The sequence below is a fragment of the Salinicoccus luteus DSM 17002 genome, from assembly GCF_000712035.1.
GTDB classification, from domain to species: Bacteria; Bacillota; Bacilli; order Staphylococcales; family Salinicoccaceae; genus Salinicoccus; species Salinicoccus luteus.
In genome coordinates this window covers 343,509-399,546 of record NZ_JONV01000006.1, presented here as the reverse complement: position 1 = coordinate 399,546, position 56,038 = coordinate 343,509, and the positions used below count along the sequence as shown (strand labels likewise).

The window sequence follows — 56,038 nt, the reverse complement described above, 5'->3', positions numbered from 1 at the left end:
GCAGCCGAAGCGACATTGACCATATAAAAAAGGCAAACCCTCGAAGGGTTTGCCTTTTTTAGTACATGCGGCCGGATCTAGTGGCTCAGATCCGGATAACCGTATGTAAAGATAGTTGCAATTGCAAAGAATCCAAATGTAGCGACTGTTGCAAAACTGAAAAGAACTGCCAACAGGTTTCTGTTCTTGATTGCAGCCACAAGCCCCCATACGCCGACGATGGCAATCATCAGCATAAGAATCGAAAAGGCATTGATTCCGATATGGATGGTAATACCGCCAATTTCAAATAGTTCACCAGTATCGATGAATGGCATTCTGCTCAACCTCCAATGTTCTCTTTATTCTCATATATATTGTATAATTAAAACGTAGCTTTGTCGAGTGGATTTTAAGGAGGGAACATCATGAAGATAAAAGTATTACCATTGGGCCCATTGGAAACGAACTGCTATATTCTTGAAAATGATGATGAGGCATTGATCATCGACCCCTCAGGGGACGCAGAGGCGATCATCGGCGCGATAGAAGCGGACACGACGGTGAAAGGCATATTGCTGACACATGCACATTTCGACCATATCGGTGCGCTTGATGCGGTTGTTTCCCATTTCGGGGCAGAGACCTGGATTGGCGAAGAAGAGCGTGACTGGCTCGCCGATGCTTCAAAAAACGGTTCAGGCAAGTACAGGGATATGGGGCTTGAGGTCATCGAATCTTCCATAGCACCCAAAATTATGGAGGAGGGGGAACAGCAGATTGGCGGGTTCACCTTCAGTGTACTGCACACCCCAGGCCATTCACCGGGCAGCATGAGCTACCTGTTTGAAGATTTCATCGTCTCCGGAGATGTCCTCTTCAATGGAGGCATAGGCCGGACGGATCTTTACCAGGCGGATCACCTGACACTCCTGAACAGCATAAGGGAGAAGCTCTATACACTAGAGGAGGACCTGACGGTGTATCCCGGTCATGGACCGGAGACCACGATAGGTGACGAGAAGATGGGCAATCCTTTCGTCAGGGCATGAAAAAGGCAAGATAAAATAAATAACCAGGCAGATAAACATCTGCCTGGTTATTTTAGTGCTGGTTACCGAAACTCGGCTCGAGCAGGAAGGTTGTGAAGTATGTAAATCCTACAAAGAAAAAGACCAGGTATGCAGCAAATACATACATATACATTCTTTCAGTGAGCTTCATGTAACCGAGTAAAATGAAGAATCCAGTTTGAGCGATGAAGAACAGGGTCATCATCATCATATCACCGACATAGAACAGGATTGCAAACATTGCAGTCCAGAATCCCAGTGTCTTGAATAACTTATCCATAGGAACAGTCCTTTCATCGTTACTTAACATATCATAGTCAATTATAAATAAATAACATATTAAAGTAAATACTTATTGGGATAAATGTAGTGTAATCCATTTCCATTAATCCCTATTATACATCAAAATAAACACCAAAATGCAAAAATCCCTCATTTATTTCAGAAAAAATCAAATCGCTCCTTTTGAATCATATATAGGGTAGGAGGTGAATGATGAAACAGTTGATGGAAGAAATCATGAAAGATGCGCTGCATCTGAATGCAACGGACATCCATCTGACACTCGAAAGCTCAAAGGGACTCGTCAGGCTCAGGAAGGCGGGAGAGATGCAACCTCTCAAGGAGGTGACAATCGACGTATACAGGAAGTTCGTAAACTACCTGAAGTTCATAGCCGAGCTCGACATCAATGAGCATAAAGTGCCACAGAGCGGCAGGACTGCAATAAGTATTGAGGAGGAAACGCTGAACGTCAGGGTAAGTACATTGCCAATCTCCCTGATGAGTGAAGTCATCGTCATCCGGTTGCTCAACGCCATGGAGGACCGTCCTTCGTCCACCCTTTTCAACACGGATGGGGACTACGATTTTTTCCTTCCCTATATGGCCCGTCAGCAGGGTCTTATACTTTTTACCGGTCCCACGGGGTCAGGGAAGTCCACGCTCATGTACCGTCTGATCCAGGAAGTGGTTTCACGCGGCAGACAGCAGGTCATCAGCATTGAGGACCCGATTGAATATCAATTGGATGGGATGGTACAGGTCGAAATCAATGAGAAGGCGAACATCGATTATGCGCCTCTGCTGAAAGGGGTTCTCAGGTGCGATCCGGATATTATCATGTTCGGAGAAATCAGAGATGCCAACATCGCCTCCCAGCTTCTGAAAGCCAGCCTTTCCGGACACCTGGTACTGAGCACTTTCCACAGCAAGTCGGCAGTCAGTACACTGAGCCGTCTAAGGGACTATGGACTCTACGATGAGGAAATCCTCCAGAGCCTATCCCTGATTGTAAACCAACGCATCATCTATACCCGGAAGGGGAGCTTCATCATCTATGAATCGCTCGACAACAGTCAGATTGAAATTTTGATTAAGGGTGGTAAAGCCGAGCACCAGACAATAGTGGACAAGATGGGCGACCTTTACGAGGCAGGGGGGCTCAACGATGATGAATATCTTTCGTATATGGAAAAATTCAAATAGGCTGGGCAGATATGATGCCCATTTTCTGATGAAGGTGGCCGATTTGCTTGAAGTTGGCTTCACCCTTCAGCAGGCCCTTGTCTTCCTCCTTGAACAATATGACGTGCTGAAGGAGCGGGATCGGCACGAGTATTTGGCAATGGCCAGAGGAGGCAGCAGCCTGAGCAGCATATTGCAGGCAATGGGCTACAGGAGCTCCATAGTCATCCAAGTCTCATTCGCTGAAATACATGGGGAAGTGCTGGCAAACCTCAGGGATTCAGCAGCCTACCTGACCAATGTCAGGCAGACTTCTGCAAAGCTGATCAAGTCCCTGCAGTACCCCCTGCTGCTCGTAGCCATTTTCATTACTATACTCATCACACTGAATTTCACTGTAATACCACAATTCAAAAGTCTCTACTCCGCCATGGGTACAACTTCCGAAGGTATCGTAAAAATACTGATCTTGGTTCTGGAAAACCTGCCCCTTGCCATCTTGGCCTTCCTGGTGATCGTTATGGTTGCCGCTGGCATCATACTGTATCTGCTGAATATGAAGAACATCGATCTGAAATCCATGATGCTGGCCCGGATCCCCTTCATCGGCTTTTTCTTCACCGGCTACCAGACGTACCGGTTTTCACGCGAATTCGGATATTTCCTGAACAATGGTTTGGAAGTAAAGGAGATTCTGGACCTCTTCATACATCAGGAAATCAACCCCTATCTCCGCCACATCTCCAAAAGTATTGAAACGAAATTAATGGCCGGTGATTCTCTGTCCCAGGCACTGGCTCATATCGGTCTGTTGGATGCCAAGCTCTCTGTGTTCGTCAATCATGGAGAACAGAACAGCAGCGTCGGAAACGAACTCATCATGTTCAGTGAGTATACTCTGGAAAAGCTGATTATGCGGATTGAGAATGTGACGAGAAAGGTCCAGCCTGTCATTTTCCTTATTCTAGGGATTCTGATCATCTGCCTGTATCTGATCATAGTGCTCCCGATTTTCCAAATGATGTCATCCATAAACTAGGAGGAAACAAATGAGAAAACTAATTGCAAAAAAATTTCAAAAGAACAATGACGCCGGCTTTACACTGATAGAAATGCTGCTTGTCCTGCTCGTCATCTCGGTACTGATCATCCTGATCATACCGAACATAGCAGCGCAGAGTGCCAATGTACAGGACACCGGATGCGAGGCGCAGGTGCGTATGGTGCAAAGCCAGGTTGAAGCTTATACGCTGAATGAGGGAGGACCTCCGGCGTCCATAGACAGTCTGGTTCCTGATTATTTAACTTCGGAACAGATCACTTGTGCAAATGGGGACGCAATTGTGGTGACCAATGGACAAGCGATACGCACTGAATGATGGCTTCACCATGCTGGAGATGATGTTGACACTGTGCATCATCAGCATTCTTCTGCTGCTCAGTGTGGTCAATATGCCACCGAATGATAAAAAAGGCATCGATCAGGAGGTGGAAACCATCGGCTACTTTTTTCAAAGTGCCCAGACAAGCGCCATGAATACCGCCTCCCAGCACTTCGTTGAAATGGACCGGCCGAAACAGCGTCTTCTGGTCCGCAGCAAGAATGGTGAAATCGTCAGAACCCACCCCCTTGGCATCTGCACACTGAAGCCGGGAGGACTGGAAAGGATCATTTTCAAGTTGAATGGGGATACCGATAAGTTCGGTACTGTCTCATTCGATTGTCTGGGCGAGTCCATAAGCTTCATTTTTCAAATACAGAGGGGGAGGTTCAGAGTTGAAAGATAGTGGATTCATGATGGTCGACAGTATACTGACGATGCTCATCTTCAGCATCATCATAACGATACTGCTGCCGGCAGTAATGATGCTCGAACAGATGTTGGAGGAGTCCGAGAGGACGCTTGAATTCAACAGGCGGCTGTACCTTGAAATGCTTGCCCATGAAGATTACGAGTCATTTACGAGGGAGACCGCCGCCTATACCATCCATGGCAGCCATATATGTGATAAAAAAGATGAAGAGCGCTGTGCATATTTTGAGTAAAGCAGCGGGGTTTACTTATATTGAAGCGCTGATCAGCCTGTCCATCGCCGCTTTTGTAATGTCGCTTATGCCATCAATTCTGATGCAGTTTGATATGACGCAGTCGCCTAAGACTGCTTTTGAAATGGATTTCTTTATTTTCGATATTACCGAGACTCATGAAAAAAGTACCGGTGTCCATGTCGATCGGACGAAGGGGGTCATCAGTTTCAAAACAGAAAAAGGGGAGGTCAGCTACCGCAAATACGGCAGCCGTATAGTGAAAAGCGTCGAACAGAGTGGATTTGTAACCGTCATGTTCGAAGTGGAACAGTTCAGTCTGCAGGAGAGCCGCTCTCACATACAGCTGTCGGTGGCTGCAGGGGAGGGGGAGAGTATTGAAAGACTTCATTTCCCGAAATGACGCATTCTTCAGTTTTTCCGTATACTTCATATTGCTATATCTGGTGGCCTTATATTACCATTATCATAATAAGATGTTCATGATACTGGAGATACAGTCGAACTTCATTGAAATATATCAGATGCGTATCCAGGGTCTGATCGATTAGGAGAGATCAAATGATACTTATAGGCTTCATGGGAAGCGGTAAAACGACAATCGCAAGCGGTCTGAGCGAAAAGATGAACATTCAAGCCATCGACCTGGATGAGGAAGTGGTGAAGCTTGCCGGCAAGACCATCCCACAGATCTTTGAGGAAGAGGGGGAGGCCGGATTCAGGCAGAAGGAATTTGAGGCATTGGCACGTACCAGCACAATCAGAGGCATCATCGCGACAGGCGGTGGTGTCGTTACATATGATCGTTCATACAATTTCCTGAAAAATACCGGACAGCCGGTGATCTATCTGCATGCAGATTTTGATACACTATACAGCAGAATCGAAGGAGACGAAAACAGACCTCTCGTAAAAAGGAAGGACCAGGTCAGGAGACTTTATGACGGGCGCCTCGATCTATACCGGCAAGTGGCAGACCATGAAATCAATGCCTCGCTTCCGGTCGAAGAAGTGGTCTCCACTATTCTTGAAATAAAGGAGTGTTAGGGCTTACATTTTGTTTCTAAAACCGCTTGCTATTTCTTCAATGTTGAGGTTATAATGAATTCGGATTAATAATAGAAAATTTTGCGAATGAACAATGCTCGAGAGAACGAGTAATCGTCGCCGAAGGAGCAAGCCTAGCAGGCGAATCTCTCAGGCAAAAGAACAGCATTGGGACGCATTCCTGAAGGAAATCAACAGGGCAGCTGGTTCAGCTGTCCTGTTTTTTATTAAAGGAGGAAAATCATGTCAGAACTTAAGAAAACACCATTGTATGATTATTACCAGGAATCAGGAGTAAAAGTCATCGACTTTTCAGGCTGGGCACTGCCAGTCCAATTCAGCAGCATCAAAGAAGAGCATACTGCTGTACGGGAAGCGATGGGAATGTTCGAGGTCAGCCATATGGGTGAGATACTCGTGGAGGGCAACGAAGCGGAAGCGTTTGTGAACTATGCACTGACCAACAACGTGACGAAGCTCACCGACACGAAAGCACAATACACGATGTTGTGCAACGAGCAGGGGGGCGTCATCGACGATCTCGTCATCTATAGACTCGAAGAAAACAAGTATCTCCTTGTCGTGAATGCCGGCAATACGGATAAAGATTTCGAATGGCTCAAGTCCATCTCGGGATATGATGCGACTGTCACCAACGTTTCCAAGGAATATGGCCAGATTGCAATCCAAGGGCCGAAGGCAAGGGAAACTGTCCAGAAGCATGTAGATGAAGACATCAGTGAAATGAAGATGTTCCATTTCAAAAAGGATGTTCAAATCGATGGATGCTCCGTCATCCTCTCCCAGAGTGGATATACCGGTGAAGATGGATTTGAAATCTATTGCGCTGCCGAAGATACCGAAAAACTTTGGAAGCTGTTCATCGATGAGGGTGCTGCACCATGTGGACTTGGTTCGCGGGATACACTGAGGCTTGAGGCGGGGCTACCGCTCCACGGCCAGGATCTGACTGAGGAAATTTCACCAGTTGAAGCGAACATGGGCTTTGCTGTCAAGACGGACAAGGATGACTTCGTCGGCAAAGAAGTTCTGAAGGAGCAAAAAGAGAATGGTGCACCGAGAAAGCTTGCTGGCTTCGAACTGCTCGAAAGAGGCATCGCAAGAACAGACTATGAAGTGACGGACAGTGAAGGCAACAAGGTCGGCTATGTAACCAGCGGCACGCAATCTCCACTCACAAAACGCTCGATCGGCCTCGCTCTTGTAGACCGTGACTTCCATGAAATAGATAAGACTTTCAATGTCAAGGTCAGAAACAAGGATGTAGAAGCCAAGTTTGTCAAAACACCATTCCATAAAAATTAAGAATATAAGGGAGTGTATGAATTGAGTCATCGTTATTTACCACTAACTGAAAAAGATAAGAAGGAGATGCTCGATACCATCGGTATCGAAAGCATTTCCGAGCTTTTCGAGGATATCCCTGAGAGTGTGAGGTTCAAAGGGGAGCTCAACCTCAAAGAAAGAAAAAGTGAAACATCTCTGCTGCGTGAACTTGCGAATATCTCCAACAAGAATATCACATCGGAAACCCACGTTTCCTTCCTGGGTGCAGGCGTGTACGATCATTACATTCCTACGGTAGTGGACCATGTCATCTCCCGTTCTGAATTCTATACGGCCTATACACCATACCAGCCGGAAATTTCCCAAGGGGAACTGCAGGCGATTTTCGAATTCCAGACGCTGATTTCAGAGCTTACTGCCATGGATGTTGCAAACTCCTCCATGTATGATGGTCCGACAGCCTTCGCAGAAGCAGCGACAATGGCGGCCGGCCAGACGCGCAAGAAGAAAGTCGTCGTTTCAAAAGGTGTGCACTATCAGGCGATTGAAGTACTTAAATCCTATTGCAAGGCTCAAGGCATCGAAGTAGTGGAAGTCGAACTTGATGGCACCTATACGGACCTTGAAAAGCTGGATGCTGCTTCCGATGAAGATACTGCAGCGGTTATGGTCCAATACCCGAACTTCTTCGGTTCCATCGAGAATCTTGAGGAAATGGAGAAGATTGCCCACAAGCATAAAGGCCTCTTCGTGGTAAACAGCAACCCGCTCGCACTGAGCCTGCTGACACCTCCGGGTGAATTCGGGGCGGATATCGTCACTGGAGATACACAGGTATTCGGTATTCCGACACAGTTCGGCGGCCCGCACTGTGGGTATTTTACAGCAACCAAAAAGCTCATGAGAAAAATGCCGGGCAGACTCGTAGGCCAGACGCAGGATGATGAAGGAAACCGCGGTTTCGTTCTTACCCTCCAGGCGCGTGAACAGCATATCAGAAGAGACAAGGCGACAAGCAACATCTGTTCCAACCAGGCACTGAATGCCCTTGGGTCTTCAGTTGCGATGAGTGCCCTCGGCAAGAACGGTGCTGTGGAAATGGCAGAGCAGAACATACAGAAGACATATTATATGAAGAAACAGATGCAGGATGCAGGCTTCACTGTTCTTGAAGGACAGTCCTTCAACGAATTTGCAGTCAAACTTTCCAAGGATGTCGACGAAATCAACGACGAACTTCTCGAACACGGCTATATCGGTGGCTACAACCTTGGCAAAGTGGATTCCGAACTTGCCAACCACATGCTTATTGCAGTGACAGAATTGCGTACTAAAGAAGAAATAGATGGATTTGTCGAAAGGTTGGGTGAATATAATGCTTAAAGGATCCAGTCCTTTGATTTTTGAAAGAAGCACAGAAGACCGTTTTGCCTATTCTCTTCCTGATCTGGAAGTGGAGAAACAGGACATCAGTGAGATTATAGACAGCAAGTTTATCCGCAAGACGAAGGCGGAACTGCCGGAAATCAGTGAGCTTGATCTGATGCGCCACTATACTGAACTGTCCAATAAAAACCATGGAGTGGACTCCGGTTTCTACCCGCTCGGTTCATGTACGATGAAATATAACCCGAAAATCAATGAAAAAGTGGCGAGAATGCCAGGATTTGCTCTCAGCCACCCATTGCAGAGCGATAAGACAATCCAGGGTTCCCTGGAAATCACATACGACATGCAGGAGCATCTCAAGGAGATCACCGGCATGGACGAGATCACTTTGCAGCCTGCAGCGGGGGCACAGGGCGAGTGGACTGCACTGATGATGATCAAGGCATTCCACGAGGATAATGGCGACTTTAAACGTACGAAAGTCATCGTACCGGATTCCGCACATGGTACAAACCCTGCAAGTGCAGTTGTTGCCGGATTTGAAGCTGTGACTGTGAAATCCAACGATAGAGGTCTTGTGGACATCGATCACCTCAAGAGTCTCGTAGGGGATGACACAGCAGCAATCATGCTGACGAACCCGAACACGCTTGGTCTGTTCGAGGAGGACATCCTCGAAATCCGTGACATCGTCCATGAAGCAGGTGGAAAGCTCTATTATGATGGAGCCAACCTGAATGCGATCATGGCAAAAGTAAGGCCTGGGGACATGGGCTTTGATGCCGTACACCTCAACCTGCACAAGACATTCACCGGCCCTCATGGCGGTGGCGGACCAGGTTCTGGACCAATCGGGGTCAAATCCGAACTTGCCAAGTATCTTCCGAAACCGATCATCGTCAAAAATGATGACGGCTCCTACAAGGTGGAACATGATGTGCCGAAGAGCATCGGACGTGTGAAACCGTTCTTTGGAAACTTTGGAATCTACCTGCGTGCCTATACGTATATCCGTACGATGGGACCGGACGGACTCAAAGAAGTTTCAGAGATTGCCGTACTGAATGCCAACTACATGATGAGGAGGCTCGAAGGTACATTCGAACTGCCTTACAAACAGCACTGTAAACACGAATTCGTCATCAGCGGTTCCAGACAGAAGAAAATGGGGGTGCGTACGCTTGATATGGCAAAACGCCTGCTCGACTTTGGATATCATCCGCCGACAATCTACTTCCCACTCAATGTCGAAGAGTGCATGATGATCGAACCGACAGAAACCGAGTCCAAAGAAACATTGGATGGCTTCGTGGATACACTGCTCGCCATCTCTAAAGAGGCAGAAGAGAACCCGGATATCGTCCTGGAAGCTCCTCATACGACCGTCATTGGCCGTTTGGACGAAACGCAGGCAGCAAGAAAGCCTGTCTTGAGATTCCAGCGTGAAGACATCGTAGAAGAGAAGTAAAACGAAAGGCATCGCGCTCGTACGAGCGCGATGCCTTTTTTATAATGAACTATCTATTTTTCGATTTGATTTTTCCAGTCCATTTGCTGATACCGTTCTTCAGCATGTAGACTTCCGTATAGCCCGCTTTCCTCAGCATTCTTCCTGCTCTGATTGATAGGCGGCCATTCTGGTCATAAAGGTAGATCGGCTTATCTTTCCGAAGTGAATTCATCTTCATTGAAAAATTCATCATCGGTATGTTTCTGGCCCCCATGATATGACCATATTCGTATTTTTCCTTTTCCCTCAAGTCTATCAGCTGGACGCGTCTCAAGTCCTTCTTGAATTCCTCTTCCGGCAGTGCCTTGACACTTTTCATGTTCCTGTAGCCATTCAATACCAGAATCAGTATAACGACGACCGCAGCCAATAGGATGATCAACCAAGTATCCAATTTACATCTCTCCTTAAAAATTTCACATAAGCTTATTATAGAGATGTTTGATATAATTTGAAAGAGAAAAAGATGGGAGAGATCTATATGACAAACAACATTTGGTACTATATCGCAAGTGGAAAAAATGATGCTGTACATAACATGGCCCTCGACGAGCTGCTCATGGAAAAAGTCCGGGCAAAGGAAATTCCGGCTGCCATCCGCCTGTATGAATGGCAGACCCCCACGCTGTCCATCGGCTACTTCCAGAAGATGAGGAAGGAAATCGATGTGGCCCGTGTAAAAGAGTATGGCTATGAGCTCGTGCGTCGTGCCACAGGGGGTCGGGGAGTGCTCCATGACAAAGAACTGACATACAGCGTCGTACTTCCCGAAGACTACCCGGACATGCCCGAATCTGTTACTGAAAGCTATCGCATTCTGTCGCATGGCCTGCTCGAGGGGTTCAGAAACCTGGGACTCGAAGCCTATTTCAGCATACCGCGAACGAACGAAGAAAAGAAGGAGCTGACGAATATACGGAGCAGTGTGTGCTTTGATACGCCGAGCTGGTATGAACTCGTCGTCGAAGGGCGCAAAATTGCCGGAAGTGCCCAGACAAGACAGAACGGCATCATCATGCAGCACGGTTCTATACTGCTGGATGTCGACATCGACCACCTATTTGACATGTTTACATATACGAATGAGAGATTCAAAAGCAAGATGAAAGAAGCTTTCAGGGAAAAGGCGGTCGCAATCAACGAAATCAGCAATAGACGCTTTACGGTACAGGACCTTTATCCTGCCTTCAAAGAAGGCTTCGAAAAAGGGCTCAGCATCACAACCGAGCCATACACCCTTACATCAGATGATGAAGCGCGGCTTGAAGAGCTCAAGAAGAAGTATGCTTCAGATGAATGGAACTATAAAAGATAAAAATAAGACAAAAAAACCGCTCAGTGAGCGGTTTTTTTATCGGTTCGTTTTCCTGTATTTCCTTTTGGACTTCCTCAACGCCTTTTTATATTTTCTCTGGCTTGGCGTGAGTATGAAGAAGTAGTAGACACCATACATGATCAGACCAATTACCAGCAGGAATATGAGGGAGTTGACGATCATGCCCATGAAGTAATCCAGGTTTGTTATCAGACCCAGCGCTGCAATGGCAAGCACTAGATACAACAGGAACTTTTTCATTATCATACGCTCCTTAATAATTTGTTGAAAGATTTGATTGCAACTTCGACCTGATGGTCATCGGGTTGCTTGGTTGTCAGAAGCTGAAGCAGCAGCCCTGGTATGCCCAGCCACTTGAGGACGGGGATGTTCCTCACACGGTTCGTGAACTGGAGGAATTCAAATGAAAGACCAATCACAACCGGAATGAGTGCAATGCGGTTAAGTACCCTGACATAGAGGGGGTCGACAGGCACGAACATATACACTACAAAGCCGACGAGTACAGTAAAGAGTATGAAGGAGCTTCCACACCGGTAATGCAGGCGTGAGTGTGCCTTTACGTTGTCAACGGTCAGCTCACTGTCGCTTTCAAAAGTGTTGATCACCTTATGTTCTGCGCCATGGTACTGGAACAGCCTCCGTATCATGGGAGTCATAGAAATTGCATAGATGTAGACAAGCAGCAGGATCAGCTTGAAGAAGGATTCCAAAAACACCTGACCGATATGCGATGTGACGATTCCAGAAAACACTTCAGCAATGAAGACCGGAATCAGTGTAAAGAGGAATTTCCCGACAAGGAATGACAGTATTCCCACTATGACTGTGGAGAAGACGATTTTTGCCGTATTCGCCTCCTGCTTCTCCTGTTCGATCTTCCCATCATCTTCCGGATCCCTTTCATAACGGTCCGTCGCAAACTCCATGTGCTTCATTCCATAGATGCTCGACTCGATGAGTGCCACATTACCTCTCACTATCGGTATCTTCTTTAGTTTCTTCACCCATTCCTTCTCAGGACGTTCCATTTCAAAGTACTCTATATCATCGTTGCTCCGGCGGATTGCAGTCACCATTTTGTTCTGTGACTGGAACATGACGCCTTCGACCACTGCCTGGCCACCGAATTTCGGTTTATCCATTTTTCGACGCTTCTTTCTATCAATAGTATTCGTGTGCACTGCGCAATTGCTCGAGCCCCTGTTCATACAGTGCAGGATTGGAGGATGCGATGCCGTTCGCCAGCGTATCGAGCGCTGTCCTTATCTCACCATTGGCAATCTGGATGGCACTATGCTGCCGTTCGAGATACTCATCAAGTTCTACACCGGAAGCATTTTCATCATATGACTCCATGGCTTTAATCATATCTGATGATATTTCTTCAAACTCCGATTCCATGTCCGCCAAGTCTTCACTGTCGCTGTCTCCGGACATCAGCTTGTCCATTTCAGAGAGGCTTTGTTCCATATCGTCTGCATACTGCGAGACGATGTCGACATAACTGTTGATGTCGGGGTTGCCGATTACAGACTTCATTTTGGAAATATCCTCCTTCAGAGCTTCCAGACGCTGGGTGTTCTTCTGAAGGTTGACTTCTTCGGTCTGCAGAATGCCTTTCAGTTCCTCGTTGCGCTCATTTGCCTGTTCGAGCTCCTGTTCAATTGAGGGATCCCCGCATGCACTCAGAACCAGTGCAGCCAGAGGTATATATAACATACGTTTCATAGTCTCATTCTCCTGTATCTCATTGTATTATATTATCATGTTATTATGAAAGATGATATTCATTTGCAAATGAAACGCTCCATTGGAAGAATATTTGCCCAGATTCAAATTGGAAGCAACGCTTTACTGAAATCATCATGAATTTAATGTAAAATATAGTTTGAAAGGTGGAGTAGATGCAAATGATTAAATTTGATAAAGTCAGAACCCTGATCGAAAAGAACAACCTTGACGCCGTACTCATAATGAGCGGATACAACCGGCGCTACCTCACAGGATTCACCGGTTCCAGCGGCGCTGCAATCATTACGCGTGAGGACCGCTTTCTCCTGTCCGATTTCAGATACAAAGCACAGGCTGCAAACCAGGCCGACCAGTTCGAATTCGTCCTTCAGGATAAGGGGCTCCTTGATTTCATCATTGAATTCATGGAAGAAAAAGGGCTTGGAACAATCGGCTTTGAAGGCCAGCATGTAAACTATAATACTTATGCACAACTGGACACGAAATTCGATCTTGTGCCGCTGAACAATGAAATCGAAAAGATCCGGATGTATAAGACATCGGACGAGGTTTCATTGATAAGGACAGCATGTGAAATCGCTGACGAAACATACGAACACATTCTGAAATTCATCAAACCCGGCCAGAGTGAACTCGAGGTGAGGAATGAACTCGAGCACCATATGCGCAAGCTTGGTGCAGAAGGTTCGAGCTTCGATATCATAGTGGCCAGTGGAGAGCGGGGGGCATTGCCCCATGGTGTCGCTTCCGGCAAAAAAATTGAAACCGGGGACATGGTGACGCTCGACTTCGGCGCATACTACGAGGGCTATGCTTCCGACATCACAAGGTCATTTGGTGTCGGATCTGTGACAGAAGAAATGGAAAAGGTGCATGATATTGTGTTAACATCACAATTGGCCGCATTGGATAAAATCAGGAGCGGCATGACAGGCAGGGAGGCCGATGCCATTGCCCGTGATATCATTACGGAGCAGGGCTACGGCGAAAACTTCGGACATTCTCTCGGCCATGGCTTTGGCCTTGAGGTCCATGAGATGCCTGGACTGGCCAAGTCCAGCGACATGGTTCTTGAAAAGGATATGTGCGTGACGGTCGAACCGGGCATCTATATCGATGGTGTCGGCGGTGTCCGCATAGAAGATGACTGCATTATTACTGAAGAAGGTCTTGAGAAACTTTCCCACAGCAGTAAAGAACTTTTCATTATATAACACAAAGTGGAAATTTAGGAGGAATAGCATGATTTCAGTCAACGATTTTAAAACAGGTCTTACAGTGGAAGTGGATGGCGGCATTTGGAGAGTGGTAGATTTCCAGCATGTCAAACCGGGCAAAGGTGCTGCATTCGTAAGAAGCAAGCTCAGGAACCTCAGAACCGGCGCCATCCAGGAGAAGACATTCCGGGCAGGAGAAAAGGTCGGCAGGGCACAGATCGACAATAGGAAGATGCAGTACCTATACGCAGATGGAGATGCCCATGTGTTCATGGACAACAACACATACGACCAGGTTGAACTCCAGGCTTCAGTCATACAGGAGGAGCTGAAATATCTCAAGGAGAACATGAACGTCTCCCTGATCATGTACGAAGGCGAGACGCTTGGTGTCGAACTTCCGAAATCGGTGGAACTGCAGGTTTCTGAAACAGAGCCGGGCATCAAGGGGGATACGGCAAGCGGTGCGACAAAATCCGCAACGCTCGAGACGGGCCTCGTGCTCCAGGTGCCGCTGTTCGTCAATGAGGGGGATACGCTGGTCATCAGTACGGATACCGGCAATTATGTGTCCCGCGCATAAAAATGAAAGCAGATTTCGGTCTGCTTTTATTTTTTCCTTGAATTGGTATGACCACTTGCGTAAAATATAAGACAGAAATTTTGAATGTTAAGGAGCAGTAGACATGAAACTGGAATATATTGATGAACTGATTAGCAAAATGGAAAAGGCATCACTGACGGAGCTCTCCTACAAGGATGGCGAAGTGGATATCAAGTTGAAACGTGACAGCATGAATGAACAGCAGCAGCAGCATACTGTTGCACCCGTCTCCGCCGCGCCGCAGCAACCACAGCCGGCACAGAGTACGGAACCCGCTCCACAGGAAGAGGGCAAGGTCATCAAAGCCCCTATGGTCGGTACATTCTACAAAGCTTCCTCCCCGGAAGCCGAAGCCTATGTAAAGGTCGGCGACAAAGTGGAGAACTCTACTGTCGTATGTATTCTGGAAGCAATGAAACTGTTCAACGAAATTCAGGCTGAAATTTCCGGTGAAATCGTCGAAATCCTCGTCGAAGACGGAGAAATGGTTGAATACGACCAGCCATTGTTCAGAGTACGATGATTAAGAAGATACTAGTAGCCAACCGCGGGGAGATTGCCGTACGCATCATCAGAGCCTGCACGGAATTGGGCATCGACTCGGTCAGTATATATTCTGAAGCAGACAAGGACAGCCTTCACCGGAAAATCGCCACTGAATCCTACTGCATCGGACCCAAGCTCTCCAAGGATAGCTACCTCGACATGATCAGCATAATCACCATCGCCAAAAAGACCGGATGCGATGCCATCCACCCAGGGTATGGCTTCCTTGCAGAGAACAGCGACTTTGCTGAAATGTGTGAAGCCTCAAATATCATATTCATTGGCCCGATGCATGAAACCATCGCGCTCATGGGTGTCAAGGATGTTGCCAAGGATACGATGAAAAAGGCAGGCGTTCCGACCGTTCCCGGGAGCGAAGGTGTAGTCGGGTCTGTTGAAGATGCGAAGGAGATTGCCGAGGAGATTGGATACCCCGTCATCATCAAGGCAAGCTACGGCGGGGGAGGCAAGGGCATCCGTGTCGCACGTGACGAAGCCTCACTCATCCAGAACTACAAGATGACCGAGCAGGAGGCGGAGAGTGCCTTCGGCAACAAGAGTCTCTATATTGAAAAGTATATTGAGAATTTCCGCCACATCGAAATCCAGGTGCTCGGCGACTATCACGGAAACGTCGTCCATCTGGGCGAGCGTGACTGTACCATCCAGCGCCGCATGCAAAAGCTTGTGGAAGAGGCCCCAAGCCCGGTCCTCTCAGAACAGAAAAGAATGGAAATGGGTGATACTGCAGTGACGGCCGCCAAAAGCATCGACTATATCGGTGCCGGCACAATCGAATTCATCTATGATCTGAATGAGGACCGTTTCTATTTCATGGAGATGAACACACGCATCCAGGTCGAACACCCCGTTACAGAAATGATCACGGGCATAGACCTTGTCAAGATGCAGATAAAGATCGCCAGAAGGGAAGCAATTCCCTTCAAACAGGAAGAAATCGAATTTAAGGGTCATGCCATTGAACTGCGCATCAATGCCGAAAATCCATACAAGAATTTCATGCCATCGGCAGGGAAGATCCACGAATTCATCACACCCGGCGGCTTCGGTGTCAGACTTGACTCGGCATGCTATTCGGGGTACGTCATCCCGCCGTACTATGATTCGATGATCGCCAAACTCATCACACACGCCGATTCCAGAGAAGAAGCCATTCAGACGGCCCTCCGTGCGCTTGGTGAATTCAAGATCGGCGGGGTGGATACGACCATCCCATTCCATACGAATCTGCTGCTCCACCAATCATTCAGATCGAATGATTATAATACTGATTTCCTGTCAAATCATGATATAATGAATTGACGAGGTGGTTAACATGAGAATTCAAGAAGACAAGACAAATCTTGGAAAAATAGAAATATCACCAGAGGTACTCGAGGTAATTGCCAGTATTGCAGTGACTGAGACTGATGGTGTGCATGCGTTGCAGAACAACTTTGCCAGTGGAAACTTCGAAAAGATCGGCAAGAAGTACAGAGGCCGCGGCGTAAAGGTGGAAACCAAGGACAATGAAGTCAGAATCTCCATCTATGTTTCTCTTTCCACACATCGTAACGTCCATGAGACCGCCGAGCACATTCAGAAGAATGTCAGCCAGACGATACGGAACATGACGGATCATGATGTCAAAGAAGTCAATGTACACATCGTAAATATTAAATAAAAGAAAACATTAGATAGGTGTTAATAATGAACAGACACGAGCAACGTAAAAAAATCTTCCAGATCATCTTCCAGGTCGATCACGGTCTGGTCACGCTGGAGGAGACTGCATTCCATCCTCTCTATAGGGAATACGACTACATCAATACGATAGTGGACTATTACCTCGAGAACAGTGAAACGGTGAATGCCGGCATAAGGGATCATCTGACCAACTATACGCTTGAAAGGATTCCGAAGGTCGAGCGCAATATTCTGAGAACGGCAATTTCGGAGCTGCTTCATGGTGATTCCCCACACCGGGTTGTCATCAATGAAGCGATACTTCTGACCAAACTGTACGGGGAGAAGGATGGTTACCGTTTTGTCAACGGCGTTTTGAAAAACTTCATCACGGAAACGGATGAGCAATCCAATGGAGAACACTAAGTATCTTACTGTCGGTGCACTGACCAAATATCTCAAATATAAATTCGACCAGGACCCGTATCTCACACGGGTCTTTCTAAAAGGTGAACTTTCAAACGTGAAGCACCATACAAGCGGTCATATATTCTTTGCGCTCAAGGATGGAAATTCTGTCATCCGTGCCATCATGTTTTCAAGATATGCGAACGGAATGAGATTCAAGCCGGAGGAGGGCCAGAGCGTCCTTATAGAAGGCAGGGTCAGCATATTTGAATCCAGTGGCCAGTATCAGATCTATGCCGAAAAAATGGAGATGGATGGCATTGGCATCCTGTTTGAACAGCTGGAGAAGGACAAGAAGCAACTTGCCGAACAGGGTTATTTCGCCGAGGAGCACAAAAAGCCCTTGCCCAAATACCCGAGGCGGATCACCATCGTCAGTTCCGAAACAGGGGCTGCCATAAGGGATATGATTACGACACTGTCAAGGCGATACCCACTCGTGGAAGTTACTGTCATCAACACTCTGATGCAGGGGACGAGGAGCAGACAGGCAGTGATCGACAATCTGGAGCATGCCGATGCGCTCGGGAATGACATCGTCATCCTGGCACGTGGCGGAGGATCAATAGAGGACCTCTGGACTTTCAACGAAAAAGAAGTCGCGTTGAAGGTCTTCGGCATGACTACACCCGTCATAACCGGTATCGGACATGAAACCGATACGACCCTGGTGGACTATATTTCGGATGTGAGGGCGCCGACGCCTACAGCAGCAGCTGAAATGGCGGTGCCTGATCAGAGGGACATCAGGGAAAGACTGGTCCAGAGCCGGAACTTCATATCAGACCGTCTATCCAGGAAGCTGGATATGGGCAGAAGCCGTCTCGATGCACTCAGCAGCTATTATAAGCTTAAGAATCCGGATCTGCTGTACGATCAGCAGGCGGAAAAGCTCGTCACCCTGAAAGACGGGCTTGACGACAAGATGGAATATTCCATGAGGGAAAAGAGCTACCGTCTCTCCGCCCTGAAGGAGGGCGTTAAATACAATACGCCCGGCCCTGACATCAGAAGAAACATTGAGATACTGGAAGACCGGGAGGCCCGCCTCAACCGTTCCATAAAAATAAGAATGGACAATTCGAAGCACAGCCTTACCCGGATGGTCGAAAGCCTGAACTCGCTGAGTCCAACCAATGTACTTCTGCGGGGGTATTCATTTACCACGGGCAAGGACGGCATCATTAAAGATGCAGGCGACCTCAAAACCGGGGACGAGATTCAGACGACTTTTGCAAGTGGAAGCATTGTATCGAAAGTGACAGAGGTGAACGAAGATGACAGAAACCAAAAGTGAAACATTCGAAGATAAGATGAAGCATCTGGAGCACATCGTGAAGCAGCTTGATGAAGACGAAGTTTCCCTCGAGGAGTCCCTCAAGCTCTATCAGAAGGGTGTAGAATTAACTGCAGAGTGCGAAAAGATATTAAAGGATGCCGAACTGAAAGTCGAAACCTTGAACCGCAAGGGAGCAGATGATGAATAGAAACATGCAGGGGTATCTTGAGGAAACTGAAGCCCGCATCCTGTCGCATCTCGAAGGCAATCATGTATCAGACACCATCCGGGTCGCCAGCAGCTATTCTGTAAAGGCGGGCGGAAAGAAATTCCGTCCCTATCTTCTCTTTGCCACACTGGAAGCTTTGGGGAAGGATCCCATGCAGGGCATCCATGCAGCCGCGGCCATCGAAATGATCCATACCTACTCCCTCATCCATGATGATCTGCCTGCCATGGATGATGACGATTATAGGCGGGGCAAGCCCACCAACCATAAGGTGTTCGGTGAGGCGGCAGCCATCCTGGCGGGGGACACCCTTCTTACCGAAAGCTTCAGCGTCATGGCTTCTGATGAGGCGATTTCTGCGGAAAAACGTCTCGCCATCATCAGTCGGCTTGCATCAAAAGCTGGTTTCAACGGCATGATCGGCGGACAGATGCTGGATATAGAAGCCGAAGGGGAAGAGATCAGTTTCCGTCAGCTCGAACATATCCATCAGTACAAGACCGGCCAGCTGATCATGCTGCCCGTAGAGTGTGCATGCATCATTGCAGACGCTCCCGGGGAAATTATGGATCGGCTGCTCGAGTTTGCAGAAAAATTGGGCATCCTTTTCCAGATCAGGGATGACATACTCGATGTAGAGGGTGATATGGCTGTTACAGGCAAGCAGTCGGGCAGTGATGAACGGAAGAACAAGATGACATACGTCAGCACCTATGGGCTTGAAGGTGCCCATCAGGAACTTTCAAACCTGACAGATAGTGCCGGCGGAATACTCGATGACCTGTCCGGAAAGATCAATATTCAGGAACTTCATAACGTATTGCAGATGTTTGCAGTCAGAGATCAATGATAATTCATATTCATGAATTATCATTTTTATTTTTTCCCTGTTGATAAAAGTGGTATAATTGGCATTAGCAAATTTAAAGGTGGTTGCTATATGAATCTATATAGTATAAAAGATCCATCATTTTTGAAACAGAAGAATGATGAGGAACTAAAAATACTGGCACAGGATGTAAGGGAATTTCTGATCCAGTCATGTTCGAGGACAGGCGGCCACATCGGAGCCAACCTTGGCGTAGTGGAACTGACAATTGCCCTGCATAAGCATTTCGATTCGCCAGATGACCGACTGATTTTCGATGTGGGCCATCAGGCATATATTCATAAGATTCTGACCGGCCGAATCAGTGAATTTGAGACGCTCAGACAATATAAAGGATTGTGCGGATTTCCGAAAATGCGCGAATCCGACCATGATGTCTGGGAGGCGGGTCATTCTTCCACCAGTTTATCAGCAGCCATGGGCATCGCAAAAGCGCGCGATATAAAAGGAGAGGGGCACCATGTCGTTCCCGTCATCGGAGACGGGGCATTGACAGGTGGCATGGCCCTCGAGGCCCTCAACCATATCGGCTCTGACAGAACAGACATGACCATTATTCTGAACGATAATGAAATGAGTATCGCACCAAATGTAGGGGCGATGCATAACATGCTCGGCAGAATGCGTACGAACACGCAGTACAACAGGGTCAAGCACGATATTGAAGATTTTCTGAACCGGCTGCCGCAGGTCGGTGCGAGACTCAGGGACATGGCGGACAGGATAAAGGACAGCATGAAGTACCTCGTCGTCGATGGTGTGTTTTTCGAGGAGCTCGGCATCAAGTATATCGGGCCGGTGGATGGACATGATTTTGAGGAGCTTTCCAACGCCATCAACATTTCGAAGGATTACAAAGGGCCGGTGGTCGTCCATGTCATTACCAAGAAGGGCAAGGGTTACCATCCGGCTGAAGATGACAAACTCGGCAAATGGCATGGACTCGGACCATACAAAATAGATACAGGAGAGGTTCTGGGCAGCAAATCCACGCCGTCCTGGAGTGAGTTCATGTCCAATACCGTGCTGGAACGCGCCAAAAAGGACGAGCGGATTGTTGCACTGACACCTGCCATGCCTGTCGGCAGCAAGCTCACGAAGTTCCAGAATGAACTGCCCGAACGCTTCTTTGATGTCGGCATCGCCGAACAGCATGCAGTCACCATGTCGGGTGGTCTGGCAGCAAGCGGCATGCGCCCGTACCTTGCAATATATTCTACATTCCTGCAGCGGGGATATGATCAGTTGCTGCATGATGTGGACCGTCAGAACCTGAACGTCTTCTTGGGCATAGACCGGAGCGGTCTGGTCGGCGCTGATGGGGAAACCCACCAGGGGGTCTTTGACATCAGTTTCATCTCCCCATTGCCGAACATGACCCTGATGATGCCTAAGGATGAGATTGAAGCGGAACAGATGATCGACTTCGCCTTTGAACATGAAGGCCCCGTCGCCCTCAGGTATCCGCGTGGCAATATCAAAGGCATCGAAGCGCCTGAGCCGCGTGGAGCCTTGGAATATGGCAGTTGGGAAACGGTAGTGGAAGGAGATGATCTTTCCATCATCTCCTTCGGCCCTACGCTGGACCTCGCGATAGACGCAGCAGTGGCACTTAAGGAGACGGGCGTCAATGCCGAAGTCATCAATGCCCGGTTCATCAAGCCGATGGATGAGGAGATGCTCCAGTCGATTGGATATTCCGGCAGACCCATCCTCACAGTCGAGGAAACCATGCTCAATGGTGGACTTGGGAGCATGATCGCTGCCTTCATGGCAGACCATGGTTTCAAGAACAGCATCAGAAGGATCGGCATCGACAATGAATATGTCGAGCATGGGGATGTCAATAAGCTGCTTGAAGACATCGGCATCACGACAGATAACATCATCCTGCAGTCCAAGACACTTATGGAGTGGGAAAATGAAAAAGAAATCAAGAATTGATGACTACCTCCATCAAAACTTCAATCTGGGCACACTGGAGGAGGTCAGACGGATTGTCATGGCCGGAAAAGTGCTGAACAACAACCAGCCGGTCTATAAACCTTCCGAAATCATTGACATCACGAAAGCCGATGTACGGTTCAAGAATATTAAGCCCTATGTCTCCAGAGGGGGCATCAAGCTGGATCACGCAGTGAAATCTTTTGGCATCGATCTTTCGGACAAGGTGGTGACCGATATCGGCAGCTCCACGGGTGGGTTTACAGACTGCGCCCTGCAGAAGGGGGCCATACATGTTTATGCAGTGGATGTCGGTACGAACCAGCTGGATTACAGGCTGCGCACCGACGACCGTGTAACTGTGATGGAACAGACGAATTTCAAAGATACACAATCATCTGATTTCATACAGCTGCCCGGCATATTCACGATAGATGTATCGTTCACCTCCATCGTTCCGATATTGCGGCATATCATCCATCTGTTCGACCACGAATATGACATTGTCGCTCTGATCAAGCCTCAGTTCGAATCCTACCTTGAAGAGAGGGAAGAGAGCGGCATCATCACATCCAAGGAAACGCATGAAAATGTAATACACCGCGTACTCGCCGAATGTGAAGGCCTCGGCCTTTCAGCGGCAGGCCTCGACCGTTCTCCCATTACAGGAACCAAAGGGAACACCGAGTACCTGCTTTACCTGAAATATGGTGAAGAGGCCGGAGCATCCATAGAAGAAGAGGACATTCAGCATAGTGTTTATGGCTGATGTCCTTTTTTATGTTACACACACCCATTTTGTGATATTATATGTATAAATATACAAAAGGGGTACGCGAGGAGGACAAGCATGTCAAATAAATCAATTCGACAGATAAAGATCAGGGAAATCATCACCAATAGCAAAGTCGAGACCCAAGAGGACCTGGTGGAGCGGCTGAACGAATACAACTTCAATGTCACGCAAGCTACGGTATCCCGGGATATCAAGGAACTCCAGCTCATCAAAGTGCCGACGCCGAGCGGCTCCTATGTCTACAGCATGCCAAAAGATCGGAAGTTCCACCCTCTGGAAAAACTGGGCAGGTATCTCATGGACAGCTTCGTAAAGCTGGATTATACCGATAATCTGTTGGTATTAAAGACCTTGCCCGGGAATGCCCAATCAATTGGTGCCATCATCGACCAGCTTGAATGGGAGGAAGTCGTCGGCACAATCTGCGGTGATGATACATGTCTGATGATATGCAGAAGCGAAGAAGCGCAGAAGGAAATCAGGGATCGGATATTCAATTTGATCTAAATTGGAGTGTTTAATTTGCTCATACGTCTAAACATTAAAAACCTGGCAGTCCTCAAAGACATAGAACTGGATTTTGACAGCGGACTCACTGTCATATCCGGTGAATCCGGTGCCGGGAAATCAATGATCATCGAGGCAATCAGATATCTCTATGGGAAACGTGCATCCGTCGAGGATATCCGTCACGAAACAGAGGGTGCCGTCATTGAAGGCGTCTTTGACTTTCCGGAATCCGGCAAGATGCAGCAACTGCTCGCAAAGAATGATATTGAGGAGGACGAGCTCTATATCGTCAGAAGGGAAGTCATGCAGAACCGCAAGAGCATCATCAAGATAAATTCCCATATGATTACTCTCGGCGCCCTCAAGGAAATCATGAATGAAGTCGTCAGCATCCATTCACAGTCCTCCCAGTCGGAAGCGCTCGAGCACAGCATGCACATAAGGTATCTCGACCGCTATATCGACGTGAAGGACAGGGTGGCTTTCGGAAAGTACCAGGACAGCTTCGAGCGTTTCAAAGCACTTGAAGAAAGAATCAGGGAACTCGAATACAAGGACAAGAACAGGGTCCAGCAGCTGCAGATGTACCAGCACCAGTACGAAGAACTCGCAGCCATGGAGCTCGAGGCGGGGGAGGAAGAGAAACTCGAAGAGGAAATAAGCTATCTCGACAACTTCGAAAAGATCAACAATACGCTTTCCCTGATCCATGCACAGCTCAGTTCCGAGTATGCACCGCAGACACTGTTATATGACATCCACAGCCATATCGAAACACTGTCCAACTTCGACGAAAGCTATAGGGAATTTGGTGACACGGTGCTTGAAGCCTACCACCTGCTGAATGAGCTCGACAGCAGGGTGGGGAGTGATCTGTCTACTCTCGACTACGATGAAGAAAGCCTCAATATGAAGCAGGCACGCCTCTCGAGCCTCAATTCTCTGAAGCGCAAGTACAACAAGACGCTGGATGAACTGATCGAATACAGAAGTGTGCTGGCAGATGACATCGAACAGCTCGAGAATATCGCCCAGTCTTTCGATGCCCTGGAAAAGGAAAAGGCGGAAATGATGAAGCAGATGGAGCAGTATGCCAAGGACCTGCACGGCTACAGGTTGGAACAGAAGCATTTCCTTGAAAACAGGATAAAGAAGGAACTCCAGGATCTGGATATGCCTGAAGCCGACTTTGAAATCAGCGTCAAGGAGACGACATTCGACTCGCGCGGGTATTCCGGCGTCGAATTCCTCATCTCCACCAATGCAGGGGAGCCGCTCAAAGCCATGAACCGCATTGCTTCAGGCGGTGAAATCGCACGGGTGATGCTCGCGCTCCGGACAATCTTCACGGAGTTCGATGCACAGAGCATGCTGATCCTTGATGAGATTGATACGGGGGTAAGCGGCTTCGTGGCAACACGTATGGCAGAAAAGATGCAGCTCCTGTCCAAGACGCGGCAGGTCATTTCAATCTCACACCTGCCCCAGGCAGCCGCGCTCGCTGACCATCACCTCTATGTATCCAAGGAGACGGCCGACCAGCGGACGGCATCAAGTGCCAGCTATCTTAATGCTGATGACCATGTCTATGAGATAGCGAGGATGCTCAGCGGATCCGATATTACAGACGCAGCACTGGAAAATGCGAAGACATTGATAGCAGCAAAAAATAAAGAGACGAATTGACCACAATTCGTCTCTTTATTCATTATCCTCGTCTTTCAATTGTCTGGATTTCTCCAAAAAACGTTCCTGGACCCTTTTCTGACGCTGTTCCCGATGCAGTATGTATCCACCGATGAACCATACGCCGAGCACCGTCAGAACCAGTCCGATGACGAACTGTACCACTGTAAGTGTGAACGGATCGTTGACAATGCCGAAAATACTGTCCCTCATATATTTGATGCCCAACCCTGCCAAAAATACCGGTATGACCAGTATGACGAGCGCAATCACCTTCTGCATTAAAATCACCCTGAATATTTGTATATAGCCATTATAACCCATGTAGAATAAGTAATAAAACAAATGATTTTTTGACAACCTTCTGAATATTCCATGTTTAGCTAAAATCCTGCAAATTGATATGTGAATATGTATAATAAAAACTGTAGGGGAGGTAGAATCATGAACTTTGATGAAATTTTCATAGGGGATAAAAATAAAATGACAGCGCTTTCAGTATGCAGGGCAGCCGACCCGGAAGTGCTCAACCCCCTCATCCGTATAATTGAAGAAAAAGGGATAGTATGTCATCTTGTAGATGACCGGGAGAAATTGAAATCCATGCTTCAGGCATTCGGGGCCGATCATATGGTCGGCCAGAAAATCATAATCCACCATGCCGCGGATAATGGAGAAGCAGCGGCCGTCTCCCTTGGGCTCATCGCTTCGGGGGAAGCCAATGTCCTGATGAAGGGGCTGATTCCAACTTCCATTCTCTTGAAGGAAGTGCTGAAGAAGGAGTATGGACTGATACATAACCGCCTGCTGAGCCACCTGGCACTGTTCGATATGCCGAATTATCACAAAGCTGTCTTCCTGAGTGATGCAGGCATGAATATTGCACCAACCCTCGAACAGAAGAAACAGATTGTCGACAATGCCCTGGCCTGTGCGCATGAACTTGGGGTCGGGCGCCCAAAGGTGGCGCTTCTGTCTGCAGTGGACAAGGTCACCGATAAGATGCCTTCGACCATCGACGCAGAGATGCTTTCCCAATTCGATGCCAAAAATTATAAATTTGATAGTACAATAGAGGGACCACTGCAATTCGACGTGGCAATATCAGAAGAAGCGGCCCGGCACAAAGGCATTTCATCCCAGGTCGCTGGGGATGTGGACATACTGATTGCACCGAATATCGAAGCGGGGAACATCCTTTACAAATCACTGGTCTACTCTGCAGGAGCGCGCGTCGCTTCCGTCATTACCGGTGCCAAGGTGCCCATCGTACTGACATCAAGGGCAGACAGTGCCGAAGACAGATATAATTCGATAAACCTGGCAATGATGATTTCCAAATAAATTATTGGAGTGATAATGAATGATATTTGAAAAGATGGAGCAATACGACTACGAACAGCTGATTTTCTGCCACGATGAAACAAGCGGATTGAAAGCGATCATCTGTATCCATGACACTACACTCGGCCCCGCACTCGGCGGCTGCAGAATGTGGAAGTATGACACTGAAGAAGAAGCCATAGAGGACGTATTGCGTCTGGCCAAGGGCATGACTTACAAGAATGCTGCTGCCGGACTCAATCTCGGGGGCGGAAAGACAGTCGTCATCGGTGATGCCGAGAAGGATAAATCCGAAGCTTTCTTCAGGGCGTTGGGCAGATATGTCAACAGCCTGGGAGGCAGGTACATCACAGCCGAAGATGTGGGGACTACAGTAAATGATATGGACCTCATCTATCAGGAGACGCCATATGTATGCGGCATCAGCGAATCGTATGGTTCCGGAGGCAACCCGAGTCCGATGACGGCATACGGTGTATACATGGCGATGAAGCGTACGGCAAAGGAAGCTTTTGGTGATGATTCACTCGAAGGCAGAAAGATCGCCATCCAGGGGGTCGGGAACGTTTCATACAGCCTCTGCAGGCACCTGCATGAAGAAGGGGCCAAACTGATCGTCACAGACATAAATAACGATTCTGTGGAGCGGGCCGTAAATGACTTCGGCGCTGAAGCGGTGGGCATAGAAGATATCTATTCAGTCGACGCGGACATTTTTGCACCGTGTGCCCTGGGCGGCATCCTGAATGACGATACGATTCCTGAACTCAAGGTGAAGGCCGTGTGCGGCAGCGCCAACAACCAGCTGCTGGACAGCGACAGGCATGGAAGCCTGCTCGAGGAGCGCGGCATCGTCTATGCACCGGACTATGTAGTCAACTGCGGAGGCGTCATCAATGTAGCGGACGAGCTCCAGGGGTATAATGCAGAGCGTGCGAAAAGCAAAGTGAAGGAAATATACAACCAGATGGATAAGATTTTTTCAATTGCGCAACGCGATGGCGTTACGCCGACTGTCGCAGCAGACCGCCTCGCAGAAGAACGCATCGACAGCATGATGCGTGTCAGAAGCACATTTTCATTAAATGAAGTGACAACACTCGGCAGGAGGTAGAGGCCACCCATGCGATACACCATCCTTGTAGTCAACCTCGGAGGGACCTCCACCAAAGTTGCACTATATGAGAACACTGAACGTTCTGTACATGAAACGATCAGCCATCCAACCCAAGAAATCGTCAGGCCTTTAAATGAACAGATAGACTTCAGGCTTGAAGCAATCAGGGATTTCCTCACAAGAAGCGGCATCGATCCCCGCGCCATCGATATGGTCAGCGCCCGTGGCGGACTTCTGAAGCCGATAAAGGGCGGAACGTATGATATCAATGACAAGATGGTCGATGACCTGAAAGCGAACAGGTATGGTAAACATGCTTCCAATCTGAGCGGCGTCATTGCCGACAGGTTCCGTGAAGAATATGGCTGCAGGGCGGTCATAACAGATCCAGTCGTCGTGGACGAACTGGCTGAGGAAGTGCGCCTTACCGGTCTCAGGGACATCGAAAGGAAGTCCGTCTTCCATGCACTCAACCAGAAGGCGGTTGCACGCAAGTATGCTGCATCCATCGGAAAGCGCTACTCCGAGGTCAATGTCATCGTTTCCCATATGGGGGGCGGCATTACCGTCGGTGCACACGAAAATGGGAGAGTGGTGGATGTAAATGACGGCCTCTCCGGCGAGGGGCCGATGAGTCCGACCCGCACGGGCTCCCTGCCCAACGGCAGCCTTGCCAGGTTCATCATTGAGAATAACCTGGATTATGACAGCATCTATGAAATATTGACGAAAGAGGGCGGATTCATTTCACTTGCAGGCACCCAGGATGCCCTTGAACTTGAAAAGCGCGCGACCTCTGGAGACGAAACGACACAAAAAATCTTCAGGGCGCTTGCCGCCCAGATCGCCAAAGAGATTGGCTCCCGTTCTGCCATGCTGAAGGGACGGGTCGACCAGATCATATTTACAGGAGGACTGGCCCACAGCGAATATCTCATCGACCTCGTCAGACCCTACATCTCATTCATTGCACCTGTCTCGGTCTTCCCCGGAGAAGAGGAGATGCAGGCGCTGGCGGAAGGGGCTTATCGTGTTCTGGCAGGCAGGGAAGAAATGAAAACCTATATGTAGGAGTGGATATAATGGCATACGAATACGACCTGGTCATACTGGGCGGCGGAACCGCCGGCTATGTTGCAGCCATCAAGGCGGGACAGGCTGGCTTGAAGACGGCAATCGTCGAAAAGGAGAAGCTTGGGGGGACATGCCTCCATAAAGGATGCATACCGACAAAGAGCATGCTCAAATCTGCAGAGGTGGCCAATACCATGAAGCATGCCGACCTCTTTGGTATTGGAGCGGTGGAGCCCGAAATTGATATGGCGAAGATACAGGGCCGGAAGCAGGATGTGGTCGACCAGATGTACAGCGGGGTCAAACATCTCATGAAAAAGCACAAGGTCGACGTCTTCAACGGACATGGCCGCATACTCGGCCCCTCCATATTTTCACCGATGGCGGGTACGGTTGCAGTCGAGCATCCGGAGGATGAGGAGGCGGAAAGTGAAATCCTCATCAACCAGAATGTAATGATTGCGACGGGGTCCCACCCGCGTCCCCTGCCATTCCTTCCGTTCGACGGCAACCTCGTACTTTCAAGCGATGACATGATGACGCTCGATCATGTGCCTTCCAGAATGGCGATCATCGGGGGTGGTGTCATCGGTCTTGAATTTGCGAGCATACTGACGGACCTCGGGTCGCACGTCACCGTGGTCGAAGCGGGCAGCCAGATCATCCCCCACGAAGACAAAGATGTTGCAGAGGCGCTGAAAAAAGCGCTCGAAGCACAGGGTGTCATCTTCAAGACCGGCATTGCCCTGGACGAGGACCGCATCAGAAAGGATGAAGACACCATCACCCTTCAGTTCGACGAAGGGGAGGAGACTTTTGACAAAGCTCTGATTGCCATCGGCCGGGCGCCGAATACTGAAGATCTCGGGCTGGGCAATACGAAGATACAGCTCGATGGCGGATATATCTCCACCGATGCATACTACCAGACGAAAGATGCGAACATCTATGCTGTAGGCGATGTCATCGGAAATCTGCAGCTGGCCCATGTGGCTACGAAAGAGGCTGTCACTGCGGTTGAACATATGACGGAGCAAAAGCCATACACCCTCGATTACAATGCTGTCCCAAGATGCATCTATACCCATCCCGAAGTGGCTTCGATCGGCATGACCGAAAAGGCACTGAAGGAGAAAGGTATGGCGTATTCCGTACATAAAGTGCCATTCGCAGCGGTCGGAAAAGCGGTAATCGCCCATGGAGACAAAGGATTTGGTAAAATACTTGTAGAACCTGAAACAAAGGATATACTCGGCCTTGCACTCATAGGCCCCGGAGCCACCGAACTGATCAATGAAGCGGCTCTGGCCAAATTTCTCGATGCATCGGCACTTGAAATCGGCAGCGCCATCCATGCCCACCCCTCCATAGGGGAAGTACTGATGGAGCTCGGCCTTGATGCAGAAGGGATCGGTATCCATGTATAAGGAGGACACTACATTGTTGGATTATAAAGAAGCGGGCCTCGAACCCGAGGACCTGAAGGAAATGTATCGTACGATGCACCTTGCAAGAAAACTTGATGAGAGGATGTGGCTGCTCAACCGTGCTGGAAAACTGCCGTTCGTCATCTCCTGTCAGGGGCAGGAGGCGACACAGGTTGGTGCCGGATATGCGCTTGACCGCGATGTGGACATCATCAGCCCGTACTATAGGGACCTGGCGCTTGTTACGCATTTTGGCATGACAGCAGAGGAGACGATGCTGTCCGCTTTTGCCAAGAAGGGTGATATTTCAAGCGGCGGAAAGCAGATGCCCTCGCACTTCAGTAAAAAGTCCTGCAACATCATGACACAGGGCTCCAGTGTAACAACGCAGCTCCTGCACGCAGTCGGTGCAAGCTTCAAGTTCAAGATGGACGGTGAGAAGCGGGTTGCTTTGACAACGCTCGGGGAAGGTTCTTCGAACCAGGGGGATTTCCATGAAGGCCTGAATTTTGTCGGAGTGCATGATCTGCCCTTCATCTGCATCATAGAAAACAATGATTATGCAATCAGCGTGCCCCGCGAGCTCCAGTATGGTGCGGAAAAGCTGTCGGACCGGGCGCTTGGATACGGCATGCATGGCGAGCATATAGACGGCAATGATCCGATAGCAGTATACAAGGCTGTCAAGGAAGCAAGGGAACGTGCAGTCAATGGAGGGGGCGGCACGCTCATCGAAGCGATGTCAACACGATTGACAGCCCATTCCTCAGACGATGATGACAGCTACCGCGAAAAGGAAGAACGCGAAACCATGAAGGAATCGGATTGCCTGATCAAATTCAGATCCTATATTCTGGAGCACGAAGTTGCAGACGAGGCGTGGTTCGAAGCACTGGATAAAGAAGCCAAAGCGATCGTCACCGATGCGACAAAAGCAGCTGAAAAAGCACCTTATCCTACTCCTGAGGAAGCTCTGACGCATGTGTATGAGGAGGTTCAGAATGGCTAAAATATCATATTTACAAGCAATCCATCAGGCACTTGACTATGAAATGGGACAGGATGAAAGTGTATTCGTCCTCGGTGAGGATGTAGGCAAGAAAGGCGGCGTCTTCAAGGTGACTGCAGGCCTCCAGGAAAAATACGGTGCAATGCGATGCCTCGATACCCCATTGGCGGAATCCAACATCGTCGGCACCAGCATTGGTGCTGCAATGATGGGAAAAAGGCCTGTGGCGGAAATACAGTTTGCAGACTATATCCTGCCCGCAACCAATCAGATACTGAGTGAAGCGGCGAAAATCAGGTACCGCTCCAACAACGACTGGAACTGTCCGATCGTCATTCGTGCGCCGTTTGGTGGTGGCATTCATGGGGCACTCTATCATTCCCAGTCTGTTGAGACCATTTTCGCTTCGACTCCCGGGCTGAAAGTCGTAATCCCATCCACACCAGCCGATGCTAAAGGACTTTTGATTTCGGCGATCCGGGACAACGATCCCGTATTGTTCTTTGAGCACAAGAAGGCCTACCGCCTTCTCAAGGAAGAAGTGCCCGAAGGCGATTATACCGTACCGATCGGCAAGGCGGACATCAAGCGTGAAGGGGACGACATCACGGTCATTACATATGGCCTCTGTGTCAACTATGCCCTTCAGGCAGCCGAGCGGCTGTCGAAGGATGGTTATGAAGCGGAGATACTCGATCTCAGGACCGTCTATCCACTGGATAAGGAAAGCATCATCAAGGCAGCTTCCAAAACAGGGAAAGTACTTCTTGTCACTGAAGATAACCTTGAAGGCAGTATCATCAGTGAAGTCTCAGCAATCATAGCAGAGAACTGCCTGTATGACCTGGATGCGCCGATTATGAGACTGGCTGGACCAGACGTCCCATCCATGCCGTACGCACCACCGATGGAAGATTTCTTCATGATCAATCCCGACAAGATTGAAGCCAAAATGAAAGAGCTCGCAGAGCATTAAGGAGGACATTACCTATGGAAGAAGTGTTGATGCCAAAGCTCGGCGAAAGTGTTACTGAAGGAACCATTGAAAAATGGCTGGTTCAGCCGGGGGATACGGTAGAGGAATATGATCCTTTATGTGAAGTCATTACCGACAAGGTGACGGCCGAAGTGCCTTCTGTATTCAATGGAACAATAAAGGAGCTTCTCGTCGAGGAGGGGGATACGGTGGAAGTCGGTACACCGATATGCCTCATGGAAACAGAAGATGATGCAGAATCCGCGAAGGAAGAGGAAAGTGGTGCGGAAGCGTCACAGGATCCCCAAACTTCAGATGTTATGGAAGAGGTGCCTTCTTCCGGGCAAAAAGACACCCCGGACGTGCCGAAGAAGGGAAAATCCCGTATTTCACCTGTCGTGATGCGCCTGGCCGAAGAAAATGACATCGACCTCAACACGATTGAAGGTACAGGTTTTGAAGGCCGTATCACGAAAAAGGATGTTCTGAAAACTATCGAAGCCGGTCCTCAGTCAGCCGGAACACAGCCGGAAGCACCGGCGTCTAAAGAACAGGAGGCTGTTCCTGCTCCGGCCGCTCAGAATATCATGGCGGGGGATGAGATACCAGTGACTGGTGTAAGGAAAGCTGTCGCCAGCAAGATGGTCCAGTCCAGCCAGGAGATTCCCCACGCCTGGCTGATGATGGAAGTGGACGCCACCAACCTGGTGAATGTCCGCAACAGGCATAAATCTTCATTCAAGGAGCGGGAAGGGTTCAACCTCACATTCTTCAGCTTCTTTGTAAAGGCAGTCGCCGAGACATTGAAGGAATATCCGATGCTGAACAGTTCGTGGCAGGGGGACAAGATAGTCATCAACAAGGACATCAACATCTCCATTGCCGTAGCCGGTGATGATAAGCTCTATGTGCCGGTCATAAGGAATGCAGACGACCTCTCCATCAAAGGCATCGCCAAGCAGGTGGGTGAACTTGCTGCGCTCGGCCGCAACCACAAGCTTACCCAGGAGCACATGGCAGGGGGCACATTCACGGTAAACAACACGGGTGCATTTGGATCCGTCCAGTCGATGGGCATCATCAACCATCCTCAGGCTGCAATACTGCAGGTCGAGTCCATTGTCAAAAAGCCTGTGATCATTGATGATATGATCGCCGTCAGACATATGGTCAACCTCTGTCTCTCCATCGATCACCGTATTCTGGATGGTCTGGTGGCAGGGCAGTTCCTGAAAGCCGTCAAAGAAAGAATTGAAGCATATTCTGTTGAAACCACTTCGGTCTACTAAGCTTTACAAAACCCTTCATCCGCTATAGAATTGAATAAAAGAAACTGAAATCACATCCTCTCCATGGGGCTGTTTCAAAAGGAGATTTTATAATGAATATGGATTTCAACATGTATATGAATGATGTCGTCAGCCAGGCAAGAAACGAAATGAGGGAATCGGGCTACACGGAACTGACCACGCCCGAGGAAGTCGACCAGCACCTTTCAAAAGAAGGAACAGCACTCGTAATGGTCAACTCTGTATGTGGCTGTGCCGGTGGCATCGCACGTCCAGCTGCCAAACACGCCCTTAATTACGATAAACTGCCGGACCAGCTGCTCACTGTATTTGCCGGTCAGGACAAGGAAGCGACTGAACATGTCAGGGAAAAGGCGCCTGAATACCTCCCGTCCTCTCCATCATTTGCCCTCTTCAAGGATGGCAAAATTGTGGATATGATCGAGAGGCACGAAATTGAAGGGCATGAAACGATGAGTGTCATTACCAACCTGCAGGCATGGTTCGAAGAACACGGCAAAGAAATCTGATGAACGAAAAAAAGAGGTCCCGCGGGACCTCTTTAATTTGGTTACACTGTTGTCAGCATGCTGACGCCGAAAAGCAGGCCGGAGATGACAATGAGAATTATCATGAACCAGATTACTGCTTTCTGAACTTTTTTGTTGTTCATAAAACCATCCTTAAAAATTTGTTCTTTTAATTATAATACACGTCTACTGTACAATCAACTCAACTATTGGAGGAAGCTATTTATGAACAAGGACAGACTCGTCGATCAATTTATGGAAATGGTCCAGATTGATTCCGAAACAGGCCATGAAAGGGAGATGGCCGACTATCTTCTTAAAAAATTCAAAGATATGGGTATCGAAGCCCAAGAAGATGATACTCAGGAGAAAACCGGGTATGGTGCGGGCAATATACTCGTCAGGCTCAAAGGGGACAACACCAAGACTGAACCGATCTACTTTACAGTCCATATGGATACCGTTGCACCCGGTGTGGGCGTGAAGCCATCCATCGATGGGAGCTACATCGTCAGCGATGGTTCAACGATCCTCGGATCGGATGACAAGGCAGGGATTGCGTCACTCATCGAAGCCATCCATTATATCAAAGAATCCGGCATGCGCCATGGGGACATTGAAATCGTCATCACTGTGGGAGAAGAATCCGGACTTGTGGGGGCGAAGGCCTTTGATGCTTCTCAACTGAAAAGCAGATTCGGCTATGCGATCGACTCCACGGGCAAAGTCGGCACTGTGGTTACATCCGCACCGACCCAGAGTAAGATTGAAGCGCATATACACGGGAAAACAGCACATGCTGGGGTCGCACCTGAAACCGGCGTAAGTGCAATCAACATTGCAGCCCGTGCCATCAGCCAGATGAAGCTCGGACGCATCGACGAAGAGACAACAGCGAACATCGGCCGTTTTGAAGGCGGCGGTGCAACGAACGTAGTCACTGACTATGTCTATCTGCTGGGGGAAGCGAGAAGCCTGGATGATGACAAAATGAAGGCACAGACGGAACACATGAAGGAAACCTTCGAAAGCGTCGCCAAAGATATGGGCGGCCGTGCAGAAGTCAGGACAGAAGTGATGTATGCTGCATTGAAGGCCTCCAAAGACTCCGATGTCGTCAGGACAGCAGTACAGGCTATAGAAAACATCGGCCGCAGACCGGACCTCATCAGCCTAGGCGGCGGGAGCGACGGCAATATATTTGCAGGAGCAGGGCTGGATACGGCAATATTGGGCCTTGGATACGAAAACATCCATACGACGGAAGAAAAGATGCCGATAGAGGAACTGCATAAAATCACTGAGCTGGTCATTGAAATCATCAAAGTCCAGAATAATAAGGAGTAGAGCGCATGATCTATGATATTGGAGTAGTCGGGCTTGGCGTCATGGGGACAAATATCGCAAAAAACATGTCAAGAAATGGATTCAGGGTGGTCACTTTCGACTTCTTTGAAGATGTCAGGGAAAACCGCATGACTGAACTTAAAGAAGAGAAAGTGGATATCGCATCCTCATTGGAAAGTTTCATTGAAAGTCTGAAAAAACCAAGAAACATTCTCCTTCTCGTGAAGGCGGGAGAAGTGACGGATAAGACCATTGAACAGATTGCACCGTACCTTGAGGAAGGGGATACACTGATTGATGGCGGGAATGAACAGTATGAAAACACACGCCGACGCAATATGCAACTGACTGAAAAGGGGATAAACTTCATCGGCATGGGCGTAAGTGGAGGCGAAGAGGGCGCTTTGAACGGCCCTTCGCTGATGCCGGGCGGCCAACGGAAAGCCTATGACAATGTCAGTGACATACTTGAAAAAATTGCTGCCAAAGCAGATGACGGGAAACCATGTGTCACCTATATTGGTGAGGATGGAAGTGGCCATTATGTAAAAATGATCCATAACGGCATTGAATATGCCGATATGGAACTCATTGCAGAGAGCTATTATTTCATGAAGCATGGCCTCAACATGTCAAATGATGAGATGAGTGCCGTCTTCGACGAATGGAACCAGGGCGACCTCAACAGCTATCTGATTGAAATCACTGCACGTATACTGGAGTTCAAAGATGAATCCGGCAATTACATCATCGACCTGATTCTGGACAAGGCGGGGCAGAAGGGGACAGGCAAGTGGACAGGTATCGAAGGACTCAAGCTCGGCATTCCATTGTCCCTGATTACAGACAGTGTATTCGTAAGGTGCCTCTCAAGCCTTATAGAAGAGCGGGCGCTTATAAGTGAAGCATATCAGAGCGAAATGAAGACCCTGTCTCCCGAGCAAAAGGATTCCGTGCTGGAGGACCTGAAGAACGCATTGTATATCAGCAAACTGATGAGCTACTCCCAAGGGTTCAGGCTGCTTCGGGAAGCGAGCGAAATCTATGATTGGAATCTGCAGCTCGGCGAGATTTCCATGATTTGGAGAAAAGGGTGCATCATACGGGCCCAGTTCCTGGAAGAGATCAACCGGGCATACGAAAATGATCCTGCTTTAACCAATCTGCTTCTGGATGACTATTTCAGGGATGTGGTCAGCTCAAGCCATCCGAGCCTGAGACGCATCGGGGTGCTTGCGATAGAAAATGAAATACCGATGCCTGCCTTCCTGAGCGCACTGTCCTACTTCGACAGCATGAAGCAGGAGAGGGTATCAAGCAACATGATCCAGGCCCAGCGCGACTATTTCGGAGCACATACCTACGAAAGGCTGGATAAGCCGGGCGTATTCCATACCGAGTGGCAGTAGCACAAAAAAATCGTCCGTCCCCCTCGTTGGGGACGGACGATTTTTTTATAGATCCTGATAAAGCGCCTGCCACACCTGGACTTTGGAATGTCCAGAAACAAAGTCATTCCGGCTTTTCAATATCTCTATGGAGAAATTGCAGTTGAGATCCTTCTCTTCCTTGAAACGCCATCTACGGAAGATATATCTGTATATATCCGCAGCCGCTTCTGCTGGAGCACCGGTGGATTCAAAGATTACAAATTCACTGCTCTCCGTATATGTCTCTTCGAAAGGGCTGGCGAGTGTCGATGAGACCCCTACGGTCAATTCCATTCCACCATCGACGTAGCGTTCATGCAGGATGATCCCCTTTATACTGCCATCATTGTATCTCAGCAATTCATTCAATACATCGTTTTCTTCAAGGTATGCAAGAAAATCATATTTCATCCCACTCCTATAGTTCTCGAGGGAAAAATTCCGGACGAATCCTATAATCCGGAAACCGTCCATATAGGCATTCCTTGCTGGGTATTTCGGACGGTCTACAGGTACCACTTCAAACGATATGCGCTCCTGGAGATCCAGAGCATCGAAATGCTTCTCGGTTTCATAAGGGGAAATCCCGAAAGCTTCCAGATACGCAATCTTGAAAGAATCGATATCCCGGTAGCCGTAAAACTTTACGATATCTATAAGCCTGAGGTGCCCTGCCTGCAACTCATGGGCGATTTCCGTCATCTTCCGTCTGGTCTGATACTCATAGGGTGTCATGCCGACTAGTGAAGTGAATATGGTGATGAATGATTTCGGCTCCACCCCCATGCCATCGAGCACGTTATCGTAGTCTATACGTTCACGCAGATGATCTTCTATATAGATGATGAACTTTTCGACAAAATTTACTGTTTCCATTATTTCCTCACTTCTCCAATTATACGTTCCACCACTTGAATCCGTCCTTGGACAGAAGGAGGCTGCTTTTGACCGGGCCGTCAGAACCTGAACGATAGTTCGGGAAAGGAGCGATCTCCTTCTCCCATGCCCTGTTGACGGGATCGACGAATGACCACGCATTCATCAGTTCTTCATAGTGGGTGAAATTGGTTGCATCTCCGTTCAGACAGTCATAGACCAGGTTTTCATAGGCGTCCACTGTACGCGACAGGTCCTGTGTGTCTACCGAATACGAAAGTTTGATCTCCTTGGTATCCTGTTCCCCCGCATAGTCCTTGACGTTCAGATGCAGGGTGATGCTTTCATTCGGTTGGATGCGGATGACAAGAAGGTTCTTGGCCAGAACATCGTCTTCTTCCTTCTGATAGTAGAGGTTCTTGGGAACTTCCTTGAACTCCACAACGATTTTCGTTTCCTTGTCCTTCATCCTTTTACCTGTACGGACATAGAATGGCACACCGGCCCATCTGAAATTATCAATGAAGAGCCGTGCTGCTATGAAAGTCGGCGTATTGGAATCCTCGCTGACATCCGCTTCCTCACGGTAGCTCTTTACATGGGCACCCTCTGCGAGTCCTTCATCGTACTGGCCCCGGACGAAATATTTGCTGACATCCTTCTCTTCGACTTTGCGGAGACTTTTCAGCACTTTGATCTTCTCTTCCCGGATATCGTCGCTGTTCAGGCTGATTGGCGGCTCCATGCCGAGCAGGGAGACGATCTGTAGCATATGGTTCTGGAACATATCGCGTACGGCGCCACTCCGTTCATAATACTCTCCCCGGTCAAGTACACCGAGCGATTCGGAAGATGTGATCTGGACATTCGATACATAATGATTGTTCCATAAAGGTTCGAACAGGCTGTTGCTGAAACGGATGACCTCTATATTCTGTACCATCTCCTTGCCGAGATAGTGGTCGATACGATAGATTTCATGCTCCCTGAATGTCTTTGAGATGTCTTCGTTCAGTTTATGGGCACTTTCGTAATCCTTGCCGAAGGGCTTCTCAATGATCAGCTTCTTGTACCCCTTAGTTTCCGTCACGCCGGAAATCCTCAGGTTGTCTGTAATATCCGTGAAGAACTGGGGCGGCATGGCCAGGTAGAAAAGCCTGTTGCCCGCTGTATCATGCTTTTCTTCAACGGCTTCGAATTTCTCCTTCAATGCTGCATAGCTGGCACTGTCCGTAACGGAGACCTTCACATAATGGATATGATCCAGAAATGCCTCGAGCCCCTCCAATGTTTCAAGCTTGTCGTTGCCACTGATGGAGGTTCTGGCAACATCCCTGAACTCTGCGTCCGTAAGATCGCGTCTGCCGACCGCAATCAATGCAAAGTCGTCCTTCAAAGACCCTTCCTGGAAGAGGTGAAAAATGGAGGGCAGCAGCTTCCTCCTCGAAAGGTCGCCTGTTGCTCCGAACAATGCGATCGCTACTTTAAATGGTTGAGTCGTCATATCCAACAAGTCCTTTAGTCAAAATTTTTCTTTTATCATTATTCCACTGTATTCTTAAAAACACAACTCTTTAATATGATATAATGAACCAACATTTCAAAAACAGGTGATAGAATGAAATTCAAAGTACTAGGTTCTGGCGCGGGCATTCCATCCAGAACGAGAAATACCCAAAGCTTCGTGCTGGATGTCGTCGAGGAGATCAACCAGTACTTCCTCATCGACGCCTCGGAGGCACTGCAGCACAGGATACTGAACACAACAATCAGGCCATCAAAAATAAAACACGTATTCATTACACACCTTCACGGTGATCATATATTCGGCCTGCCCGGATTCCTCTCGTCCCGCGCCCACCAGGGCGGGGAAGGGGTGCCGCTCGTGGTCTACGGGCCACCCGGCCTGAAGGAGTGGGTCGAGATGACCTTCAAGGTCAGCGGGTCCCACCTCAATTATCCCATACGCTTTGTGGAAGTCTCCCATAATGGGGAATATGACGTCGAAGGCTTCACTGTGAAGAGCTACCTGCTGGACCATGCAGTAGACAGCTTCATGTATGTCTTCATCGAACCGGACAAATTGGGTGCATTGGACAGTGGAAAGCTCAAGGATATCGGCATCATGCCCGGACCGGTCTACAGGGACATCAAAAATTCCCGCACCTTTCAGCATGACGGCGAGACATATGATACGGCAGATTTCCTGAGTCCACCGGTAAAGGGAAGGAAGGTGGCCGTCCATGGCGATACGAGGACGATCGACAGGACGGACTACCTGGAACTGCTTGACGGTGCCGATCTCATCGTCCATGAAGCGACCTACCTTGAAGGGGAACAGGAAAAAGCACACCAGTATTTCCACTCGGAAATAAATGGTGTGCTCAATAACCTGTCCGGAATTTCATATGGCCGGCTGCTGCTCGGCCACATCAGCAACCGCTACGACGCTGAAATGATACAGAGCGTCGAAGATCGGCTTGGGGACCGTGCGATACTTGCACATGACTATCTTGAAATTACCATCCCACGTGATTTGCGATAAAGCTCTCAACGACTTTTCTGTACTTTTCGGGGTTTTTGTTATAGCTTTCCACATGCCCGCCACGTTCCGGATACCATGCCGCCTTTGGCGGCTTTTTCTTTTTATACAGCTCCTCCGTATGGGTATGGGGGATGAATTTATCGGGCTTTGAGTGGACGAACAGGACCGGCTGCTCTATCTTTTCTATGACCCTGATCGGGGAGACTTTGAACAGCGAAAATCTGCTTCTGATGCGGAAGAAGATATTTGTGAAGACCAGGATTACCGGCGACCCTATTTTCGTATACTGGCTGAATATGTTCGTCAGCTCATCCCCGAGGGTGGAGAAGGAAGCATCCGAAATATAGAACTTGGCCCGGTTTGAAAGTTCGCCTGCATAGAGCAGCATCGTTGCAGCTCCCATGGACTCCCCATGTACGCCGACTTCGATGTCCGGTCCGTAATGATCGAAAAGATAGTCCACGACGGTCTCAAGGTCATACTTTTCGTAGAATCCATAGGTCGAATGGATGCCCCCTGTATTTCCATGGCGTCTGGCATCATAGATGACACAGTTGTAGCCCATGTCCGTGAACATGTTCAGATATTTGATTGAACTGATCTTGTTCTCCGTCACCCCGTGGCACAGCACCATCCACTTGTTCGTCTCATTCGGATGGACGAAGACGGCATTGATGCTGTAGTCGAATTTCGACGGGATGAGGAGGTCATCCTGGGGAAGCGCCTGGAAAGTTTTCATGTTCAGCCGTTTGGCCCGTGTCTCACGCCTTTTGATGACCTCTACGTCCCTCAGTTTGAAAAACAGGGCCTGACTCGATGCGTAGTATCCAAGCGAAATGAACAGGAGAATGAGCGAGCTGGCCAGTGCGACCAGCCATTTTATGAAAGATTTCATGCCCTATGCTCCTCGTATCTGATCAGTTTGACCGCGTCCAGGATGCGCTCATAATCCTGCTGCGTGAGTTTGGGCATGTTCCTGTAGCTTTCCACATTGGCTTCAAGCTGGGAAAGGCTGCTCACCCCGTTTACGATCACTGCATCATTATGCCTCAGGAAGGCATAGGAGAGGGCGGTGAGATCTCCATTGATCTGCTCAAGCTTCCCGAGTGTCTCCTGCAGCTCTTCATATGAATAGTCCAGCACACCGTCTGCAAACTTGTTCTCCAGCACTTTGCGGGAATTGCCGCTCAGCAGCCCCTTCATCACCGGACCCCTTGAGAGTATCTTCACATCCTCATCCAGCTTCCCGGCAACTTCCAAAGGTCTGTTGTCAATAGGATTGAACTGCATCATCAGTGTCGAAATGTTGCTGTGCTTCAGATAATAGTCGATGACGTTGAGGCGGATGGAGGAGATGCCGTAACTTCTGATCACCCCCTCCTTCTTGAGGTCTTCAAATGCTGATATCGTTTCATCCTTGTTGTCTTCGATTGTGCCGCCATGCAGCTGATAGAGGTCGATCGCCTCGACGCCAAGACGGCTGAGGGAATCCTTGACTGCATTTTTGATATGGGCAGCGGATGGATTCCAACCGATCTTCTCCTGCTTTTCTGCATCGAATTCGTTGCCGGCCTTGGTGCCGATGGTGAATGCATAATCCGACCGGAACTGCTGCATCACTTCACCGAGGACCTTTTCATTTTCACCAAACTGGTAAAGGTCTGCAGTATCAAAGTGGGTGATGCCCGATTCCAGTGCAGACCGGATAATCCTTTCAGTCTCCGGCCTGTCGTCCAATGGCAGATTCATGCATCCCAAGGAAAGTTCGGATAGGGTGATGTCATCTTTCAACTGAATGTTTCTCATAAGTTCATGCCTCCATTAATTAGTCATTTAGAATTATACCAACACTGGGTGATTTCTTGCATTATTTTGCCTTTTTGTCCATACTATATGATTATTTCCTGCTATGGTAATATACTAACTGTAGCATTAATTGCGCCAGTAAGAAGGAGAGGCATGTGGATATGGAAAATAATGATTACTCCCATCTTAAAGAAGAAATCATTTCAAGTAATAGGATTTTTGACGGTAAAGTCATCAAAGTCGACCACAGCAGTGTGAAGCTGCCGGACGGCGGGACTGCCGACCGTGAGATAGTATACCATAAAGGTGCCGTTGCGCTCATCGCGGTCCACCAGGATGAAATGTATTTCGTCCGCCAGTACAGGGTCGCCCCGGACGATTTCCTGCTGGAGATTCCCGCCGGCAAGATCGAGGTGGATGAAGCGCCCCGCGAGACGGCCATCAAGGAGCTGCGGGAAGAGATAGGCGGCGTCGCCGCGGAACTGGAGGAGATCCAGGAATTCTACGTTTCACCCGGCTTCTCGAATGAGTATGTCCATCTGTATGAGGCAAAGGACATGACGATTGATGCCCAGGAATTGGACGATGATGAATTCCTTGATATCGTCACAGTCCAGCTGCAGGATCTGAAGAAGCTGCTTCAGTCGGGTGCCTTCAGGGACTCGAAAACGATCATCGCAGTACAGCACGTAATAGCGGCTTACAATTTATAATAATTCTAAATAAGGCACAAAGGACTTTTAAAAACGTTATAAATTGGTTATAATGTTTTTGATTATCATACAAAGTAGGTGAACACGTGGAAAATCGGATTCAGAGAATCAAGGAAGCACTTCAGGGGGCCCAGTATAAGCTGACACCTCAACGGGAGGTTACAGTCAGGGTCCTGCTCGAGAATGAACGTGATCACTTAAGTGCCGAAGATGTCTTTCTGAAAGTGAAGGATAAATATCCTGAAATAGGGTTGGCTACGGTCTATCGCACACTCGAGCTGTTAAGTGAACTCAAGATTCTCGACAAAATCAACTTCGGCGATGGGGTCAGCCGCTATGACCTCAGAAAAGAGGGCGCCAAGCATTTCCACCATCACCTTGTCTGCATGGAATGCGGAGCAGTAGAAGAAATAGAGGAAGACCTGCTGGAAGATGTAGAGAAAATTGTTGAAAACGACCATAATTTCAAAGTGACGGACCACCGCCTTACTTTCCATGGAATATGCGGTGACTGCCAGAGCAAGAAGGAATAATGGATATGAACTTTAAAAGATATATAGAGGAGTATCTGCTTTTTTTAAGCGTCGAAAAGGGGTTGAGCCAATCCTCCATCAGCTCCTACCGGCAGGACCTCATGCAGTATGAGGCTTTCCTGTCCGACCATTCTGCGCTCGACCCCTCGCAGATCGACACGGAACTGCTCATCAGGTTTCTGAAGGAGCTGCGTCATGCCGGCAAAAGTGCCAAAACGATATCACGCATGCAGTCGACACTCAAGAATTTCCACCAGTTCCTGGTCAATGATGGTATCACTACCCATAATCCGGCACTCCGGCTCCATTCAATCAAGGAGGCCAAAAAACTCCCCGTCTATCTGACAGTGGAGGAGATGGAAAAGCTTCTGTCCACACCCGACCAGTCAGTGGCCGGCGTCAGGGACAAGTCAATGATGGAACTGCTCTACGCCTCCGGGCTCCGGGTGAGCGAACTGATAGACATAAGAACTTCCGACCTGAATACGGACATGGGCTATATCCGCATCATGGGTAAGGGAAGCAAGGAGAGGATCGTTCCGATCACCGACTTTGTAGGGGAGCTTCTGGAACAGTACATGTCGAATGAGCGGATGGCCCTGCTCAAGGACGATGTCGTCGAAGAGCTGTTCATCACGAACCGGGGCAGGGGTTTCACGCGGCAGGGATTGTGGAAAACAATCAAGAAATACGAACTTGCAAGCGGAATCGGCAAGAACATCACCCCGCATACCTTCCGGCATTCATTTGCCACACATCTGGTCGAAAACGGCGCAGATTTGAGAGCGGTCCAGGAGATGCTCGGCCACTCCGATATCAGTACAACGCAGATATACACCCAGATTTCTGCTGTAAAGATCAGGGAAATGTACAAAAAATTCCACCCAAGAAAGTAGGAGATAAGAATGTTCAAAAGAATCCATCTGATCGTCCTCGACTCAGTAGGCATCGGTGCACAGCATGATGCAGACGAATTTGGCGATACAGGTACACATACATTGAGGCACACTCTGGAGAGCCATCCTGTAGAACTGCCCAACCTTGAGAAGTTCGGCCTCGGATGCATCGATTCGCTTCCCGGCCTCGGATGCCCCGATGCACCCCATGCCTTCTACAGCAAAATGAGTGAAGTATCCCAGGGCAAGGATACGATGACAGGCCACTGGGAGATTGCCGGCCTGAACATCAAGAAGCCTTTTAAAGTCTATCCTGATGGATTTCCGGAGGAGCTTCTGGACCGGATCAGGGAAGCCACTGGCCGTGACATCGTCGGCAACAAGCCTGCAAGCGGCACTGAGATCATCAAGGAATATGGTGAGCACCAGATGAAGACAGGGGACCTCATCGTCTATACTTCGAACGACCCCGTACTTCAGATAGCGGCCCATGAAGACGTGATCCCGCTTGACGAACTCTACACCATCTGTGAAAAGGTCCGCGCAATGACGACCGACCCCGATTTTCTTGTGGGCAGGGTCATCGCCCGGCCATATGTCGGTGACTCCAGGGAGAATTTCACGCGGACGGAAAACAGGCATGACTATGCACTTGAACCTTTCGGGCGCACAGTGCTCAATGCACTTGAGGACAATGGCAACGACGTCATCGCCATAGGCAAGATCAACGACATCTTCACCGGTTCAGGCATTACGGATTCGGTACGTACGAAGAACAATGAGGATGGAGTGGACAAGCTGCTTGAAGTGATGGAGAGGGAATTCAACGGCATTTCTTTCCTGAACCTGGTCGACTTCGATGCGCTCTATGGCCACAGGAGGAATCCTGAAGGGTACAGCAATGCGCTGAAGGCATTCGACGACCGTCTGCCGGAAATCGTCTCGAAGCTTCGTGAGGATGACCTGCTGATCATCACTGCAGACCACGGCAATGACCCGACATATACCGGCACGGACCATACCCGTGAGAACGTCCCCCTCCTGATGAAGGCGGGCGGAGCGCGCACATATGGTCCACTCAGGGATTCCGACACATTCAGCGACATTGCAGCGACGATCGCCGACAACTTTAAAATTGAATACGACACTCATGGCGAAAGCCTGTTCAAGGAGATTGCGGAAGATGAAGAATAAATACTTCACCTTCATCCTGATTGCGCTCCTTGCTCTGATATGGGGTTTCATCTACTGGGTGCTTGTTCTATAGAAAACATCATTTCCGATGTTTTCTTTTTTTGATGGCGGCCTCCCTCTCAAGGATGACATCCGTCCGGTCCCTCAGGCGGTGTTTGGAAACGATGTGTGCGTCGCGGACGAACCGGGCTCTTGCCCATCTTTTGAAGGCCTCGATATCCAATGGGTCGCCGCAGTGACGGTGCAGCGCCAGCCACATGTCTTCGGTCAGCGGGAATGGCAGGGGACGGAATGGTTCGGTTTCCATATCGTCCATCCTCTGTACCATCATTCCGATCAGTGCATCCTCCATGCCGAGTGCCGCCAGATCATACATGTTTTCCTCATGAAGTTTCAGCGCACGCCGATATGATCTTCTGGCCCCATTGATGTTTGCACGCCTGTAATGGTATTCTCCGGTGGCGAGCAGAATGAGGAACACTTCTGCATCATTTTTGGAGAAGTCCGGCTTCGACTTCCATGCCGCCTCCATGATTTCATGGCATTCGAAGTAATCTTGCTTTATAATGAGTTCGTTATAGAAATCTATAAGATGTAACAGTTTCATGTTATCGTCTCCTGATATCGAGGTAATTTTTTATGAATGGATACAAAGTACAACTGGATGTGTTTGAAGGTCCCCTGGATCTTCTGCTGCACCTGATCAAAGAGCTTGAAATCGATATCTATGATATACCGATGAAGACGCTCACACGTCAGTATATGGAATATATCGATGAAATGAAAGAGCTTGAAATCAATGTCGCCAGCGAATATCTTGTGATGGCCAGCGAACTGCTGAAAATAAAGAGCCATATGCTTCTTCCTGAACCGCCCCATATGGAAGAGGAATATGAGGACCCGAGGGAGTCGCTGATGGAGCAACTCATCGAGTACCAGAACTACAAGCAGTATGCCGAACAGCTGGCGGAGCTGAAGAGGGAAAATGAAAGGATCTACATCAAGGCGCCCCACGCCTTCGAGGAGCAGGCGGACGATGATGCACCGCTTGAGGTTTCGCTTGCGGATCTGATGACGGCCTACCAAAAGGTAAGGGCCAGGGTTTCCATCGACCGTCCACGGAACATCACAATCGCAAGGGAATCCGTCTCCCGGGAAGCTGCCGAGTCGTTCCTGCGCCAACGCTTCACAGGGAAGAGGACGCTCGGTCTCCGGGATATCTTCACCTTTTCGGAATCGAAACCCAAAGTCGTGGCTGTATTCATCACCCTCCTGGACCTCGTAAAGGATAATCAGTTGGCCATCCATCCCATGGGCCGGGACGATTTTGAAATTGAAAGGCTGTATGACTAATGGAGAAAATGGAAATCATTGAAGGTTTATTGTATATTGCAGGGGATGCCGGCCTGTCGGAAGAACAGCTGGTCATGCACGTCCCGATTACGAAAGCACAGCTTGATAAGGTGGTGGAGGCGTATGAAAGGCCGAACTTCACCATCCAGAGGCATGGTGACAAGTACTTCCTGAAGACGACCCGCCAGATGGAAAAGTATATACAGAGGATTCTGGACGACAGGCCGGGACAGAAGCTTTCCCAGGCTTCCCTTGAAGTCCTGTCCATCATCGCCTACAATCAGCCAGTATCAAGAGGGGATATAGAAACGATGAGGGGGGTTGCATCGGACGGCCCGGTCTCCACACTTCTCGGAAAGGGACTGATCGCAAAGAAGAACATGTCTGATGAGCGTGCCGCCCATTTTGTGACGACGGACTATTTCCTGCAGCTTTTCGGACTGGAATCGCTCGAGGAGCTGCCATCGCAGAAGGATATCATGGAACAGGAAGAAATGGATTTATTTTTTGAAAGTATAGAGGAGGAACAGCAATGGAAGAAGTAAGATTACAAAAAGCAATTGCAAGCAGTGGCGTCACTTCAAGGAGAAAAGCCGAAGTGATGATTGAAGAAGGACGGGTGAAGGTCAATGGCAAGACGGTGACGGAACTCGGTACGAAAGTGACACAGAATGACAGGATTGAAGTGGATGGTGTACCGCTCAGCCAGGAGGAGAAGGTCTATATACTCTACTACAAACCGGCAGGGGAGATTTCCACAGCAGAGGACGAGAGGAGCCGCAGAACTGTAGTGGATGCCTTCGAACGGATGGATGTCCGCCTGTATCCTGTAGGCCGTCTGGACTACGACACTTCCGGCATCCTGCTCATGACGAATGACGGCGAATTCACCCAGTATATGACCCATCCGAAATACGAAATGAAGAAAACCTACCGCGTGAAGATCGACGGCATACTGAAGCGTGAAGAACAAAAGCAGATGCGCAAGGGTGTCCCTCTCGAGGATGGCGTCACAGCGCCGGCAGATGTGAAGGTGATCCGTGACAAGAAGGACAGGCAGATGATTCTGGAGCTGACGATACATGAAGGACGCAACCGGCAGGTGAGGCGCATGTTCGAGCATTTCGGCCTTAAGGTGATCAAACTGACACGCATCAGCTATGATTTCCTGACGCTGGAAGGACTTGGAGAAGGGGAGTATCGCTTCCTGAAGCCCCATGAAGTCAAGAAGCTGATCGCAAACGCCAAGGCGTCCTGACACCTCCAATTGTCATAATACTGTCATACAGGGCAATTTTATAAAATGCTATAATGAAAATTATGAATCAGAACGACAGGCAGGTGAAAAATATGAAAGGACGTACGCGCAATATTCTCAGGGTGAGCATTATAGTGACCATCGGCCTGCTCATAGGGATTACAGTATGGTTCAACCTGACTTCAGGCACGAAAGCGGTCGAAGTCGGGGATAAGGCCGTGGATTTCAGACTGACGACACTTGAAGGAGAAGAAATCCAGCTGTCCGAGCTGACCGAAGAGAAGGGTGTCATCCTGAATTTCTGGGGCACATGGTGCAAGCCATGCCGCGAAGAAATGCCGGATATGAACGATGTCTATACAGAGGGGCATGACGATTATGAAATCGTCGCCGTCAATGTTGCCGAAAATGAACAGCAGATCCGCCAGTTCATCTCTGGTCTTGATGCCGATCTGGAATTCCCCATCGCGCTGGATCGTTCGAAAAGTGTGACCGATGCCTATAACATCGGTCCATTACCGACGACCATCGCCGTAAACAAAGAGGGAATCGTCGTCAAAAAGCAGGAATATCAGCTCACTCATGATGATATTACCGCATTTATCAGTGAATCCACAGAATAGGATGAATGAGCAATGGAGTTAAAGGAAATAAAATGTGAATCATGTGGTCACGTCAATCCGCCCGGGACACAGCTATGCCAGTCCTGCGGTAATATGATCAACAGTGATTATGATAAAAACAAAATCAAGGACCTGATGAGGTATGATGGCAGTGCAGTAAGATCCAAGACGAGATCGAAAAGCATTTTCGACAAGATCTGGATCTTCTTCACATCAGTCAAAATCGGGGTGTCCATCATACTGGCCATCGCCGTTGCGGCTGCGATCGGAACGATCTTTCCGCAGGAGTACTTCATTCCGCTCGGTGTCGACCCGGCTGAATACTATCAGGAAAACTATGGAACCCTCGGCTATCTCTACTATTCCCTAGGGTTCCACAACCTCTATTCCTCCTGGTGGTTCCTCGTACTGAACGGCCTGCTGGCCCTGTCGATCATAGCAGCAAGCATAGACCGCGGGATACCGCTGTTCAAATCACTGAACAAACAGCGCGTCAAAAAGCATGACAGCTTCTTCCGCAGACAAAGGCTCTTTCTTAATACGGAGCGCCCTGCCGACACCAGCAGCCTTATCGATGCATTTTCGAAAAAACGCTATAAGGTGAGGAAGGAAGGGGACAATTATCTGCTCGAAAAGGGGCGCCTGTCACGCTACGGTCCCTACATCAACCATACGGGACTGATCATACTGCTCTTCGGCAGCATGCTGAGGTTCTTCCCGGGCATGTATGTGGATGAAATCGTCCATATCAATGAGGGCGAGACGGAAGAACTGCCGACTACGGAAGGTCAGTATTTCGTCAGGAACGAAGCATTCACCCTCGATACCTACGATGAAGAGGCGGGAGAGGTCTTCGACCAGGCATTGAGCAACAATAGGATGGTCATAAGCAATTTCCAGACCGACATCACCTTCTATAAGAACAATAGCGCAGATATTGTCGGCTCCTCCCCGGATCTTGAAGAAATCGACGAATACAGCATCCGTGTCAACCACCCGTATCGTTTCGGCGACTATGAGCTCTACCAGTCGAGCTATGACAATTCACAGCTCAAGTCCATGACTTTCCGGCTGGAGGATGAAAACGGCAATACCGTTGGCGATAATTTCACGGTCAACCTCAATGACCCGGAAGAGTCCTTTGAGGTTGCCGACGGGGTATCCGTCAATATGAGGGCATACTCTCCCGATTTCCTTGAAATCGATGACAATGGTACATTGGTATCGGCCACACCTGTCCCCAGGAACCCGGCATTCGTCTTCGAAGTTGCAGACGGGGAAGAAAGCGAACTCAGCCTGCTGCAGATCATGAACAGCACCGACATCACCCAGGACAACGACTACAGCATACGGTTTGTGGAAGCTGAAGAACACATGGCGAGTGTGCTGACTCTGAAGAAGGATCTCACGATACCTTTCATCGCGACCGGGTTCATCATCTTCCTGATCGGCCTTTTCACAGGATCATATATCAATCACAGAAGAATATGGATCAGGACGGACGGGAACCTGCTGCTTGCAGCACATACCAACAAAAACTACTTCGGCATGAAGCGCGAAATAAACGAAGTGCTCGAATCCAACGGTCTTGAAGCCGTCAATGACAAACTGGATGATGGAGACAAAGACAAAAACAAGGAGTAATACTATATGGCATCCCAACTTGTATCAATCAGTAGTACACTGCTCTATGCAGCTTTCATACTATATCTTGTCGCGATGCTTCCACTGGCGACGAGCATCAAATCAAAATCGAACAAGCCTGCGAAGATAGCCATCACCATGGTAGTCATTGGATTTATCCTGCAGGTATCCTATTTCATCTTAAGGTGGATTGCACAGGGCCATGCCCCTGTATCGAACATGTATGAATTCATCACCATGTTCGCCATCATGATCATAGGCGGCTACCTGATCACATACTTCTATTTCAAGACCAGATTGTTCGGCCTGTTTGCACTCCCGGTATCCATGCTTCTCATGGCATATGGAAGCATGTTCTCAAGGGAAGTGGAGCCGCTGATTCCTGCTCTGCAGAGCAGTTGGCTCGCCATCCATGTCATTACAGTGACCCTTGCTTATGGTATACTGTCAATGAGTGCCGTCGCCGGTCTGATCTATCTGCTGAAGGCTGTCCCGGCGGATGAAAAATCATGGCGTGCACGCTTTTTGGAAGCAGTCATGGCGGGTATAGTCACAGTACTTGTATTCATTGCAACGACAGTACTCATGCAGAACGTGATCGGGTATCAGGATGACTTCCTCTATCAGGACAAGCAGGGCCAGAACCAGATAGCCGAATATCACCTGCCAAGCCTCGTCAATTTCGAGGGTGCTGTTCCTGTAGAGCATGCGGGTGAGAACAACTATGAGGAGGCCGAGCATTTCCATAGTGGTGTGAACCTCCCTCCGTTGATTGATTCACAGAAGCTGAACACCGTCATATGGTCCTTCCTGCTTGGTCTGATTGTATACGGAATCGTCCGCCTCATCCTGAGGAAGCGGATCATCGCAACGCTGAAGCCCTGGTCCAACAGGGCCGACCTCAACCTTATGGATGAAATCGGCTACCGTTCGGTGATCATCGGCTTCCCGATCTTTGCGCTCGGGGGCATATTCTTTGCCGCCATCTGGGCACAGATTGCCTGGAGCCGTTTCTGGGGCTGGGACCCCAAAGAGACATGGGCATTCATTACGTTCATGTTCTATACAGTGTTCCTGCACCTCAGGCTCAACAGGGGATATGAAGGTGAAAAATCTGCATGGCTGGCCATCATCGGCTTCCTGCTCATCCTCTTCAACCTGATTGCCATAAATCTGCTCGTTGCAGGTCTGCATTCCTACGCATAAAACGAAAAGAGGGTTTATATGTCTGAAAGAATTCTCATAGTGGATGATGAAGAACGCATCAGAAAACTGCTCAACATGTATCTTGTACGGGAAGGATATGAAATCACCGAAGCGGATAATGGTGAAGATGCGCTGGATCTTGCTCTCGAGCAGGACTTCCATTGCATCCTCCTTGACCTCATGATGCCAAGGATGGACGGCATCGAAGTGGCAAAGCGACTGAGAACCCAAAAGTCCACTCCGATCATCATGCTGACGGCCAAAGGCGAAGAGAACAACCGGGTGGAAGGCTTCGAGGTCGGTGCAGACGACTACATCGTCAAACCCTTTTCTCCAAGGGAGGTTGTACTGCGTGTCAAAGCGATACTCCGCAGATCATCGGAAACGACATTCATAGAGGCGGATGCATCGACGAAGGACGTCATCGTATACGACCATCTGGTGATCGACAATGACGCCCACAGGGTGCTTGCCGATGACGTAAAGGTGAATCTGACACCAAAGGAATATGAACTTCTGCTGTTCCTGGCGCGGAGTCCGGACAAAGTGTTCGACCGCGAGGAACTCCTCAGGGAAGTCTGGCACTATGACTTCTATGGTGATCTGAGAACGGTGGATACCCATGTCAAACGCCTCAGGGAGAAGCTCAATAAAGTTTCTCCGGAAGCGAGTGACATGATCCACACCGTGTGGGGTATCGGCTACAAGTTTGAGGTCAATGAATAATGAACGTCATAAACAGCGTCGTAACTAAACTGTGGTTAACTATCATCCTGATAGTGACGACAGTTTTAATTATATTATCGATCATTTTGAGCCTCTATTTCCGCAACTACGTACTCAATTCGACCGAGACACTGCTCGAGGAGGAGATCACCCGGGCGGAGGAGATTGTATTGACAGAGCATGATATCGAGGACCTCGATTCCATACTGCTCTGGGAGGACAACCTGATCCTGTACACGGACGGATCAATGATTTCCCACCAGTCCTCAACTGATGAAGCGATCTATCAGCGCATACTCTCAGGCGAGGGGGAGGGGAACACTTTCATTCTTGAGGATATATACGAACATGACTATATGGTCAAAGTATCAAACTTGAGCGACTACTTCGATAGTGATGTAGCCCTCATAAAGTACAGGGACCTGGAGGATATCAACCAGTCGATGCGGGCAGTCACCACCATCATCATCGGCAGTGCCCTTGTCCTTTTTCTGATTACCACCTCATTTGCATTCTTCCTGATCAACAGAATTACACGGCCGCTGATCAACCTTAAAAATGCAGCCTTTTCCACAGCAAAGGGCAACTATAATACGCTGGAAGTCAAAAGCCGGGATGAAATCGGGGAGCTCACCCTGGCGTTCAACAAGATGAACAATGACATCCGCCACAATATTTCCGAAATCACCCATGAAAGAAACCTGAGGGAGCAGATTTTCACCTATATGAACGAAGGGGTGCTCTATTTCAACAGGGATGTGGAGCTGATATACAGCAATCACAAGGGCAACGAACTCTATAATCTCATCAGAGGACATGAATCCGAGTCCGACCGTTTCAGCGAAAACATAAAAGAAATAGCAGAGCACCGGGAAGCTGCAATCGAACGGATGGAAATGCAGAACCGCCATCTGCAGCTGTCCTATACACCAGTTGAAGAGGGGGCCGTCGTATATGGGGTCATCCTGCTGATCCGGGATGTCACAGAGGAAGTGGATGCAGAGAAACTGCGTTCGGAGTTCATCGCCAACGTCTCGCATGAACTGAAGACTCCGATGGTGATGCTGAGCGGCTATTCAGAAGCGCTGCTTGATGACATCGTCACCGATCCCGCAGAGATAAAGGAAATGATCGGAATCATAAAGGATGAGTCCGACCGCATGAATACAATGGTCAATGAACTGATAACCATCGCCAGAATGGACAGCAGATCGGACTTCTTCAATATCGAAGAGAATGACTTTTCACAGCTGCTTGATAAGCTGGGGAACCGTTTCAGGCATGAAATGGCGGAGAATGGCATCCAATTTGCCATCAATAAAGGAGAAGGGGATCTGGTCTTCGACTTCGATTTCGACAAGCTGAGCCAAGTGTTTACAAACCTTCTGGACAACGCAATCCGCTATACATCAGAAGGTGATTATATTACCATCAGTGCAGAGACGACGGAACGTTATGCCACGATTGAAGTGACGGATACGGGGACAGGCATCAGGCCGGAACATCAGCAGCGCATTTTCGAACGCTTCTATAAAGTGGATGAATCCCGGACGCGGGGGCAGCACGGTACAGGCCTCGGCCTCTATATTGTCAAAAGCATCATCTACAGGCATAATGGAACCATAGACTTGGAGAGCACATTCGGGGAGGGCACCTCCTTCCGCATTACACTTCCAAAAAAACACACAGGGGAATGATGCGCATGAAGAGAAACCGTTTGGAAAGACTGATCATTATAAGCATTCTTGCAGCACTGTCGTTCATATTGATGCTCATCCAGTTCCCGATCCCCTTCCTACCGCCATTCCTGACCGTTGATTTCTCGGACATCCCGGCATTCATAGGGTTCATCCTTTTCGGTGGGGTGGCAGGCTCACTCATCATCATCATGAAGATTGTGCTGTATGGCCTTTTGATGGCCAGTGAGCCGATCGGACCGCTGGCCAACATGCTTGCTGCATTTTCATTGCTGCTGCCGATATACTTCATCCATGAAAGATACCGGACAAAGAAGTCCCTGCTCGTCGGATTTGCAGTCGGCATCATCGTTTTGACCGTGATGATGGCCGTCCTGAACTACTTTGTCCTGCTGCCGATGTACGGAATCATCATCGACCATTCAGACCTGATCGCAAATATCAGGGCCGTGGTGACTGCAGGCATCATCCCATTCAATCTGATAAAAGGGATCCTTGTGTGCCTCGTCGCCTACCTCGTCTATGTGAAGGTGATCCCAAAACTCAGAAGGTAAAAAAATCCCTTGGAAATACGTTTTCCAAGGGATTCATCTATATTATTCATATTTTAAAGGGTCGCCATCGAATGGCTGCGATTCGACCTTGATCGAATCGGTTGGACAGCCGTCGAATGCATCCTCCATATCTTCCAGCAGTTCTTCAGGAACAGCCATTGTGCCCTGGTTGTCATCAAGTATGACGTATGCAATACCGTCATCATCGTAATCATATATATCAGGTGCTGCTGCACCGCAGGCGCCACAGGCGATACATGTATCCATATCGACGATGGTGTATTTCTTCTCACTCACTTTTTTCACCTCTCAACCATTTCTTTCTATTTTATTTTACGGCTATTCAAACGATATTTCAATTATATTCGGCCTGGCCGCCCACAATACAACTATAGTCGCACGCCGGGAGTGATACCTCTTTAACTAAATCAGGCGAGAATTCCCCCTCCTCTAAGCGTCTTGGGGCGAAGCCCAGCGTAGGTGGGAGATGAATCGCTCGTCTTGGCAAGATCGCATGTGCTTGATATCATCAGTGTAATCAATCAAAAGGACTGATATATCAATGAAAATGGATACAAATAAACATTCAGTCTTTCTTCTGAATTATCACCTCGTCTTGGTGGTCAAATATAGACGCAAGGTGATTGACGAAGACGTCTCGGAGTTTGCGAGACAGACGTTCGAACGGATCGGCGCGTCATACCATATCACACTGATCGAATGGAATCATGACGGGGATCATATCCATGTGTTGTTCAAAGCTCACCCGAACACAGAGATGTCGAAGTTTCTGAACGCCTACAAGAGCGCCAGTAGTCGACTGATCAAACGAGACTTTCCGCACGTCAAGAGAAGACTGTGGAAAGAAATGTTCTGGTCTCGAAGCTACTGTCTCGTGACGACCGGTGGTGCGACGATCGACGTCATCAGGCAATACATCGAAAAACAAGGAAAGGAGTGATCACTTTGCTGAAGGCTTACAAGTTTCGACTATACCCGACAAAGCTGCAACAAGAATACTTCATGAAGACGTTCGGTTGCGTTCGTTTCGTCTACAATAAGATGCTCGAAGAACGGTTCCGGCTGTATGAAGCGTCGAAACTGAACCCTGACGCGAAGCAGAAGCTCCCGACCCCGGCGAAGTATAAAGATGAGTTTCCTTTTTTGAAAGCGGTCGACAGCTTGTCTCTGGCGAATGCCCAGATGGACTTAAATAAGGCATATGCCAACTTCTTCCGCGACAAATCTGTAGGGTTCCCGAAGTTCAAATCGAAGCACAGCGGCCGCGCCTCCTACACGACCAACAATCAGAACGGGAGCGTCCGCATCGAGGACGGGAAGGTGAAACTTCCTAAGATCGGCTTCGTAAAGTTCAAACAACATCGTTTTTTCGAGGGAATCATCAAGTCCGCGACAATCTCGATGACGAAGACGGGCAAGTTCTTCGTCTCCATTCTTGTCAATCAAGGTGAAGAAAAGTGGATGCCTGCCAAAAATAAAATTGGTATCGATCTCGGCCTTCAACACTTCGCCATCATGACAAATGATGAGATGATTTCAAATAAGATTGACAATCCGCGTTTCCTTCGCAAGTCGGAAGAGAAGGTCAAGAAGGCGCAGCGCGCTTTGTCACGAAAGACGATTGGAAGCAAAAACAGAGAGAAAGCCAAGCTGATCCTCGCCAAGAAACACGAGAAAATCGCAAACCAACGTAACGACTTTCTTCATAAATTGTCGAAACAAATCGTTGACGAGAACCAAGTCATCGTCGTGGAGACATTGAAATCGAACAACATGATGAAGAACCACAAGGTCGCCAAATCGATTGCAGATGTCAGTTGGTACGAGTTCGTCCGACAACTCGAATACAAATCAAACTTCTACGGACGGATGCTCATCAAGGCAGCCCCCTGGTACGCATCCACTCAAATCTGTTCCACTTGCGGAGTAAAAGGCGAGAAGAAGACGATGGATGTCCGTGAATGGACGTGTGCCTGTGGCGCTCATCATGACCGTGACATCAACGCGAGCATCAACCTGTTGATGTTGGCAAACTAAAACGAATTCCTTCAGGGTGGGAACCACCCGACGAGCTTGGTAAACAAC

67 protein-coding genes and 1 riboswitch (1 of these 68 running past the window's edge) are annotated in these 56,038 nt (G+C 48.7%); of the genes, 53 read left to right on the top strand and 14 right to left on the bottom strand.

What is annotated here, in order from left to right; translation table 11 throughout:
• Positions 1–27, top strand: partial view of an argininosuccinate lyase gene (gene argH, locus BO53_RS0102230; RefSeq protein WP_031545008.1) — the end only. It extends 1,353 nt beyond the left edge of the window; the window shows 27 of its 1,380 coding nt (coding positions 1,354–1,380); the start codon falls outside the window, past its left edge; the stop codon is at positions 25–27.
• Between the two features lie 50 nt (positions 28–77).
• Here the strand turns inward: argH and BO53_RS0102225 are convergent, their stop codons facing one another.
• Positions 78–317 (bottom strand): DUF2759 domain-containing protein, encoded by a 240-nt coding sequence (locus BO53_RS0102225; protein WP_031545006.1) that lies wholly within the window; start codon positions 315–317, stop codon positions 78–80.
• A gap of 90 nt (positions 318–407) precedes the next feature.
• Between BO53_RS0102225 and BO53_RS0102220 the strand changes: the two genes are divergently transcribed.
• Positions 408–1,031, top strand: coding sequence for an MBL fold metallo-hydrolase (locus BO53_RS0102220; RefSeq protein WP_031545003.1), 624 nt, complete (start codon positions 408–410; stop codon positions 1,029–1,031).
• A gap of 52 nt (positions 1,032–1,083) precedes the next feature.
• On the opposite strand, the gene BO53_RS0102215 is transcribed toward BO53_RS0102220, so the two are convergent.
• The gene (locus BO53_RS0102215; RefSeq protein ID WP_031545000.1) at positions 1,084–1,332 is read right to left on the bottom strand and encodes a DUF2626 family protein; all 249 of its coding nucleotides are present in this window, start codon (positions 1,330–1,332) and stop codon (positions 1,084–1,086) included.
• Positions 1,333–1,547: 215 nt separating this feature from the next.
• On the opposite strand from BO53_RS0102215, the gene BO53_RS0102210 reads away from it, so the two are divergent.
• From BO53_RS0102210 to gcvPB, 11 genes are all read left to right on the top strand, one after another.
• Positions 1,548–2,540 (top strand): ATPase, T2SS/T4P/T4SS family, encoded by a 993-nt coding sequence (locus BO53_RS0102210; RefSeq protein ID WP_031544998.1) that lies wholly within the window; start codon positions 1,548–1,550, stop codon positions 2,538–2,540.
• The gene (comGB, locus tag BO53_RS0102205; protein WP_245608172.1) at positions 2,503–3,558 is read left to right on the top strand and encodes a competence type IV pilus assembly protein ComGB; all 1,056 of its coding nucleotides are present in this window, start codon (positions 2,503–2,505) and stop codon (positions 3,556–3,558) included. The genes BO53_RS0102210 and comGB overlap by 38 nt, the downstream gene beginning before the upstream one ends.
• A gap of 10 nt (positions 3,559–3,568) precedes the next feature.
• The gene (comGC, locus tag BO53_RS0102200; RefSeq protein ID WP_031544995.1) at positions 3,569–3,898 is read left to right on the top strand and encodes a competence type IV pilus major pilin ComGC; all 330 of its coding nucleotides are present in this window, start codon (positions 3,569–3,571) and stop codon (positions 3,896–3,898) included.
• On the top strand, positions 3,873–4,307 hold the full coding sequence (locus BO53_RS0102195; protein WP_245608171.1) for a prepilin-type N-terminal cleavage/methylation domain-containing protein: 435 nt from the start codon (positions 3,873–3,875) through the stop codon (positions 4,305–4,307). Before comGC ends, BO53_RS0102195 begins: the two co-directional genes overlap by 26 nt.
• On the top strand, positions 4,297–4,566 hold the full coding sequence (locus BO53_RS13820; RefSeq protein ID WP_031544991.1) for a hypothetical protein: 270 nt from the start codon (positions 4,297–4,299) through the stop codon (positions 4,564–4,566). Before BO53_RS0102195 ends, BO53_RS13820 begins: the two co-directional genes overlap by 11 nt.
• Positions 4,559–4,969, top strand: coding sequence for a competence type IV pilus minor pilin ComGF (locus BO53_RS0102185; protein WP_051682970.1), 411 nt, complete (start codon positions 4,559–4,561; stop codon positions 4,967–4,969). Before BO53_RS13820 ends, BO53_RS0102185 begins: the two co-directional genes overlap by 8 nt.
• Positions 4,944–5,117, top strand: a complete 174-nt coding sequence (locus BO53_RS13990) for a hypothetical protein (protein ID WP_169738719.1) — start codon at positions 4,944–4,946, stop codon at positions 5,115–5,117. Before BO53_RS0102185 ends, BO53_RS13990 begins: the two co-directional genes overlap by 26 nt.
• A gap of 10 nt (positions 5,118–5,127) precedes the next feature.
• The gene (locus tag BO53_RS0102175; protein WP_031544987.1) at positions 5,128–5,613 is read left to right on the top strand and encodes a shikimate kinase; all 486 of its coding nucleotides are present in this window, start codon (positions 5,128–5,130) and stop codon (positions 5,611–5,613) included.
• 87 nt (positions 5,614–5,700) lie between these two features.
• A riboswitch (glycine riboswitch) is annotated at positions 5,701–5,789 on the top strand.
• Positions 5,790–5,853: 64 nt separating this feature from the next.
• A complete protein-coding gene (gene gcvT, locus BO53_RS0102170) occupies positions 5,854–6,939 on the top strand; it encodes a glycine cleavage system aminomethyltransferase GcvT (protein WP_031544985.1) in 1,086 nt (361 codons plus the stop codon).
• Positions 6,940–6,960: 21 nt separating this feature from the next.
• The gene (gcvPA, locus tag BO53_RS0102165) at positions 6,961–8,304 is read left to right on the top strand and encodes an aminomethyl-transferring glycine dehydrogenase subunit GcvPA (RefSeq protein ID WP_031544983.1); all 1,344 of its coding nucleotides are present in this window, start codon (positions 6,961–6,963) and stop codon (positions 8,302–8,304) included.
• Positions 8,297–9,778 (top strand): aminomethyl-transferring glycine dehydrogenase subunit GcvPB, encoded by a 1,482-nt coding sequence (gene gcvPB / locus BO53_RS0102160; RefSeq protein WP_031544981.1) that lies wholly within the window; start codon positions 8,297–8,299, stop codon positions 9,776–9,778. Before gcvPA ends, gcvPB begins: the two co-directional genes overlap by 8 nt.
• Before the next feature lie 49 nt (positions 9,779–9,827).
• On the opposite strand, the gene BO53_RS0102155 is transcribed toward gcvPB, so the two are convergent.
• On the bottom strand, positions 9,828–10,214 hold the full coding sequence (locus BO53_RS0102155) for a rhodanese-like domain-containing protein (RefSeq protein WP_031544979.1): 387 nt from the start codon (positions 10,212–10,214) through the stop codon (positions 9,828–9,830).
• An 87-nt stretch (positions 10,215–10,301) separates the two neighbouring features.
• Between BO53_RS0102155 and BO53_RS0102150 the strand changes: the two genes are divergently transcribed.
• Positions 10,302–11,135, top strand: coding sequence for a lipoate--protein ligase family protein (locus tag BO53_RS0102150; RefSeq protein WP_031544977.1), 834 nt, complete (start codon positions 10,302–10,304; stop codon positions 11,133–11,135).
• A 36-nt stretch (positions 11,136–11,171) separates the two neighbouring features.
• Here BO53_RS0102150 and BO53_RS0102145 read toward each other — a convergent pair whose 3' ends face one another.
• Genes BO53_RS0102145 through BO53_RS0102135 form a run of 3 tightly spaced genes read right to left on the bottom strand, consistent with a single transcriptional unit; the run spans position 11,172 to position 12,887 of the window.
• Positions 11,172–11,396: an SA1362 family protein gene (locus BO53_RS0102145; protein ID WP_031544975.1), complete on the bottom strand. Its 225-nt coding sequence runs from the start codon at positions 11,394–11,396 to the stop codon at positions 11,172–11,174.
• Between the two features lie 2 nt (positions 11,397–11,398).
• Positions 11,399–12,301 carry a DUF1385 domain-containing protein gene (locus tag BO53_RS0102140; protein ID WP_037341599.1) on the bottom strand — a complete coding sequence of 301 codons (903 nt, stop codon included), beginning with the start codon at positions 12,299–12,301 and terminating at the stop codon, positions 11,399–11,401.
• A gap of 19 nt (positions 12,302–12,320) precedes the next feature.
• Positions 12,321–12,887, bottom strand: a complete 567-nt coding sequence (locus tag BO53_RS0102135) for a hypothetical protein (protein ID WP_031544971.1) — start codon at positions 12,885–12,887, stop codon at positions 12,321–12,323.
• A 182-nt stretch (positions 12,888–13,069) separates the two neighbouring features.
• Here BO53_RS0102135 and BO53_RS0102130 point away from each other — a divergent pair, with 182 nt between their 5' ends.
• The 13 genes from BO53_RS0102130 (at position 13,070) to recN (ending at position 24,765) form a co-directional block, all read left to right on the top strand.
• Positions 13,070–14,125, top strand: a complete 1,056-nt coding sequence (locus tag BO53_RS0102130; protein ID WP_031544968.1) for a M24 family metallopeptidase — start codon at positions 13,070–13,072, stop codon at positions 14,123–14,125.
• Between the two features lie 28 nt (positions 14,126–14,153).
• Entirely contained in the window at positions 14,154–14,711 is a 558-nt protein-coding gene (gene efp, locus BO53_RS0102125) for an elongation factor P (protein ID WP_031544967.1), read from the top strand.
• Positions 14,712–14,814: 103 nt separating this feature from the next.
• Positions 14,815–15,255, top strand: a complete 441-nt coding sequence (accB, locus tag BO53_RS0102120) for an acetyl-CoA carboxylase biotin carboxyl carrier protein (protein WP_031544965.1) — start codon at positions 14,815–14,817, stop codon at positions 15,253–15,255.
• A complete protein-coding gene (accC, locus tag BO53_RS0102115) occupies positions 15,255–16,601 on the top strand; it encodes an acetyl-CoA carboxylase biotin carboxylase subunit (RefSeq protein WP_031544963.1) in 1,347 nt (448 codons plus the stop codon). Before accB ends, accC begins: the two co-directional genes overlap by 1 nt.
• 13 nt (positions 16,602–16,614) lie before the next feature.
• The gene (locus BO53_RS0102110; protein ID WP_031544961.1) at positions 16,615–16,962 is read left to right on the top strand and encodes an Asp23/Gls24 family envelope stress response protein; all 348 of its coding nucleotides are present in this window, start codon (positions 16,615–16,617) and stop codon (positions 16,960–16,962) included.
• A 26-nt stretch (positions 16,963–16,988) separates the two neighbouring features.
• Positions 16,989–17,390: a transcription antitermination factor NusB gene (gene nusB / locus BO53_RS0102105; RefSeq protein WP_031544959.1), complete on the top strand. Its 402-nt coding sequence runs from the start codon at positions 16,989–16,991 to the stop codon at positions 17,388–17,390.
• Positions 17,377–18,729 (top strand): exodeoxyribonuclease VII large subunit, encoded by a 1,353-nt coding sequence (gene xseA / locus BO53_RS0102100; RefSeq protein ID WP_031544957.1) that lies wholly within the window; start codon positions 17,377–17,379, stop codon positions 18,727–18,729. Before nusB ends, xseA begins: the two co-directional genes overlap by 14 nt.
• Positions 18,710–18,919 (top strand): exodeoxyribonuclease VII small subunit, encoded by a 210-nt coding sequence (locus BO53_RS0102095; protein ID WP_031544956.1) that lies wholly within the window; start codon positions 18,710–18,712, stop codon positions 18,917–18,919. The genes xseA and BO53_RS0102095 overlap by 20 nt, the downstream gene beginning before the upstream one ends.
• A complete protein-coding gene (locus BO53_RS0102090) occupies positions 18,912–19,790 on the top strand; it encodes a polyprenyl synthetase family protein (protein ID WP_031544954.1) in 879 nt (292 codons plus the stop codon). The genes BO53_RS0102095 and BO53_RS0102090 overlap by 8 nt, the downstream gene beginning before the upstream one ends.
• Before the next feature lie 90 nt (positions 19,791–19,880).
• Positions 19,881–21,773, top strand: coding sequence for a 1-deoxy-D-xylulose-5-phosphate synthase (dxs, locus tag BO53_RS0102085; RefSeq protein ID WP_031544952.1), 1,893 nt, complete (start codon positions 19,881–19,883; stop codon positions 21,771–21,773).
• On the top strand, positions 21,751–22,542 hold the full coding sequence (locus BO53_RS0102080; RefSeq protein ID WP_031544950.1) for a TlyA family RNA methyltransferase: 792 nt from the start codon (positions 21,751–21,753) through the stop codon (positions 22,540–22,542). The genes dxs and BO53_RS0102080 overlap by 23 nt, the downstream gene beginning before the upstream one ends.
• An 81-nt stretch (positions 22,543–22,623) precedes the next feature.
• Positions 22,624–23,076 (top strand): transcriptional regulator AhrC/ArgR, encoded by a 453-nt coding sequence (ahrC, locus tag BO53_RS0102075; RefSeq protein WP_031544948.1) that lies wholly within the window; start codon positions 22,624–22,626, stop codon positions 23,074–23,076.
• Positions 23,077–23,091: 15 nt separating this feature from the next.
• Positions 23,092–24,765 (top strand): DNA repair protein RecN, encoded by a 1,674-nt coding sequence (gene recN / locus BO53_RS0102070; RefSeq protein ID WP_031544946.1) that lies wholly within the window; start codon positions 23,092–23,094, stop codon positions 24,763–24,765.
• Positions 24,766–24,780: 15 nt separating this feature from the next.
• On the opposite strand, the gene BO53_RS0102065 is transcribed toward recN, so the two are convergent.
• A complete protein-coding gene (locus tag BO53_RS0102065) occupies positions 24,781–25,047 on the bottom strand; it encodes a DUF2627 domain-containing protein (RefSeq protein ID WP_031544944.1) in 267 nt (88 codons plus the stop codon).
• 162 nt (positions 25,048–25,209) lie between these two features.
• On the opposite strand from BO53_RS0102065, the gene BO53_RS0102060 reads away from it, so the two are divergent.
• The 8 genes from BO53_RS0102060 (at position 25,210) to BO53_RS0102025 (ending at position 33,531) form a co-directional block, all read left to right on the top strand.
• Positions 25,210–26,109: a phosphate acyltransferase gene (locus BO53_RS0102060; RefSeq protein ID WP_051682969.1), complete on the top strand. Its 900-nt coding sequence runs from the start codon at positions 25,210–25,212 to the stop codon at positions 26,107–26,109.
• Positions 26,110–26,128: 19 nt separating this feature from the next.
• Positions 26,129–27,223 (top strand): Leu/Phe/Val dehydrogenase, encoded by a 1,095-nt coding sequence (locus BO53_RS0102055; RefSeq protein WP_031544939.1) that lies wholly within the window; start codon positions 26,129–26,131, stop codon positions 27,221–27,223.
• A 9-nt stretch (positions 27,224–27,232) separates the two neighbouring features.
• Complete coding sequence (gene buk, locus BO53_RS0102050; RefSeq protein WP_031544937.1) at positions 27,233–28,297, top strand: butyrate kinase; 1,065 nt, start codon at positions 27,233–27,235, stop codon at positions 28,295–28,297.
• Between the two features lie 8 nt (positions 28,298–28,305).
• Positions 28,306–29,727, top strand: coding sequence for a dihydrolipoyl dehydrogenase (gene lpdA / locus BO53_RS0102045; protein WP_245608178.1), 1,422 nt, complete (start codon positions 28,306–28,308; stop codon positions 29,725–29,727).
• Positions 29,699–30,736 (top strand): thiamine pyrophosphate-dependent dehydrogenase E1 component subunit alpha, encoded by a 1,038-nt coding sequence (locus BO53_RS0102040; protein WP_425414474.1) that lies wholly within the window; start codon positions 29,699–29,701, stop codon positions 30,734–30,736. Before lpdA ends, BO53_RS0102040 begins: the two co-directional genes overlap by 29 nt.
• The gene (locus tag BO53_RS0102035; RefSeq protein WP_031544931.1) at positions 30,729–31,712 is read left to right on the top strand and encodes an alpha-ketoacid dehydrogenase subunit beta; all 984 of its coding nucleotides are present in this window, start codon (positions 30,729–30,731) and stop codon (positions 31,710–31,712) included. The genes BO53_RS0102040 and BO53_RS0102035 overlap by 8 nt, the downstream gene beginning before the upstream one ends.
• A gap of 14 nt (positions 31,713–31,726) precedes the next feature.
• A complete protein-coding gene (locus BO53_RS0102030; protein ID WP_031544929.1) occupies positions 31,727–33,001 on the top strand; it encodes a dihydrolipoamide acetyltransferase family protein in 1,275 nt (424 codons plus the stop codon).
• Between the two features lie 92 nt (positions 33,002–33,093).
• Positions 33,094–33,531 carry a BrxA/BrxB family bacilliredoxin gene (locus tag BO53_RS0102025; protein WP_031544927.1) on the top strand — a complete coding sequence of 146 codons (438 nt, stop codon included), beginning with the start codon at positions 33,094–33,096 and terminating at the stop codon, positions 33,529–33,531.
• Positions 33,532–33,572: 41 nt separating this feature from the next.
• Here the strand turns inward: BO53_RS0102025 and prli42 are convergent, their stop codons facing one another.
• Entirely contained in the window at positions 33,573–33,674 is a 102-nt protein-coding gene (gene prli42 / locus BO53_RS13815) for a stressosome-associated protein Prli42 (protein WP_156956073.1), read from the bottom strand.
• An 82-nt stretch (positions 33,675–33,756) separates the two neighbouring features.
• Between prli42 and BO53_RS0102015 the strand changes: the two genes are divergently transcribed.
• Both BO53_RS0102015 and gndA read left to right on the top strand, forming a co-directional pair.
• Positions 33,757–34,878, top strand: coding sequence for a M20/M25/M40 family metallo-hydrolase (locus tag BO53_RS0102015; RefSeq protein WP_031544925.1), 1,122 nt, complete (start codon positions 33,757–33,759; stop codon positions 34,876–34,878).
• A 5-nt stretch (positions 34,879–34,883) separates the two neighbouring features.
• The gene (gene gndA, locus BO53_RS0102010) at positions 34,884–36,287 is read left to right on the top strand and encodes an NADP-dependent phosphogluconate dehydrogenase (RefSeq protein ID WP_031544922.1); all 1,404 of its coding nucleotides are present in this window, start codon (positions 34,884–34,886) and stop codon (positions 36,285–36,287) included.
• 45 nt (positions 36,288–36,332) lie between these two features.
• On the opposite strand, the gene BO53_RS0102005 is transcribed toward gndA, so the two are convergent.
• Both BO53_RS0102005 and zwf read right to left on the bottom strand, forming a co-directional pair.
• Positions 36,333–37,184, bottom strand: coding sequence for a helix-turn-helix domain-containing protein (locus BO53_RS0102005; RefSeq protein WP_031544920.1), 852 nt, complete (start codon positions 37,182–37,184; stop codon positions 36,333–36,335).
• 19 nt (positions 37,185–37,203) lie between these two features.
• Positions 37,204–38,688, bottom strand: a complete 1,485-nt coding sequence (gene zwf / locus BO53_RS0102000; protein ID WP_031544918.1) for a glucose-6-phosphate dehydrogenase — start codon at positions 38,686–38,688, stop codon at positions 37,204–37,206.
• Positions 38,689–38,802: 114 nt separating this feature from the next.
• Between zwf and BO53_RS0101995 the strand changes: the two genes are divergently transcribed.
• A complete protein-coding gene (locus tag BO53_RS0101995) occupies positions 38,803–39,729 on the top strand; it encodes an MBL fold metallo-hydrolase (RefSeq protein WP_031544916.1) in 927 nt (308 codons plus the stop codon).
• Here the strand turns inward: BO53_RS0101995 and BO53_RS0101990 are convergent.
• Both BO53_RS0101990 and BO53_RS0101985 read right to left on the bottom strand, forming a co-directional pair.
• The gene (locus BO53_RS0101990; RefSeq protein ID WP_031544914.1) at positions 39,704–40,624 is read right to left on the bottom strand and encodes an alpha/beta hydrolase; all 921 of its coding nucleotides are present in this window, start codon (positions 40,622–40,624) and stop codon (positions 39,704–39,706) included. The two genes, BO53_RS0101995 and BO53_RS0101990, sit on opposite strands and share 26 nt — an antisense overlap.
• Positions 40,621–41,535: an aldo/keto reductase gene (locus BO53_RS0101985; protein WP_031544912.1), complete on the bottom strand. Its 915-nt coding sequence runs from the start codon at positions 41,533–41,535 to the stop codon at positions 40,621–40,623. Before BO53_RS0101985 ends, BO53_RS0101990 begins: the two co-directional genes overlap by 4 nt.
• Positions 41,536–41,696: 161 nt before the next feature.
• Between BO53_RS0101985 and BO53_RS0101980 the strand changes: the two genes are divergently transcribed.
• The 4 genes from BO53_RS0101980 to deoB all read left to right on the top strand — a co-directional run bounded on the left by BO53_RS0101980 (position 41,697) and on the right by deoB (position 44,871).
• Positions 41,697–42,248, top strand: coding sequence for an NUDIX hydrolase (locus tag BO53_RS0101980; protein ID WP_031544910.1), 552 nt, complete (start codon positions 41,697–41,699; stop codon positions 42,246–42,248).
• Between the two features lie 86 nt (positions 42,249–42,334).
• Positions 42,335–42,781, top strand: coding sequence for a ferric iron uptake transcriptional regulator (gene fur, locus BO53_RS0101975; protein ID WP_031544908.1), 447 nt, complete (start codon positions 42,335–42,337; stop codon positions 42,779–42,781).
• A 5-nt stretch (positions 42,782–42,786) separates the two neighbouring features.
• Positions 42,787–43,677, top strand: a complete 891-nt coding sequence (gene xerD, locus BO53_RS0101970) for a site-specific tyrosine recombinase XerD (protein ID WP_031544907.1) — start codon at positions 42,787–42,789, stop codon at positions 43,675–43,677.
• Between the two features lie 9 nt (positions 43,678–43,686).
• Positions 43,687–44,871: a phosphopentomutase gene (gene deoB / locus BO53_RS0101965; protein ID WP_031544905.1), complete on the top strand. Its 1,185-nt coding sequence runs from the start codon at positions 43,687–43,689 to the stop codon at positions 44,869–44,871.
• A 79-nt stretch (positions 44,872–44,950) separates the two neighbouring features.
• On the opposite strand, the gene BO53_RS0101955 is transcribed toward deoB, so the two are convergent.
• Positions 44,951–45,478 carry a DUF309 domain-containing protein gene (locus BO53_RS0101955; protein WP_031544902.1) on the bottom strand — a complete coding sequence of 176 codons (528 nt, stop codon included), beginning with the start codon at positions 45,476–45,478 and terminating at the stop codon, positions 44,951–44,953.
• Positions 45,479–45,510: 32 nt separating this feature from the next.
• Here BO53_RS0101955 and BO53_RS0101950 point away from each other — a divergent pair, with 32 nt between their 5' ends.
• The 9 genes from BO53_RS0101950 (at position 45,511) to BO53_RS0101910 (ending at position 53,932) form a co-directional block, all read left to right on the top strand.
• Positions 45,511–46,224 carry a segregation and condensation protein A gene (locus BO53_RS0101950; RefSeq protein WP_031544899.1) on the top strand — a complete coding sequence of 238 codons (714 nt, stop codon included), beginning with the start codon at positions 45,511–45,513 and terminating at the stop codon, positions 46,222–46,224.
• The gene (gene scpB / locus BO53_RS0101945) at positions 46,224–46,769 is read left to right on the top strand and encodes an SMC-Scp complex subunit ScpB (RefSeq protein ID WP_031544897.1); all 546 of its coding nucleotides are present in this window, start codon (positions 46,224–46,226) and stop codon (positions 46,767–46,769) included. Before BO53_RS0101950 ends, scpB begins: the two co-directional genes overlap by 1 nt.
• The gene (locus tag BO53_RS0101940) at positions 46,757–47,482 is read left to right on the top strand and encodes a pseudouridine synthase (protein WP_031544895.1); all 726 of its coding nucleotides are present in this window, start codon (positions 46,757–46,759) and stop codon (positions 47,480–47,482) included. Before scpB ends, BO53_RS0101940 begins: the two co-directional genes overlap by 13 nt.
• Before the next feature lie 92 nt (positions 47,483–47,574).
• On the top strand, positions 47,575–48,105 hold the full coding sequence (locus tag BO53_RS0101935) for a redoxin domain-containing protein (RefSeq protein ID WP_031544893.1): 531 nt from the start codon (positions 47,575–47,577) through the stop codon (positions 48,103–48,105).
• 12 nt (positions 48,106–48,117) lie between these two features.
• Entirely contained in the window at positions 48,118–49,749 is a 1,632-nt protein-coding gene (locus tag BO53_RS0101930) for a cytochrome c biogenesis protein ResB (protein WP_031544891.1), read from the top strand.
• 6 nt (positions 49,750–49,755) lie between these two features.
• Entirely contained in the window at positions 49,756–50,955 is a 1,200-nt protein-coding gene (gene ccsB, locus BO53_RS0101925) for a c-type cytochrome biogenesis protein CcsB (protein WP_031544889.1), read from the top strand.
• Positions 50,956–50,973: 18 nt separating this feature from the next.
• Positions 50,974–51,681, top strand: a complete 708-nt coding sequence (locus BO53_RS0101920) for a response regulator transcription factor (protein WP_031544887.1) — start codon at positions 50,974–50,976, stop codon at positions 51,679–51,681.
• Positions 51,681–53,378, top strand: coding sequence for a HAMP domain-containing sensor histidine kinase (locus BO53_RS0101915; RefSeq protein WP_031544885.1), 1,698 nt, complete (start codon positions 51,681–51,683; stop codon positions 53,376–53,378). The genes BO53_RS0101920 and BO53_RS0101915 overlap by 1 nt, the downstream gene beginning before the upstream one ends.
• Positions 53,379–53,383: 5 nt before the next feature.
• A complete protein-coding gene (locus BO53_RS0101910; protein ID WP_031544883.1) occupies positions 53,384–53,932 on the top strand; it encodes an ECF transporter S component in 549 nt (182 codons plus the stop codon).
• A 42-nt stretch (positions 53,933–53,974) separates the two neighbouring features.
• On the opposite strand, the gene BO53_RS0101905 is transcribed toward BO53_RS0101910, so the two are convergent.
• The gene (locus BO53_RS0101905; RefSeq protein WP_031544881.1) at positions 53,975–54,199 is read right to left on the bottom strand and encodes a 4Fe-4S domain-containing protein; all 225 of its coding nucleotides are present in this window, start codon (positions 54,197–54,199) and stop codon (positions 53,975–53,977) included.
• Between the two features lie 295 nt (positions 54,200–54,494).
• Between BO53_RS0101905 and tnpA the strand changes: the two genes are divergently transcribed.
• On the top strand, positions 54,495–54,893 hold the full coding sequence (gene tnpA, locus BO53_RS0101900) for an IS200/IS605 family transposase (RefSeq protein WP_031544877.1): 399 nt from the start codon (positions 54,495–54,497) through the stop codon (positions 54,891–54,893).
• A 5-nt stretch (positions 54,894–54,898) separates the two neighbouring features.
• Entirely contained in the window at positions 54,899–55,990 is a 1,092-nt protein-coding gene (tnpB, locus tag BO53_RS0101895; protein ID WP_031544876.1) for an IS200/IS605 family element RNA-guided endonuclease TnpB, read from the top strand.
• The last annotated feature ends 48 nt before the right edge of the window (positions 55,991–56,038 follow it).

Bases quoted from the DNA above. Each gene is read 5' to 3' on its own strand.
- BO53_RS0101940 (WP_031544895.1), top strand. From the start codon at position 46,757: ATGGAAGAAGTAAGATTACAAAAAGCAATTGCAAGCAGTGGCGTCACT.
- BO53_RS0101920 (WP_031544887.1), top strand. From the start codon at position 50,974: ATGTCTGAAAGAATTCTCATAGTGGATGATGAAGAACGCATCAGAAAA.
- BO53_RS0102080 (WP_031544950.1), top strand. From the start codon at position 21,751: ATGAAAAAGAAATCAAGAATTGATGACTACCTCCATCAAAACTTCAAT.
- accB (WP_031544965.1), top strand. From the start codon at position 14,815: ATGAAACTGGAATATATTGATGAACTGATTAGCAAAATGGAAAAGGCA.
- tnpA (WP_031544877.1), top strand. From the start codon at position 54,495: ATGAAAATGGATACAAATAAACATTCAGTCTTTCTTCTGAATTATCAC.
- buk (WP_031544937.1), top strand. From the start codon at position 27,233: ATGCGATACACCATCCTTGTAGTCAACCTCGGAGGGACCTCCACCAAA.
- deoB (WP_031544905.1), top strand. From the start codon at position 43,687: ATGTTCAAAAGAATCCATCTGATCGTCCTCGACTCAGTAGGCATCGGT.
- BO53_RS0102040 (WP_425414474.1), top strand. From the start codon at position 29,699: ATGCAGAAGGGATCGGTATCCATGTATAAGGAGGACACTACATTGTTG.
- BO53_RS0102215 (WP_031545000.1), bottom strand. From the start codon at position 1,332: ATGGATAAGTTATTCAAGACACTGGGATTCTGGACTGCAATGTTTGCA.
- BO53_RS0102195 (WP_245608171.1), top strand. From the start codon at position 3,873: ATGGACAAGCGATACGCACTGAATGATGGCTTCACCATGCTGGAGATG.
- BO53_RS0102130 (WP_031544968.1), top strand. From the start codon at position 13,070: ATGATTAAATTTGATAAAGTCAGAACCCTGATCGAAAAGAACAACCTT.
- BO53_RS0101950 (WP_031544899.1), top strand. From the start codon at position 45,511: ATGAATGGATACAAAGTACAACTGGATGTGTTTGAAGGTCCCCTGGAT.
- xerD (WP_031544907.1), top strand. From the start codon at position 42,787: ATGAACTTTAAAAGATATATAGAGGAGTATCTGCTTTTTTTAAGCGTC.
- BO53_RS0102060 (WP_051682969.1), top strand. From the start codon at position 25,210: ATGAACTTTGATGAAATTTTCATAGGGGATAAAAATAAAATGACAGCG.
- BO53_RS0101980 (WP_031544910.1), top strand. From the start codon at position 41,697: ATGGAAAATAATGATTACTCCCATCTTAAAGAAGAAATCATTTCAAGT.
- xseA (WP_031544957.1), top strand. From the start codon at position 17,377: ATGGAGAACACTAAGTATCTTACTGTCGGTGCACTGACCAAATATCTC.
- BO53_RS0102110 (WP_031544961.1), top strand. From the start codon at position 16,615: ATGAGAATTCAAGAAGACAAGACAAATCTTGGAAAAATAGAAATATCA.
- ahrC (WP_031544948.1), top strand. From the start codon at position 22,624: ATGTCAAATAAATCAATTCGACAGATAAAGATCAGGGAAATCATCACC.
- BO53_RS0101995 (WP_031544916.1), top strand. From the start codon at position 38,803: ATGAAATTCAAAGTACTAGGTTCTGGCGCGGGCATTCCATCCAGAACG.
- BO53_RS0102095 (WP_031544956.1), top strand. From the start codon at position 18,710: ATGACAGAAACCAAAAGTGAAACATTCGAAGATAAGATGAAGCATCTG.
- gndA (WP_031544922.1), top strand. From the start codon at position 34,884: ATGATCTATGATATTGGAGTAGTCGGGCTTGGCGTCATGGGGACAAAT.
- BO53_RS0101910 (WP_031544883.1), top strand. From the start codon at position 53,384: ATGAAGAGAAACCGTTTGGAAAGACTGATCATTATAAGCATTCTTGCA.
- comGB (WP_245608172.1), top strand. From the start codon at position 2,503: ATGATGAATATCTTTCGTATATGGAAAAATTCAAATAGGCTGGGCAGA.
- BO53_RS0101990 (WP_031544914.1), bottom strand. From the start codon at position 40,624: ATGAAATCTTTCATAAAATGGCTGGTCGCACTGGCCAGCTCGCTCATT.
- BO53_RS0101930 (WP_031544891.1), top strand. From the start codon at position 48,118: ATGGAGTTAAAGGAAATAAAATGTGAATCATGTGGTCACGTCAATCCG.
- BO53_RS0101985 (WP_031544912.1), bottom strand. From the start codon at position 41,535: ATGAGAAACATTCAGTTGAAAGATGACATCACCCTATCCGAACTTTCC.
- BO53_RS0102065 (WP_031544944.1), bottom strand. From the start codon at position 25,047: ATGCAGAAGGTGATTGCGCTCGTCATACTGGTCATACCGGTATTTTTG.
- BO53_RS0102015 (WP_031544925.1), top strand. From the start codon at position 33,757: ATGAACAAGGACAGACTCGTCGATCAATTTATGGAAATGGTCCAGATT.
- BO53_RS0102225 (WP_031545006.1), bottom strand. From the start codon at position 317: ATGCCATTCATCGATACTGGTGAACTATTTGAAATTGGCGGTATTACC.
- efp (WP_031544967.1), top strand. From the start codon at position 14,154: ATGATTTCAGTCAACGATTTTAAAACAGGTCTTACAGTGGAAGTGGAT.
- nusB (WP_031544959.1), top strand. From the start codon at position 16,989: ATGAACAGACACGAGCAACGTAAAAAAATCTTCCAGATCATCTTCCAG.
- BO53_RS0102140 (WP_037341599.1), bottom strand. From the start codon at position 12,301: ATGGATAAACCGAAATTCGGTGGCCAGGCAGTGGTCGAAGGCGTCATG.
- zwf (WP_031544918.1), bottom strand. From the start codon at position 38,688: ATGACGACTCAACCATTTAAAGTAGCGATCGCATTGTTCGGAGCAACA.
- scpB (WP_031544897.1), top strand. From the start codon at position 46,224: ATGGAGAAAATGGAAATCATTGAAGGTTTATTGTATATTGCAGGGGAT.
- comGC (WP_031544995.1), top strand. From the start codon at position 3,569: ATGAGAAAACTAATTGCAAAAAAATTTCAAAAGAACAATGACGCCGGC.
- BO53_RS0101915 (WP_031544885.1), top strand. From the start codon at position 51,681: ATGAACGTCATAAACAGCGTCGTAACTAAACTGTGGTTAACTATCATC.
- prli42 (WP_156956073.1), bottom strand. From the start codon at position 33,674: ATGAACAACAAAAAAGTTCAGAAAGCAGTAATCTGGTTCATGATAATT.
- gcvPB (WP_031544981.1), top strand. From the start codon at position 8,297: ATGCTTAAAGGATCCAGTCCTTTGATTTTTGAAAGAAGCACAGAAGAC.
- BO53_RS0102055 (WP_031544939.1), top strand. From the start codon at position 26,129: ATGATATTTGAAAAGATGGAGCAATACGACTACGAACAGCTGATTTTC.
- BO53_RS0102135 (WP_031544971.1), bottom strand. From the start codon at position 12,887: ATGAAACGTATGTTATATATACCTCTGGCTGCACTGGTTCTGAGTGCA.
- BO53_RS0102210 (WP_031544998.1), top strand. From the start codon at position 1,548: ATGAAACAGTTGATGGAAGAAATCATGAAAGATGCGCTGCATCTGAAT.
- BO53_RS0102220 (WP_031545003.1), top strand. From the start codon at position 408: ATGAAGATAAAAGTATTACCATTGGGCCCATTGGAAACGAACTGCTAT.
- BO53_RS0102175 (WP_031544987.1), top strand. From the start codon at position 5,128: ATGATACTTATAGGCTTCATGGGAAGCGGTAAAACGACAATCGCAAGC.
- ccsB (WP_031544889.1), top strand. From the start codon at position 49,756: ATGGCATCCCAACTTGTATCAATCAGTAGTACACTGCTCTATGCAGCT.
- BO53_RS0101905 (WP_031544881.1), bottom strand. From the start codon at position 54,199: ATGGATACATGTATCGCCTGTGGCGCCTGCGGTGCAGCAGCACCTGAT.
- dxs (WP_031544952.1), top strand. From the start codon at position 19,881: ATGAATCTATATAGTATAAAAGATCCATCATTTTTGAAACAGAAGAAT.
- BO53_RS0101935 (WP_031544893.1), top strand. From the start codon at position 47,575: ATGAAAGGACGTACGCGCAATATTCTCAGGGTGAGCATTATAGTGACC.
- BO53_RS0102030 (WP_031544929.1), top strand. From the start codon at position 31,727: ATGGAAGAAGTGTTGATGCCAAAGCTCGGCGAAAGTGTTACTGAAGGA.
- BO53_RS0102145 (WP_031544975.1), bottom strand. From the start codon at position 11,396: ATGAAAAAGTTCCTGTTGTATCTAGTGCTTGCCATTGCAGCGCTGGGT.
- BO53_RS0102150 (WP_031544977.1), top strand. From the start codon at position 10,302: ATGACAAACAACATTTGGTACTATATCGCAAGTGGAAAAAATGATGCT.
- BO53_RS0102090 (WP_031544954.1), top strand. From the start codon at position 18,912: ATGAATAGAAACATGCAGGGGTATCTTGAGGAAACTGAAGCCCGCATC.
- BO53_RS0102025 (WP_031544927.1), top strand. From the start codon at position 33,094: ATGAATATGGATTTCAACATGTATATGAATGATGTCGTCAGCCAGGCA.
- BO53_RS0101955 (WP_031544902.1), bottom strand. From the start codon at position 45,478: ATGAAACTGTTACATCTTATAGATTTCTATAACGAACTCATTATAAAG.
- BO53_RS0102035 (WP_031544931.1), top strand. From the start codon at position 30,729: ATGGCTAAAATATCATATTTACAAGCAATCCATCAGGCACTTGACTAT.
- BO53_RS0102005 (WP_031544920.1), bottom strand. From the start codon at position 37,184: ATGGAAACAGTAAATTTTGTCGAAAAGTTCATCATCTATATAGAAGAT.